We start from the raw sequence: 57671 nt of genomic DNA on the forward strand, positions 1-57671 counted from the left end.
ATGAACGAAACCCTAAACTTCGATTTTTGTAATATGACAATTTATGATCATTATGTCATTGTTGTTGTAAATGAAGGCGTTATTGTCTCTACAGAACACAATAATACACTTATTAAAATAACAGAAACCTATTTTCCCAACAAACCCTTTGTTTATATTACACACAGAATCCATTCCTATTCTGTAAATCCTGAAGTTTATTCTAAAACCGCTCAAATTAAGAATTTAATTGGTTTGGTTGTAGTTTCAAAGAATTACCAAGCAAAAATTAATGCCAAAATTGAAAAAATGTTTTTCAAGAAACCTTTTGAGATTTTTTCAGAATTAGACGATGCTAAAGCTTGGGCTGAAGACTTAGTTGCCGAAAAATAAAATATACTAATCGAATGGGTCACTGTAGACATGATTGATAACTCCCTCGGTAATAATTACATCGTCACCTCCAATTATAGCACTTCCAGAGAATGTAGCACTAAAACAAGTGTTTTTATTCACAGTTACGTTACTTAGCAATTCTGATTGAACAAAATCACCTTCAGCTGAACTTGCATTTTGAACACGTAAATAATTGAACTCTTCAACAATATCAGAACCAGTTTTTTTATACGGAAGCTTTAAAGTTATTGCATGTGTATTTTGCTGAGGCGAATAAACTCCGTACGACATATACAAACTTAGCGTATGACCTGAACCGTCAGAATCTAAATCAATTCCTCTTCCAAAAATTTGAAATTCCATAATATCTCCGTTAATTTTCATTGTAGCAGATTCCGTTTGAGGACAAGGAACATTGTCATCATCTTTTGAGCAAGAATTCAGAATACATAGACTAATAAAGACGAGTAATGACTGTTGAATTTTCATTTGTATGGAAACCTCCTATTTCAAGTTATAAGAATTCAAAAATAACTCTTCAATTTCAATATCTACATCTTTTAAAAATTGAATTGAAGCTTCTATTGAATCATGTAATACTTCATCAACCTTAATAAAAGGTACTACTTTTCTGTATTGCTCTAAAAACGATTCTAATAATGGTGATGTTTTTAAAGGTCTTCTAAATTCTATAGCTTGCGACGCATTCATCAACTCAATTGCTATAACACGTTCTACATTTTTAACTAAGGTATACGCTTGTGTGGCTGCATTAGCTCCCATACTTACGTGATCTTCTTGTCCGTTACTAGACACAATACTATCAATACTTGCTGGAGATGCCATTTGTTTATTAGCACTCACAATACTTGCTGCTGTATATTGCGGAATCATAAAACCAGAATTCAACCCTGGATTATCCACTAAGAATGCAGGCAATCCCCTTAAACCAGATACCAATTGAAATACACGACGTTCAGAAATGTTTCCTATTTCGGCCATAGCTATTTTTAAATAATCTAAGGCTAAAGCTAAAGGTTGACCGTGGAAGTTTCCACCCGAAATTATTAAATCTTCTTCATGAAAAATATTAGGATTATCCGTCACTGAATTGATTTCAGTTAAAATTACCTTTTCAACAAAGTCTAAAGTATCCTTTGTTGCTCCATGAACTTGAGGAATACAACGAAACGAATATGGATCTTGAACATGTTCTTTTTCGCGTGAAATGAGCTCACTTCCTTTTAAAAATTCATTAAAACGTCTGGCTACTTTACGCTGACCAGGATGTGGTCTTACGGCATGAACCAAATCATGAAAAGGGTCTAAACGTCCATCAAAAGCATCTAAAGAAATACTAGCAATGATATCTGCTAAATACGATGTTTTATGAGACATTAATAATAAATACACACCATAAGCACTCATAAACTGTGTACCATTTAATAAGGCTAAACCTTCTTTGGCTTCAAGCCTAATCGGTTCCCAATTAAATTCTTCTAAAAGTGTAGCAGCCTCATATTCTTTATTGTTATGCACTACTTTTCCTTTTCCTAACAACGGTAATGCCAAATGAGCTAATGGAGCTAAATCACCTGAAGCCCCTAAAGAACCTTGAGTAAATACAAATGGAAAAATATCATTATTAAAAAACTCGATTAAGCGTTCTACGGTTGCTAGCTGTACTCCACTGTGCCCATAACTCAACGATTGAATTTTTAAAAGCAACATCACTTTTACTATAGATTCTGGAACCCGTTCACCAGTGCCACAGGCGTGAGACATCACCAAGTTTTCTTGCAATTGACTTAAATCTGAGTCTGAAATTTTTACATTATAAAGCGAACCAAACCCTGTATTAATGCCATACATTGGTTTTTTTTCATTCGCCAATTTATTATCTAAATAGGTTTTACATTTCTGTATCTTATGTGTCGATGCTTCTGATAGTTTTAGCTTCTTGTTTTTATAAAAAATATTATAAATTGTTACAATATCTAAAGCATCTGAAGAAATAATATGATAATTATCCATGAAGAGTTTATTAAAGGTCTTCAAAATTGAGAATTATTTTGGATTTTACCATACAATAATTAAAATTTCATTGAATTCTAACACAAAATAGTTTCGGTTTTTTGATAATTTAAAAATATAAGCACAACTCATTTGCAAATTATATAAAAAAACAGCGGTTTACACTTGAATTTTGATTTCTTAGCAATTAACAACTCATAGATAATTTTATCATAATTATAATATACTCCTCGCGCTTTAATTCTTATTTTTGTTTTCAAATTTTGGTAAAAAAGCATATTAAAACTGTAATCATTTTAACTAATGAGCTAACAGTATCCTGCTTATAAACATTGAAAAAATAAACTAACACATGAAACGATTATTATTACTTTGCATTACAGCTACAATTTTTGCTTGCGAAGGAGAACCTAAAAATTATGTAACACTATCTGGACAAATTGCAAATCCTGATGAAAGTAAAACCTTAAAGATTTTTAATAGAGATAATTACGAAAAAATCATTGAATTAAATGATGATGGTACTTTTAGCGATACTCTAAAAGTTGAGGCTGGCGATTTTAACTTTCAACATGGAAAAGAATATGGACAAATCTACTTAGAGAACGACAATGAAACATCTTTAGAAACTGATAATGAAAGTTTTATTGACTCTATGGTTTTTAAAGGAGATGCTTCAGATCTAAATAACTTTTCAGTACAATCGTTTTTAATTTCTAAAACTTACTTTACTGAAGAACTCGTCGGTTCAAGCGATATGAACAAAGTAGAAGAAGCTATTGCAGATTATAAATCGGCTTACGAAGCGTTAAAGGAGAAATATACAGATGTAGATTCTACTCATGTTGCTATGATGGACAGAAATATAAACATGTCTGTGGATCAAATTAAAAAATTCATGGAGGCTAAACAAGCGACTCTTAATGCGTTTCCAAAAGGGACTCCATCTCCAAGCTTTGAGGATTATGAAAATTACGCTGGTGGATCAACATCACTTTCTGACTTAAAAGGTAAGTTTGTATATATTGATTTATGGGCAACTTGGTGTGGTCCTTGTATTAAGGAAATACCTTCGCTTAAAAAAGTTGAAAAGCAATACGAAGACAAAAACATTGAGTTCGTTAGCATTTCAGTTGATGAAGGTCGTGGCTACAAAGGTGATGCTGATGCAGCATATGAAGGCTGGAAAAAAATGGTAGATGAAAAAGAATTAAGTGGTATGCAATTAATAGCAGACAATGGTTTTATGTCACAGTTTATCCAAGACTATAAGGTTAATGGTATTCCAAGATTTATATTAATTGATCCTAATGGAGATATCGTGAGTGCAGATGCTCCAAGACCTTCTAGTTCAAGTTTAATAGATTTATTTAACGAGTTGAATATCTAAATTAAAAACTCAACATTTATAAAAAAGCCTATTTAAGCAATCTTAAATAGGCTTTTTTTTTATTGCTTTTTCTGTTCTGGCTCTTGTTGGTTGTCTTCCTGTTGCTGTTCTGGTTGCTTAAACAAATCGATATAAGCCTCACCGAGAGTTTCAATAATGTGTCTCGCTATTAAACTTTGGTAACCGTAATCTTCTATAGAGATATCGCCTGATTTTCCATGTAAATACACACCAAAAATAGTTGCAGCCAAAGGAGAATAGTTTTGCGCTATTAATCCAGAAATCACGCCTGTTAATACATCTCCACTTCCTGCTGTTGCCATTCCCGGATTTCCTGTGGTGTTGATATATAATTTGTTTTTGTTTACTGTAATAGAGTGTGCTCCTTTAATTAAGACAATAACATTATACTTTTCTGAAAATGCTTTAACCCTTTTAAGCATATCAAAATCATCTGTCCATTGGCCTACTAAGCGCTCTAGCTCTTTTAAGTGTGGTGTTAAAACAGTTTGTTTTGGTAACAGTTTTAAGAGCGATTTGTTTTGTGCTATTATATTTAAGCCGTCGGCATCAATAACTAGTGCTGTTTTATTTTTCTTCAGAAATGCTTCAATGGCATTCACCGTTTCTTCCGAAGTACCAAGGCCTACTCCAACACCAATGACAGTTGGTTCAATTTCAAAATTAATATTTGAAATATGTGTTTCAGAGTCATCTGTAATAACCATTACTTCTGGTATAGCTGTTTGTAAACTGTGATAACCACATTTAGGAGTATATGCAGTAACCAAACCTGCACCAGCACTTAAGGCGGCTCTACTCGCTAAATTAACAGCTCCGATTTTACCATAACTTCCTCCTAAAATCATAACATGACCAAAATCGCCCTTATGCACAAACTTTTTTCTTGGCTGATAAATGGGTAAAACTTCATGCTTAGAAATCAATTCAACTTCGGTTTCGGTTTGCATTAAATAGTCGCGATCTATACCAATATCTAACACTTCCCATTGCGTGGTGTATTTTTCTGTCTTAGGTAAAAAGAATACCAACTTAGGTGACTGAAAACTCAATGTATAACCTGCAAATACAACAGCATCATCATCTTCTACTGCTTTATCTGAATACAAACCTGAAGGCATATCAATAGACAAGGTAAACGCTTTAGATGCTTTAAATTTTTGAAATAAGGCTTTTACCCAATCATTTGGAGGTCTATTCAACCCAATACCAAAAATAGCATCGACAATAATGTCATCGGCTCCAATTTGAATGTCTGCAAATTCTTCCTTGCAGCTCAACATTGTTGGCCATGTTTTAGTCACATTTTTAATACGATCATAATTAACCAAAAAATCTTTAGAACGCTTATCACTACAGTTTACAATATAAGTAGCCACATTGTAACCATGCGTTATTAAATGTCGCGCTAAAACAAGTCCATCACCACCATTATTTCCAATACCACAAAACACATGAATTGGTACTTGTGCACCTTGCATACGCGCATGCATCCAATTAAAAATTTGTGTTCCTGCACGCTCCATTAAGTCTGTAGAGGTAATATTTTGGCGTTCTGCAGTTAGTTTGTCTCCTTCGTAAATTTGTTCTTTAGAAAATAACTTCATGTGTTTATATCTGTTTATTTTAACTTATATGGAACGTCCACATAATGATCTGATTTAGGGACGGAAAATTCTTTGTGTTTGTTTCTCACAATCGTTTTAAAAGCCTTGAAAAATAGCTGATTCCATTTCATTATTATTAGAAAGACCTATCCTTTTTTAATAAATCCCTAAAAAGGTACGATTTGTTTTTTTTTTGTTGTAAAAATAATACATTTGATATGTAATGAATAAAAAAATAAACATATCAGCAATTTCTAATGCACAGTCAATGTGCATTTCTATGTTTATTATTTCAACACGAATTACCCTTTGGGGTAATTTATAATATGCTCTCCGTTCCTTATTGTCTATATAGACATTTTATTCTCTTAAACTATAAATTAATATGAAAGTTCTCAAATTTGGTGGAACATCTGTAGGTTCAGCCGAAAACATAAATAAAGTCATCTCTATTTTAGATCAACAATCTAAAACAACCAATATTGCTGTTGTGGTTTCTGCCGTTGGTGGCATAACTGATAAGCTATTAGAAGCTGCAAGTTTAGCTTGTGATAAAAACCTAGACTATAAACAGAAATACGATACCATATGGTCAATCCATAATTCTGTCATTGAAGGACTGTTTTCAAATACCAAAAATGATAAGGCACTTCAAAAACAACAAGACGAATTACAAGAGTTAGTTTCAGAAAAACTAAATGCTTTAAAAAGTCTGTTAAACGGTATTTATCTCATCAATGAATTGTCACCAAAAACTAAGGATAAATTATTGAGTTTTGGCGAAGATTTGTCTTCAACAATTATTTATCACACCTTACATTCAAGATCCGTAGATGCGACCTTAAAAAATTCGCAAGAACTTATTACAACAGATGCTAATTTTAATAATGCAACCGTAAACTTTAAAATTACGAACCCTAAAATTCAATCCTTTTTTGAGTCAAACTCAAAAGCCATTGTTTTACTACCAGGTTTTGTGTCTAAATCTGTAAATGGAGACATTACCACCTTAGGTCGTGGTGGATCAGATTATACAGCTGCCATTATTGCTGCGGCAATGGAAGTAGATGAATTACAAATCTGGACAGACGTTAGTGGTATGTATACCACCAATCCAAAACTAGTAAAGCAAGCTGCACCAATTGTAGAATTATCGTATAAAGAAGCTGTGGAATTATCGCATTTTGGAGCCAAGGTTTTATATCCACCAACAGTAATGCCAGTGCTTAAAAAGAAGATTCCGATTGTGATTAAAAACACGTTAGATCCTGAAGCTATAGGCACAACGATTACGCAGAATGTAACACCAAATGGAAATTCGCCAGTAAAAGGTATTAGTAATATAGATAACGTCGCCTTACTCACTTTACAAGGTAACGGTATGGTTGGTGTTCCTGGTTTTAGTAAACGCTTATTTGAAACATTAGCTCAAGAAAAAATTAATATCATTTTAATTACGCAATCTTCTTCTGAACATACCATTTGTATTGGAATATCAGATTTTGATGCACAACGTGCTAAGGAAGCAGTTGATGCCGTTTTTGAATATGAAATTACACTTCATAAAATTGATCCTATTGTACTAGAAACCAACTTATCTATCATTGCTGTAATTGGAGATAAAATGAAAAATCACCAAGGTATAAGTGGAAAGATGTTTAGTACACTTGGTAAAAACAATGTGAATATTAGAGCTATTGCGCAAGGAGCTTCTGAACGAAATATTTCGGCTGTAATTCATAAAAATGATGTAAAAAAAGCATTAAATAGTTTACACGAACAGTTTTTTGAAATCAAAACCAAACAAATCAATTTATTTATTACTGGAGTTGGTAATGTTGGCGAACGACTTATTGAACAAATAAAACAACAAAAAGCCTATTTAAAAGAAAACTTCAAAATTAGCCTAAGAGTTGCTGGATTATCAAATTCTAGAACCATGGTTGTCAATGATGATGGTGTCAATTTAAAAAACTGGAAAAAGGAACTTGAAAATGGTGAAAAAGCGCGTTTAGATGGCTTCTTTGAGCATGCCAAAAATCTAAACTTAAGAAACTCTGTTTTTATAGATATAACAGCAAACGAAGCTGTTTCTAATATGTATAGCCATTATCTAAAAGAAAGCATTTCTGTTGTGGCTTGTAACAAAATTGCCTGCTCAGGTAACATTGAATACTACAACGAATTAAAAGCCTTATCAAGACAATATAATGCGGCATTTTTATTTGAAACTAACGTTGGTGCAGGTTTGCCTGTTTTAGATACTTTAGGTCATTTAATAGCTTCTGGAGATAAAGTAAACACAATCCAAGCTGTCTTATCTGGAAGTCTTAACTTTATTTTCAATAATTTTAATGCAGAAACCACCTTTCACGATATTGTAAAACAAGCACAACAAGAAGGTTATACAGAGCCAGATCCTAGAATAGATTTAAGTGGAATTGATGTCGCTAGAAAAGTCTTAATTTTAGCTAGAGAAAGTGGTCATGCCGTTGAATTATCTGATTTAACAAGCGAGAGTTTCTTAACTGAAAAAGCATCAAACTCTGATACCGTTGATGATTTTTTCCAAACATTAATAGAAGACGAATCGTATTACCAAGGGTTATTCAAATCGGCACAAGACAATAACTGTCAATTAAAATTTGTAGCAGAATTTAATGATGGAAAAGCTAAAGTTGGACTTCAAGAAATTCCTGAAGGACATCCGTTTTATAATCTAAAAGGAAAAGACAATATTGTAATGTTTTACACACAACGTTATCCTGAGCAACCTCTAATTATTAAAGGTGCTGGTGCTGGTGCAGATGTTACAGCTTCTGGTTTGTTTGCAGATATCATTAGAATTGCTAATAATTAAAATGAAAAAAGTTATTTAGTTATTGAGTTATTTAGGCTGTCTGAATAACTCAATAACATAATAACTCAATAACTCATTATCATGAATGAAATAAAAATATTTTCGCCTGCAACTGTGGCCAATGTGGCATGTGGGTTTGATGTTCTAGGCTTTTGTATCGATACTATTGGTGATGAGATGGTCATTAGAAAAACAGAAGAAAAAGGTATTAAAATCACTAAAATAGAAGGTTACGATTTACCCTTTGAAGCTGATAAAAATGTTGCTGGAGTTTCTGCTTTAGCCATGTATAATGATTTACAACCCAATTGTGGATTTGAAATTGAAATCTACAAAAAGATAAAACCAGGAAGTGGTATAGGAAGTAGTTCAGCCAGTGCTGCAGGAAGCGTCTATGGAATGAACGAGCTTTTGGGAAGACCATTAGATAAAACCAAGCTCACGTACTTTGCCATGAAAGGCGAAGCGTTGGCAAGTCAGTGCGAACATGCCGATAATTTAGCTCCTGCAATTTTTGGAGGGTTTACATTGGTTAAAAGCGCGAGTCCATTACAGATTTTAGAGCTACCTACTCCATCAGATTTATTTGTGACTTTAATTCATCCACAAATTGAAATTAAAACATCAGAATCTAGAGCAATTTTACCCAAAGAGATTCCACTGAGTAATGCCATTGCACAATGGGCAAATGTTGGTAGTTTGGTTCATGCTTTACATACTTCAGATTACAATTTAATTAAAGATGCATTGCATGATGTTGTTATAGAACCCTATCGCAAGCAATTGATTCCACATTTTGATGACGTAAAAAATGCGGCATTAAAGGCTGGAGCCTTAGGCTGTGCAATTTCAGGATCTGGACCTTCAATTTTTATGTTGAGTAAAAGTGAAGATACAGCTCGGAATGTTGAAAAAGCCATTAGAAAAATATATTCAAACACAGATATCGTATTTGAAACTTATGTTTCTAAGATTAATGTTGAAGGCATTCGAGCGTTATAAAAGACATTCAGAATACGTCGAACTAAAAGTTATAAAACGAAGCTTCACCGAGAGTTTTCTTTAAATAGTTAACTTAATTGAAGCGCATACTAATTTAGAACACATTTAAAAATGAATTACTATAGTTTAAACAAAAAAGCACCAAATACAACCTTTGAAGATGCTGTTGTTAGAGGATTAGCACCAGATAAAGGTTTATATTTTCCTGAATCAATTACACCTTTAGAAGATTCATTTTTTGAAAACATTGAGCATAAATCAAACACAGAAATTGCGTTTGAAGCCATTAAGCAGTTCATAGTTCCTGAGATTCCAGAGGATGTTCTAAAATCTATTATTGAAGATACTTTAAATTTCGATTTTCCTGTTGTAGAAATTAACGAAAACATTTCAACATTAGAATTGTTTCATGGACCAACAATGGCGTTTAAAGATGTTGGCGCGCGTTTTATGGCGCGATGTTTAGGGTATTTTAACCAAACCAACACTAATGATGTTACAGTTTTAGTTGCCACATCTGGAGATACTGGAGGTGCTGTTGCTAATGGATTTTTAGGAGTAAAAGGTGTTAATGTCGTAATTCTTTATCCAAGTGGTAAAGTAAGTGATATTCAAGAAAAGCAGTTAACAACCCTTGGTAAAAATATTACAGCATTAAAAGTTAATGGTGTTTTTGATGATTGCCAAGACATGGTAAAACAAGCATTTACAGATAGAGAGTTAACAGACAAAATGCAATTGACTTCTGCAAACTCTATAAATATAGCGCGTTGGTTACCACAGCTTTTTTATTTTATGTTTACGTATAAGCAATTAAAATCCAAACATAAAGATATCGCATTTTCAGTACCAAGCGGAAATTTTGGTAATATCTGTGCTGGAATGGTTGCGCAAAAATTAGGTTTACCTGTTAAACATTTTATTGCTGCCAATAATGCTAATGATACGGTTGTAAATTATATGCTGTCTCAAACGTATTCACCAAAACCATCTGTACAAACCATTAGTAATGCTATGGATGTTGGTAATCCTAGTAATTTTATTAGAATACAAGAGTTACACGATAATGATTTTGATGCTTTAAAATCTAATTTATCTACGTACAGCTATTCAGACGATGATACAAGATCAGCATTGTTAGAGTTATATAATGATTTTAATTATGTAGCAGACCCACATGGAGCGGTTGGATATTTGGGTGCTAAAGACTATTTAAAATCTAACGATGCACATGTAGTGTTTTTAGAAACTGCACATCCAACAAAATTCTTAGACATTGTTGAGGACGTTATTAGAGAAAACATTGATTTACCAGCTCAAATTGAAGCTGTAATGGATAAGGAAGGTGAGTCTATTGAAATTGGTACGTATGAAGAATTAAAAAGCTTTTTATTGGCATAATTATTCTTTCTTTAGAAACGCTTATGTAAAAAATATGCCTAAAACCCTATACACCATATATGTCATAGAACTTTCTAAACGTGTGTATACGGAAAACACAAAGTTCAGAAATGCAAATCCTCAGTTTAATGGCGTTTTAGAATGTTTGTACGTTGGCATGACGAGCAAAACACCCAAAGAACGCTTTCTTCAGCATAAATCAGGCTATCGGAATAAAAAAGGACACAAACTATCTTCAAATATTGTTGAGAAATATGGCACGTATTTGCGACCGAGTTTATACAACCATATCGATCCCTTTTTTACCAGAGCTGAAGCCATAAAAGCCGAAGAACAAATTGCGTTAGAATTACGTCGCGAAGGTTATGCGGTTTGGTTTAATTGAACTAATTTAAAAATAATCACAAAAAAACAGTACCTATAATTAGATACTGTTTTTTAAAATTTTATAGAAAACACCTAAACTGAATCTTCTATTTATAAACTAAAGCGAACTTATTATCTAGAATAATTAGGCGCTTCCTTAGTAATAGTGACATCATGAGGATGACTTTCATTGATTCCGGAACTTGTGATTTTTACAAAGCGCCCGTTTTCTTTTAAACTTTCAATATCTTTTGCACCACAATACCCCATTCCTGCTCTAAGGCCACCAATAAATTGATGAATACTTTCTACCAATTCACCTTTATATGGCACACGACCAACAATACCTTCTGGTACTAATTTTTTAATATCGTCTTCAACATCTTGGAAATAACGGTCTTTACTACCTTTTTTCATGGCTTCAACCGATCCCATGCCGCGATAAGATTTAAACTTTCGACCTTCGTAAATAATCGTTTCACCTGGACTTTCTTTTGTTCCTGCTAAAAGCGATCCTAACATTACAGTATCTGCACCAGCAGCAATAGCTTTAGGAATATCGCCTGTATATCTAATGCCACCATCTGCAATCACTGGCACACCTGTGCCTTTAATCGCTGCTGAAACTTCTAGAACTGCAGAAAACTGAGGAAAACCTACACCTGCCACTACTCTAGTTGTACAAATTGAACCTGGTCCAATACCCACTTTTACGGCATCTGCTCCGGCTTCTACTAAATATTTTGCTGCTTCACCTGTCGCAATGTTTCCAACGATAACTTCAAGTTGAGGAAACAGTTTTTTAATTTCTTTTAAAACAGCAACAACACCTTTTGTGTGTCCGTGAGCTGTATCAATTATTACGGCATCAACACCTGCATTTACTAATGCCGAAGCACGTTCTACGGCATCACCTGTAACACCAATGGCCGCAGCGACACGCAATCTTCCATAGGTATCTTTATTAGCATTTGGTTTCTGTGTTACTTTTGTAATATCTCTAAATGTAATCAGTCCTTTGAGGATGTAATTATCATCTACAATTAATAATTTTTCAATTTTATTCTGTTGAAGAATTTGTTCGGCATCTTTTAATGAGGTTCCTACAGCTGCAGTCACTAAACGCTCTTTAGTCATCACATCCACAATAGGTTTTTTACCATCGTGTTCAAAACGTAAATCTCTGTTGGTTACAATGCCTTTTAAGGTTCCATTATCACCAACAATAGGAATACCACCAATACTATGTTCTGCCATATTTGATTTTGCATCAAAAACCGTAGCGGTTAAGGGTAAGGTTACCGGATCGATAATCATGCCGCTTTCAGCACGTTTTACACGTCTCACCTTATCGGCTTGTTGCTCTATAGTCATGTTTTTATGCAATACACCAATACCACCTTCTTGTGCCATAGCAATTGCCATTTTACTTTCGGTAACCGTATCCATTGCTGCAGAAATCACAGGAATGTTAATCGTAATGTTTCGTGTAAATTTGGTTTGAATATTAACTTCGCGAGGAAGAATTTCAGAAAATGCTGGAACTAAGAGTACGTCATCATAAGTGAGACCTTCTCCAACAATTTTAGTTTCGTGTGCTGTCATGGCAATTAAGATTTAATTGCGTGCAAAGATAAGCTAATATTTACAATCTAGTGTTACTAAAACGTAACTTCTAATGTTGTAAACCAATTACGAGGAGCAGATGGTATGATACCAGGTCCAGGATAACCTGTAGCACGTCGTGTAAAGTAAGCATTATCTAATACATTATTGACACCCGTTTCTAATTTAAACCTTTTATAGCGATAAGATATTGAGAGGTCTAAAATGTCATATTCAGGAATTTCACCAATGACACCACTTAAATTGGATGCAACAGAATTAGTAGCGTCCGTAAATTGTCTTCCTAAATACGTGTATTGCATATTCCCCATAAGATTTTTATAGCCGAATTTTAAGCCTGTTTTTAAATTTAAATCTGGCACAAATTCTACCTTGTTACTTTTAATTCCGGGTTGTTCAGAGTTGGTATATTCTGAAGAAATAAAAGAGGTATTAATATAATAATTAAAACTGAAATCGGTATTCAGTTTTAAGATTTTCTTCAAGTTAAAATCAAATAAAGATTCTACACCATACATTACGGCATCTCCAATATTACCACGTTCACTAACAACACTTCCATCCTCCTGTTCTTTTTGAACAAAACCTATTCGATTATTGTATAATAAGGCGAATGCACCAACATCATAGGATACGATATTATTATAATTCCCTCTTAAACCAAAATCTACCGTAAATCCATCTTCATCCGTAATGTCAGGATTAATGGCAAAAGCAGGATTTACAATATTTATATCTGAAAAGGTTACAGAACGATAGTTTTGTGAAATATTAGCGTAAGCTTCTAAATTTGTGGTAGGTTTATAACTTAAACCTAAGCCGAATAATACAAAATTGCGTTCAAAATCACGATTATCTTCTACAGTGTCTTCAAAAATAACATTACCTGCCGCATCTGTATTTATGCGTTTATACGCCCCTTCACTTTGTGTTTTTATATACTCGAATCTAAACCCTGGCGTCACAGAAAATTTATCATTCAGATAGAAGATATTTTCACCAAAGACTGCAACATTTAGATTTGGAAAATCAAAATCGGATTGATCTGAATAGTTCGGAAATTCGTCGGTTCTGATATTAAAATCGGGACCTATTCCATCGGAACCTGGCCCTTGTTGTTGACTGTTATTAGCCTTGTAAAATTTAGAACCGATTAAAAAGGTGGCCTCTTTATTAAATATGTGATACTTGCTTAATAATCGTGCTTCAAAACCATAATTATTGAAATCACCTTTTATTAAATCGCGCTCTGTATTCGGATCTACCTGATCGACACGATTGGTTCTAAAGCCTAATGCATTTCTTGAAGCATTCAACCCGAAAAAATTAAATGTAAAATTAGTAGCTTCTGAAAATTGATGGGCTAATTTAAAATTGTAGAGTAACCAATCTACTTCAAACCAATTTCGAGCTCTATTACTTTGGTAAGGATCTTCAGTAAACATGGTATCGGTTAAACCACCGGCTTGTTGTGCTAAATAATCTAAATATGTAAGTTCGGCAGTAACAGACGTATTTTTATTAAATTGATAACCAATATGAGCGTATATGTTTTTAGATTCGAACTCTGAATTCGGCCTAAAACCATCGCCTTTTTTATAATTGAAAAAGGTATAATAACTCCATTTATTACTCGTCCCACTAAGGCTGGTAAAATTAGTGTACAAGCCAAAACTTCCTAAAGTATTCCTAGTAATGACTTCTAATGGTTTGTTAGGATTTGGTTCTTTCATTACAAAATTAATGAGTCCTCCAAACTGCGTTCCATATTGTAAAGATGCCGCTCCACGGATAACTTGTATTTGTTTTAATCCTTCTGAAGCTGGGGAATAATAACTTTCAGGATATCCTAGGACGTCTGCGCTAATATCGTAACCATTTTGCCTCGTATTAAAATTTGCGGTTCTATTAGGGTCTAAACCTCTACCACCGATATTGAGTTGTAGTCCGGCATCATCATTCTGATAAATATTTAAACCTGCGACTTGGCTGTAAAGTTGCCTCGCATTATTTGTGGCCAAATTGGCCATAGATTCTTCGACTAAAACCACCTCTGTTTTCTTTCCGGCATAAATCGCAGTTTCTTCAACATCCTTTAATCTACTTAAATTAAAAACCTTAGATCTTCGCGCTGTAATTTCAACGACCGTTAAGGCTTCGCCAATGGTCTCTAATTGCTGGTTTAAAACAACATCATTTTCAACGGTGATTGTAATTTCTAGTATTTTAAATTCATAAGAAAAATACACCAAATTCAAGGTTTGTTTTTGGGTTGTAAATTCATAATAGCCATTGGCATCGGACTTGGCCAATAAACCAGAAACTTTATCATAAACCTCCACATTTTTCACCGGTTCTTGGGTTTCCCGATTGGTAATAATACCAGATACCTTTTGTTGTGCATGGAGTGCAAATGCAAACAAAACAATTATTATAAATGTACTAAAGTCCTTTAATGTCATCTTTAAATGGTAAAATCCAATTTTTGGGTTCAAATGATTCTGTTTGTTTTAGCAAATCCACTTTGGGGTCAATGTAGCGTTCACTAGAGCGACCGTTTAGAGCCACAAAACTATCGACGTAAATTTCAATATTTTTATGCCCTTGTGATGCAAAATGCTGTTCTAAATATTTGGCATACTCTAGAATAAAATCGGGCTGTGTGCTCATTTGTTTCTCTTGAAACGGTGTTAAAAAATCTGAATTATCTACAGAAAATGAATGTCCAGATACGGGATCAACCACTTTAAATTCTGTATACCCTGCTTTTTCCATTAACATGACACGCCAAGAAAAACGATAGCCTTCTTCGGTCCAAAATAATTCGTTAGGATACAACAAATAACGAAACGGCAAAAGTAATTGAATCGTAAAAAATAAACCTAAGATTGGCAAAATTATCTTTTGATTTTGAAATTTATAATTCGAAATTTCAATAGTAGCGACTTTTAGCTTTAAAACGCTGAATAATTTTCGAAATCCATTTAAAATACGCTCATGTACATCGGCATCGAAAAAAATTAGAGTTGCTACAATCATGACATAAGGAAACATGCCAATAGGAAACAACACTCTTGTAAAGACATGGAAAAACACAATTAATGCAAAAGCAAAACCCCGTGTGCGCTTATAAAGCATAAAAAAGGGAATGCTTAGATCATATAACATTCCAGACCAACTCATGGCCATATGAAACCATTCTTGTTGCATCACATTTTCGCCAATAAAAGGTAAATCATATTTGGAAGGCAACCATATTTTTAAAGGCATGGCTTTACATAACCAATCACTATTTATTTTGGCCAAACCGGCATAGACATAAACGACTCCTAATAACAGTTTTATGCTATTAATAGTCCATTTCGGAATTTGATGGTATTCCTTTTTTCTAATTATAGCGTCTAAAGAGAAGTACGCATTGGCGGGTAAAAAACACATTAAAAAGCTCAATATACTTATAAAATAGTAATGATTGAGGTATGTAGTTTTATCCATAAATTCGATATAGGTAAAACTTATAAAGAACGTGATAATGGCCATGCGATATTTTAATCCTAAGGCCACAAAGACTGCAGATAAACCGCATATTACAAATAGAAGATATGTATAATTGCCGATAGGTTTTACCCATTCAAAACCATAATACGAAAAGTGAAATTGAGGTTCTAAGTACAGTTTTTCAATCCAACCATAAGACCAAAACCTAATAATACTTGCCAACATCATAAGGCCAAAACCTATTCTGAACACAGCCAACGGCGCAGGATGGGTTTGTTTATTGAAATATGATGTAAGTTTAATTAGCATAATGCAAAAAAAGGATTCTTATTGAATAAGAATCCTTTTTGAATTTAATTTTTTAATTCTAGTCACCATCAGCATCAACATAATCGACACTAACATTTAAGGCTTGTAACATATCAACCTTTAGTAAAACCACAGCCATTTGCAAAGCATCATAAGCTTCGGTCATTTTAGTGTTATCCATAGCAATCTGATCTGCAAAACTATCATCTAAGGTATTAATTTTAGCTTGTGCGGTGTCAAACTGATTATTTATAAGTACACTTAAGTCTTCCCCATTTTTTATGGTATTTAGGTAGTCTAAATAAGAGGACAAACTTTCTCCTGTGGTAGTGCTGTTATAATGTTTTCCATTAAAAAAATCTTTCACAGCCGTTAATGCTTCTGTTGCTAGCGTTTTTGAAATATCACTTCTATAATAAGCTTCTACTTTATCTGGCAACGGCGTTGTAGAGAAATTACCGGCAGGAATCCCAATTTTATTGGCTCTTAATCCTTTTTCGTAATAAAACATAAAATCGTTAATCAGTTTATTAATAGATCCTGTAGCCGTATTATTGGCATTATCGATAAACGTCTGACTGTAGGTTGCCCAACTTTGCGTGACATCTTGCGTTAGCGATTCCATTTGATTTACTAAATCTGAAACATAAGCCAAATATTTAGCCGCATCTGCATTTGATGTATAATAGCTTAATATATCCATATCGTTATCTGCCAAGCCATATAACATATAGTCTAAAGCAGGAAAACCAACCGCGTCATTATTATTAACATTAGCTAAATCATAATTCTGAGATTGAATATTATTTTGAATATCTGTAATATTTGTGGGATAGATATTCATCTGGTACCCAAAATTAATCTCTTCGGCTCTACCGATATTAAACATTTCAGCAGATTGCCATATTTTATAGGCATTAAACCAAGCCGTCCTGAATGAATCTAGATTGGCTTGAGTAGGTGCATTTACAAAATTATCTTTTTCAGTTACCATATTGGTCACTGCGATATTTAAATCTTCATAAACCGGCACAATAATATTATCCGCCCAATTGGTTAACATCGCAGTTCTGTCAAAATTATCGGTAACACCTCCTGAACTCTCATCGGAAGAGCTACACGCCACGGCTAGTGCAGTGATTGTTAAGATTAAAAAAGCTTTCTTTAACATAGTTATTATTTTTTAAATTGTAAAAACAACGAAGTATAAACGTCCTAATGAAAGACGATTTATACTTTGAGGTTTTTGGCGTATTTCTTAGTTAATAGTTTGCGCAACGGTAAAGCCGAAACGATCAGCAATTGCAGTAGAAATAGCATCTAGAGCCTCTGGAGTTATGTCCCAAAATCCGTTACCTTCAGAGATCTGAGCCATAAATGCATCAACCTCTGACTTACTAAAATAAGGACTATTTGTACCAGGTTGACGTGTAAATTGAAGACTGTATACAAATCCAAAACCTTCAGATAATTGGTGGAATGCGTTTGCCATATCGCCTTCTGCTAAGACTTCTTTTCCTCTTTGTAAATAATAAACACCTCTAACGGCTAAAATTTTAGAAATATTTTCTTTTATGATTTCAGCTTGTTCATCTCTTACGGTATAATTTTTAGCCACAATTGCAGCTCTACCCAATTTAAAAGCATCATAAACCGTTTGAGCAATCCCAGCAAAATCTTCATCAGCTTCTACTCTATCCATATATTCGCTTAAAAATGAATCTGCATCTAAAGTTGGCATAGTCGCATCATCTTCCGCACCATATAAATAGCCAAATGCTTCATCCCATTTATGCTCCATAGTTGTATAAGATTTTCCTTCTTCAACGATATCATTATCATTATTAGAAATATTAGAAGCTTCATCTAACACCGCAGGACTTAAATAATTATTAAGAATTTGGTCTGTCATTAAACTTCCTATTAAACCTTTTGCAACAAATTGATTAAGTTCAAAACCTTTAGCGTTAATATATCTTACCGTTCCACCACCAGCTTGTTGTAATTGTCCTGCATTTCCTGCACTTGCTGTATTATTCCAATTAGGAAATACATTTGTTGCTTGATCTGAAATCCACGTGTCAAATTGTGTTTTTATAGCATTCGCATCGGTCGTGTTTGCCGAGAAATAATCTTGAGAAGCTGCCACTTTACTTCTAAGACTTTTATCTGAAGCATTTAAATCTGCATCTAAAAAATCATCGGCTCCTTCAACGTGCGCAAACATAGCATCTAATTGAGCTTCTGAATAGGCATTATCTTTAAGTGCTGTTACAAATTCCTCACCCATTGCAATCCTAGTGGTTTGACCGCTATAACTTACCGTAGAATTTCCGTCTCTTGAAAATTCATAAGTTACAGGGGTATTGACTTGTGGTCCTGAAGCCCCATTATCATCATCACTGGAACATGACGTTAATACTGCTGCTATTGTAAATAAACTTAAGGCAATTTTTTTCATACTATATTATTCTTATTAAGACTTGATATAAATAATTCACGCAAAAATAAGACAAAATTTAATTTGACGCACTTTATTTAGACTAAATTTAAATAAATAATAAAAGACCTCTTATACATCGTATTAACAACACTATCATACCGCAATTATAGCCTTAGAAAGTGTTTTAAGATTTTGAATTAAATACGAGGTTAATAACAATCCATTTTAAGCTGTCCATTCGTTTCAAAATCACTTAAAGGTTGACTTAAGTGGGTTTTGGTTATGGAATTTAGGACGTCTAAAACCCTATTCTGCATAGCAATTGAACCACATATCATTATAACTCCGTTATTATGTAATACTTTAGAAAACAACTCTTGATGTTCTAAAATTAAATCTTGAACGTAAATTTTAGTTTTTTGTTCCTGCGAATAGGCCACATTAAAACTCGTTAACTTATGTTTTACCAACGCGGAATCTATAATACTTTCATACAGTTTTAGAGATTGTTTTGTTCGTCCGCCCCAGAATAGATGTGTTTTTATTCGCTTTGAATTATCGTTAATCATACCTAAAAAAGGAGCAATACCTGTTCCGTTGGCAATCAAAACGACCTCTTTTGTATCGATTGGAAAGTGAAAATCGTAATTACGCCTTACTTTAGCTTTAACAATCTCGTTGACTTTTAAGTTGTTAAAATAATTAGAGCAGACACCTAACTCATGCCTTTTAATACTTAATACAATATCGTTTTCAATCTTACCTATTGAATATTGTCTTTCAATAAAATCGGCATCAGGAAACATTGATAATAAGTCACCTGATATAAATTTTACCTTTTTATTAGGTCGCAACTGTATCAAAAATGAATCGTCATTATTAGGTTCCGTTTTATTGATGACTTTAAATTCCTTTAATTTTTTTAAATTGACCTGAGGTTTTTGAAGTTGAATTTTTAAATCTTGAGCTGTTTGATTATTCCATTGAATTATCCAACTTTTAAATGATTCAAACGACTGATTATTAATTTTAAAAAGTGGTAAATGTGCTTCAAATCCTTCTTGTTTTTGAAACATCGCATCAACTTCAACGGCATATTTACAATAATCCGGATACATTAATGACCCAAAACCAATGACCGAATACTGAAGAGTCTGAGCCTGATTTACGTTCTGAAATAACTGTTCAAAATTTGAAGCACTTATCGGAGCTTCGCCTTCACCATAAGTTGACGCAAAAACAATAATGTGTTTCGCTTTTTTATATGCCGAATAGTCATTTAGAGTAGACACAAAAACCGAATGTCCTGCGGCTAATAAAGCCTCGTAAAATAATTTAGCTGTGTTAAAAGTATTTCCAGTTTCTGAACCGACTAAGATGATATATTCTGCTGTATCCTTTTTAAACTTGTTTTTAAGTTTTGACGATTCTTTTCTGCGCTTTAAAGTCATGGCAAAACCTGAATAGATAAAAAATAAGGTCGCCAAACTAGCCAAAAACAATATTATTGACCAAATTATAGTGCCTTCGCCAGTATGCAGAATTAAACTCCAGTTAGATACTAATGCACCAAACGATGTATTTTGATGGCTAACAATTGCCCCTGTATACTGATTAACAAGTAGTTCTTTGTCGTTCAGTTTTACAATAAAATAATCTTCAATATCATCGGAAAATGGAAATTCTACATGTTTTACATCTCCAAGGGAAATATCTTGAAACGTTTTTAAGTCTTTTATTGCTAATTTTTCTTCGGGTTCTACTTGCTCTGGATATTGGTGAGAAATTTTTTCTACAGGAAACATATCGAACCGTTCTAAGGATAGAAACACTCCGGTTAACGTTACAATTATTATAGGTATCAATGCATATCTACCAATAACCACATGGTAATATTGATCAAAATTTTCCTTGACCACCTTTGAGAAAAATCGTTTAAATCCACCTTGTCGCTTCAAGATTAACTTAATACCTGTAACCGAAATTAGAAATAATAAAAAGGAAACCACTCCAATTAAAATCCGACCTGTTGTTTTTAAAAATAAGGAACGATGTAAGTTGGTCGCGAATTCAAAAATGGGTGCTTTTTTAATGATGTCACCTATTTTTTTACCAGTAAATGGATTAATATAAAACGTTTCGCTGTTACCTTCTTTGGTAATGACATCTACACTAAAAAAGTCGTTTCTATCAACTTCGATTGTAAAAACTTCTTCGTATTCGGTATCTAATACACTTAGCGTTTCTGCAAGTGAAACCTCATTTGCGTCAGAAACTGCATACGGTTTCAACTGATTTGAAATAGGTTCAAACGCCAAAATAGCACCAGTTACCGATGCTATTAAGATGAATAAAGAAGAAACCACAGCCAATACCAAGTGACTGTATCTCCAAATGGAAATGGTCATAGTATCGATTTATTTTTGAGGCATCATTCTTATGTAACGGATAAAACCTTGACCTTCTACTTTAGACTTTACGTTTTCAGAAGTTAACGCAATTTCAATATCTTTTTCGTAATATTCTTGATCTTCTACAGCGGTCTCAAACCGAAGTTTATAACCTTTATCTAATTTGTCATTATCAATTTCTATGACATTAATTGTACGCTCTCCTCCACTCACAGTTGCTCCTGTAATGGCATCAATATCTGTTCGTCTTTTTCCGTAAAATTGCCACCAAGACTCAACCGTATTATACCACTCATCATCGTCTCCAATAACGTTTAAGGTTTCTTCGTATTCGCCTTCAGGATTTAATAAAGAAATAACTATGTAAGCTCCTTCACCTGTATAATTTGTCATTTGAATCATACATTTATACTTTGTAGATTCTGTTGGTGTAGTAAATGAAACTAAACTAAAAACGACAACACTTAGTAAGGTTATTAATCGTATATTTTTCATATGATCGTAGTATTACTTTAAAAATTCGACTGAAATATTATTCTTTTTAAGCAACTCATTTTCAATGGCTAAATCGTATGCAGACTCTTCAAAATCTGTAACAATTTCTTTTTTTGCACCATTTTTTACAAGAAATTTAAGCACTACATCATCAGTAGCCTTTAATGCCGCAAGATGTAAAGGAGTATTGCCATCTTTATTTTTTGCATTAATATCTTGATTAAATTCTAAGGCTAATTTTAGTAGTGAAATACTATTTTTTTCAACCGTTAAATGAAACCAATTATTTCCATTTTTTTGCACCGCAGTGACATCTAGACCATGAGATTTAAGTAGGTCTAATTTTTTAGTAAACTCCTCCTTCTTTTTTTCTGAATACGAGTTTATTAAATAATAGACTAAGTTATTGCCATCTGAATCTATACTATTTGATTTTGCTCCTTCTTCAAGTAAGTACGCAACAGTATTTGTAGCGTTGCCTTTTACCGCTAAAGCCAATGCCGATTCCCCTTTTTTATTTGTAGCATTAATATCTTTTACATTTTTTGCAAATCTTTTAACTATCTCTAATTTGTTACGAGATGCTGCATTTATAAACGGTGTATTTCCGTTATGGTCTGCTTGATTTACATCGAGTCCCTTGTCTAATAAATAGTTTAAGACCTCTGTATTATCGCTATTATATGCTAAAATGTGTAATGGTGTTTCTCCTTTTGAATTGGTTACATTGGGTTGCAAACCAACACGTTCTAAGTATTTATAAATACCTATAGCGTTGGGTTGTCTTCGCATACCATGAGCTGCAAAAATAAATGCTTCATGTGTTCCTTTTATACCTTGTTTTAATAAGCTATTGAGTATTTCTGTATTTCCAGATTTAGCTACATAATTAAAAATACCATTTCCACTGTTATCAACAGAGTTGATATCTAAACCTTTAGATTGAAAATATTTAATAAGTTTAAAGTCTTTATCACTTGGAGCTGCTAACAACAATGCATTTGCTCCATCAGGATTGGTTTTGTTTATTAAATCGGCATTGTGTTCAATAAGACGATCATAGACTTTAGTATTTGCCTGACCAGAACCAGCCGCAAAATTAATAATGGTATTTCCCTTATCGTCTGTTATATTAGTTTTTGCATCATTCTTTAATAGGTAATCAACCAATGCGTCATTTCCTTTGTAAGCTGCCCAGAAGATATATGTTCTCCCATCGTGAGTAAGTTTGTTAACATCATTTCCTTTCTGAGAAATTAGATAAATAATTGACTTTAAAGGGGCATCTTGCAAGGTAGCGTAAACGACTCCATCAAAATTATTACTATTGGCCTCAGCAGGATTATTACCTTCTTTTATTTTACTTTCTAAAGCTCCTACTGTTGGTTTTGTATCCCAAAATGCGCGATCTAAAAACACATTATCTTGAGCAAATCCTTGAAATGATAAAGCTAATAGTATAGCAACGAAACTTAGTTTTAAATTCTTCATGTGTTTTACTTTTTTACAAACGATTCAATTGTGGTATTTATTTCTTCTTCTTTTACAACTTTATCGTCAAATAAAATTTTGTAAAGTGGTTTGTTATCTACTTTAGTTTCTAAAACTAAATCTTTATCTCTGCTGTAAACGTCATCCCATTTTGCTCTCACTACAGCCCATTTATCTTGGTTTTCTTTCCACCAATCAATAGTTGCTTGGCATCTACTATCATCAACCTTTACATACGTATTATACCCTTTCTCATTAGCTAAAACCACATCTTCTTTTCCTTTTTCTCTAATAATTTTGGCATTGTCTTGGTCATGTACCCAACCGTAATTAGTAATTTCTTGACGGTTGCCTCTTAAGGTTACATTGTAATCACTACGCTTGGTATATTCTCTTCGTGGTAAAGGTGCTGTTGTTGTATTTTCCCAATAGGTTTTTCCATCTACATGAACCCAAGTACCAGAGCCTTCATAACGTGGACTATCATCAACTTGATATACTTTTTGCGTCCACTGCCCTTCTACGTCATCTTTAGTTTTAGTTTCAAAAACCCATTCGTTATCACCATTGTACATATAGAAGTCTGTATTTTCAAATAACCAATCTTGTCTCCAATGCTTTACAATATGTGGACTATCTGGTCTTCCTACTTGTAATAAATGCTGAATAGAAATTTTATCATCTTCGTCTACAATCGCAACTGCATATTCTAAACCTTTATCAACTTTGGTTTCAGAAGGTCTGTAAAGCGAATCGTTACTGTGGTTAAACGTCTCACTAAAATTAAAAGTTACCTCAAAGCAACCACACATATCTTTAATGGCTTGCTGATCTTGTGCTTTTTTATCTTGTGCATGGCTGTATAAAGTAAATGCTAAAATAAATGCTAAAACTGTTACTCTTCTCATTTTATATTATTTGCTAGTGATTAAAAAAGATTAAAAATAGTTATTCTTATTTAGAATGAATTAAAATAAGATTATATATTTGCGACAAATTTATATAGAATGAGTCTAATTAAAAATAATTTTCTACTTTATTTTTTGATTTTTTTAAGTTGTAATCTCAATGCTCAAGAAATAGAAAGCGACAGCACAAAAATTGAAAAACTAAGTGAAGTTGTTGTTATTGGCGAAAGCAACGTTATGTCTGTGAGTAAAAAATTGTTTACGGTTAGCACTATTAAACGGAAAGACATAGATAATTTAGCCGGAAACAATTTAGCAGACATTCTATTTAACAACTTAAACATCTCTGTAAATCCAGATGCATCTTCTGGCCGTTCTACGGTTAGTTTATTTGGGTTAGATGGTCAGTACGTGAAAATTTTAGTCGATGGCATTCCGGTAATTAGCGATAATGGTGTCGGGAATAATATAGACATTACACAGATTAATATTGATGATGTTGAGCGCGTTGAAATTGTAGAAGGTTCAATGGGTGTTCTATATGGTGATAATTCTGTTGCAGGAGTCATTAATATTATTACAAAGAGAGGCTTAAAGGACGATGGATGGGAATTACAGGTATCATTACAGGAAGAGACTGTAGGAAATGAATTTGAATTATTTGATAAAGGCAGACATATTCAGAACTTTAGAGCTACGAATCAAGTTAATGAAAAGTTATCCTATGCTTTTGGCGTGTCTCGCAATGATTTTGCTGGCTTTTATAATGATTATAAGGGGCCAAACTATGTAAATATTCAAGATAATTTAGTTGTAAATGATAGTTTACGTGGTACCGAATGGAACCCTAAAGAACAAATTACGGCTTCTGCCAATGTGGATTTAGATTTAGGACAACACAATGTCTTTTATAAATTACAGTATTTTAATGAAGATCTAGACATCTATAATCGGGTTGTAAACGGTAGATACCAAAACGGAAGTCTTAACCCAACGGCTTTAGATAAAAATTACATTACCGATAGATGGGTAAATAACATCAATGTGTCTGGACCTCTTAATGGAGCGACTAAATATAATTTTTCATTGTCGTACCAAAATCAAAAACGGAACTATAAAGAATTTATATATAACATTTTTGAACAACGCACACAATCTGTAGAAATTGATGCTCTAAGTCAATCGAGTGAAGTCTGGTACTCCAAAGCTTTTGTAAATAAGATATTTCCACAATCTGATTATTTTGATCTTCAGTTAGGTTATGAGTTTACCAATCAGTCTGGTTTTGATGCTAATGCTACTGGAGCCTACTCTAATGAAGTAGTAAAAAATACCATTTCTAACTATGAGTTGTTTGGAATTACTGAGTTTCAACTTTCAAAAAAACTATCTATAAATCCAGGTGCACGATTTACGCATAGTACGCAATTTGATAATCATTTAATTTGGTCCTTATCTTCTAATTATGATTTTTCAGATAAACTAAAACTAAAAGCTGTTGTAGGCTCAGCATATAGAGCACCTAATTTTGAAGAATTGTTCTTTTATTTTGTGGACGCCAATCACAATGTGCAAGGAAATCCAGATTTACAACCAGAAGACGGAATTTCGGTTTTTGTTAATTTAAAAGATAACTTCAGAATTGCCAAAGAAGGGTATCTGAATACCAGTTTCAACTTTTTTCATATCTATTTAAAAGATGCCATTTCTAGTATAACAACAGAAGATGGCGATGGACGTATTCTATTTACGCAAGACAATATAGATTACAGTGACCGTTTAGGGTTTACACTAGATAACAGTTTTATATATAAGAACTGGAACATTGGTTTAGGTGGAACATATCTAGGCGTTAAAAATGAAATCCAAGCCTTTGAAACTAATACTGATGACTATTTATGGAGTTTAAACTTACAAACGTCATTAGCTTATACTATTAAAAAGTGGAATTCTATAGTCTCTGCTCAATTAAAGCACACGGGAGAAACTGAAGGTATATTCAATAATGCCAACGGAGACGAGTTTGTTGGAATAACAGACGCTTACACGTGGTTAAATGCTTCAATCCGTACAAATATTACTTCCAATTTAAGCGCTACACTAGGTGCAAGAAATATTTTTGACGTTGTTAACATCAATTCAGCAGCGTCATCTGGAGCTCATAATAGCTCAGCAACAACATCACGACTTATCGGTAATGGCCGATCTTATTTTTTAAAACTTTTATATAATTTAAACTTTAAACACTAACAATTATGAATACCAAATGTTTTACAATTATCTTATTTATAGCTGCTGCTTTTTTCACAAGCTGTAGCAACGATGACGATGTTACAACTCCTGTAATTCCGCCATCTTCTGGTGGTATAATAGACCCAGAAGTAGGAGGGTTTAACCAGGCTAATCGGGTCTATGTAGATTTAAGTTCAGGTGAACAAGTTGCTTCGCGACGCGATTCATGGGAAATTGCAGTTTATAACGGGTCTCAAAATAGAGTGTTCCTCAATAATGCTTTATTAGTTTCTGCTGTAGAATTAGAAGGTATCACTGATATTACAACGGTTACAGAAGCAACAACTTTATCGTCACCAATGACCTTATACGTGTTAGATCAAAATCAAAACCCACCAGTAAATACCCCTATAAATATTAATAATGTTTCAGAATTAATCCAAGGTTTGCCTGTTAATTATGGGCAGTATGGTAATTTAAGTGAAGGAATCTCCTTTACAGATAGCAAAGAAGGCGAATTAGCTGGTACTGCTTTTGATGAAATATCTACTACAGATAGCGAAAACAATGTTTACATCGTAAATTTAGGAAACGAAATCCCGACAACTAATACAGGTACACTAAATACTACGGGAGAACCAAGAGGTTTCATGAAAGTGAGAGTTTTAGCAGATGGTAACGGTTACACGATTCAATATGCACCATTGACTAACACTACTGATTTTTCTGAAATTAGCGTCAGTAAAGATAACAGTTATAACCTCACTTCTATTAGCTTAACAGATGGACAAGTGGTTAGCGTAGAACCAGAAACTGCAAATTGGGATATTGATTTTGGCGGTGTATTTTCTTATTACGGTTTACAAGGTAATTTAGCTGCTGGATTAACGTATTCAGATTACACATTACACAATACGCTTGGTGGTGTTGGTTTATATCAAATTACTGTTGAAGATGAAACGACTCCAAGTTATACGGATTTCGCAATTGCTAATATTGATGAAGCTAGTTTTGTATACAATGATCGTTCTATTATTGGAAGTAGTTGGAGAAGTGTAGATTATATGACAGGTGAAACGTCAGTAACAGAAGGTCGTTATTACGTTATAAAAGATAGCGATAACAATTACTATAAATTAAGATTTACTGCTGTTGAAAATGAAACAGGAGAACGAGGTTACCCACAATTTCAGTATGAATTATTAGAAGATTAATAATCTAATGATAAGCTGAAAATATCTTAGTAGCTTCATTATAAGAACTCTCAAAGCTCATGGCATTTAAGTCATGGGCTTTTTTTTGTGTGAAGTAAGACAACATTTTTTCCGTTGGCATATTACCTGTTAAGTCGTCTTTTGCCATTGGGCAACCACCAAAACCTTGAATAGCACCATCAAAACGACGGCAACCTGCTTTGTATGCTGCATCAATTTTTTCGAACCAAGTGGTTGGTGTGGTATGCAAATGGGCGCCAAATTCTATATTTGAATAGGCAGGAATTAAATTTGAAAATAAATAGTCAATATTCTCGGCATCAGAACTTCCAATGGTATCACTTAAGGATAAAATTCCAACTCCCATGTTAGATAAACGTTCGGTCCACTCGCCTACAATATCGACATTCCAAGGATCACCATACGGGTTTCCAAAACCCATAGAAATATAAACAACGACTTTCTTATGGCTTTTGTCAGCTATTTCTAAAATTTCGGATAAAGTAACAACGGATTGAGCAATAGTTTTGTGCGTGTTTCTCATTTGGAAGTTTTCGGAAATTGAAAACGGGAAACCTAAATAATCAATTTCAGGGTGTTGTGATGCATCGTTTGCGCCTCTTGTGTTGGCAATAATGGCTAATAGTTGACTTTCGGTTTTACTTAAGTCGAGTTGCGCTAAAACTTCTGCTGTATCTACCATTTGCGGAATTGCTTTTGGCGACACAAAACTACCAAAGTCAATCGTATCAAAACCAACACGAAGCAACGATTGTATGTACTGTACTTTCTTAGCAGTAGGTATAAAATCCTTGATGCCTTGCATAGCATCTCTTGGACATTCTATTATTTTAACACCTTTGTTCATTGGTTCAAATATACATTAAATGCATTTGAATTTGAAGTTGAATGAATGTTCTATTTTAGAAAGAACCTGATAACTATTGAATCACAATTAAATACAAATAATTCGTTTTCATTCAAAACTTAATGAATAACAACCTTAAGTTTAAATTAAAATAAAAATCGCAATAGCAATAAATACCACAATTTGAAGCCATTTTAAAACCAAACCTGAGTTTTTATAGTTTAAGGTATAGGTTTTAATTTGTCCTGCTAACAACGCAATGGTAGAAAAAATAATAAACGACACCAACATAAAAATACCACCTAAAACATAAAACTGAATCACAGTACTCATAGAATCACTAAACAAAAACCCTGGAAAAAAAGCTAGAAAGAAAATAGTGACTTTTGGGTTAAGCACATTCATAAAAAACCCTTGTACAAAGAGTTGTTTTAGATTTTTCTGCGGTACATTTTCTGAGTTTAAAGTAATTGTAGCATCAGATTTAAAAACGTTGTAAGCAAGAAACAACAGGTAACAAGCTCCTAAAAGTTTAATACCAAAGAATAAATTTTCATTCGCTTTAATTACAGCAGAAACACCAAAAGCTAACAAGGTCGTATGCACAATACAGCCTGTAATTAAACCACATACCGTTGCCATTCCGTAAGACTTACCATTTGCTATACTCTGAACCAAAACATAGATATTATCTGGTCCTGGCGAAATTGCCAAAGCAGATGTTGCTAGTGCGAATGATATTAGGATGTCGTAATTCAAACGATATAAAAATCTTGTTTCTAATTATTAAAACTCCAGAGGAGTTTTACATTAATAATAACAAATAATGTATGGCGTTAGTGAACTCCAGAGGAGTGACATATCTGCTCAAATTTACAAAAGCATAATTGGATTGATGTGTCGCACTGCCAGTGCTCTATTGAAATCATTCTGTTATACAATTATGAATATTTAGCCACGCTGTGGTTATATGAAAATGTACTTTTTTCAATGTCAGTTTGAGCTTATCACATTCAAAATGAATTTTAAAGGACGTAAATACTTTTAATACACCGTACAAATACTATTTCAACAAAGCCTTATTAATTCGTTTTATCAAACTTGGTCCTTCATAAATAAAACCTGTATAGATTTGAACCAAGTCAGCTCCTGCGTCTATTTTTTCTAAAGCATCTTCTGCAGAATGCACACCTCCTACTCCAATAATTGGAAAAGCTTTATTACTTTTCTCTGCTAAATATTGAATGACTTTCGTTGATTTTTCTTTTATTGGTTGTCCACTTAAACCTCCATTTCTAATTTCAGTTAATCTAGCATCACTAGTTTTTAAACCGGTTCTGTCAACAGACGTGTTGCTGGCAATCACTCCATCGAGTTTTGTTTCAGCAATGAGTTCTATGATTTCATCTAATTGTATATCGTTTAGGTCTGGTGCTATTTTTAATAAAATTGGTTTTTGTTTTTCAAACGTTGCGTTTGCTTTTTGAACACTAGAAATCAGCTCCAACAAATAATCCTTATCGTTTAGTTTGGCATGGCTTCCTACATTTGGACAACTCACATTAAGCACAAAATAATCGACATAAGGATGTAATGCATTAAAACATTCCAAATAATCTTTAGTATAATCTTCAGGAAGTGTTTTAGTGTTTTTACCAATATTTCCACCGATAATAAGCTGGCCTTTATTTTTCTTTAGTTGTGAAATGGCAGCGTCTAACCCTTCATTATTAAAACCCATACGGTTAATAATTCCGCTATCATCTTTTAATCTGAATAAGCGTTTTTTAGGATTGCCTTCTTGTGCTTTTGGTGTTACAGTTCCTATTTCAATAAAACCAAACCCGAAGTTTGCCAATTCATTATACAACACGGCATTTTTATCGAAACCTGCTGCTAAACCTACTGGATTCTTAAATGTAAGACCAAATAAATTTCGCTCTAAGCGTTTATCTTCAACAACATACAAAGATTTAAAAAGCGTTTTAATTCCAGGTATTTTAGATATATTTCGGATTAATGAAAAGGTAAAATAATGAACTTTCTCTGGATCGAAATTAAATAAAATGGGTCTGATTAATACTTTGTACATGAAAACGATTTTACGATGCAAAAATAAGCATCTATTCCCTAAATTTTAGATTAATTTTATCATAAACTGTCGAATATCATATTTAAAGCCTTCTAATTTCATTAACTTTGAAATACACTTTAAAACTTATTTATCATGAAAAAAATTATTGTTCCCGTCGATTTTTCGAAACATTCAGAATATGCCTTAGAAGCTGCAGCTGCAATAGCAAAACAACAAAACGCAGAGTTAATTGTAATGCATATGTTAGAAATGTCTGAGTCTATTTTTTCGTCATCTAGCTCTGAAAGAGGTGAGGAAAATGCTTTTATGCTAATGTCGGCTAATAAAGAATTCGAAACATTTTTAGACCAACCCTATCTTGAAGGTGTTGAAGTTACTCCAATGGTTAAATACCATAAAGTCCTAAAAGAAGTTGCGGAAGTTGCAGAGAATATAGGTGCCGACTTAATTGTTATGGGTTCTAGAGGACACAGCGACCACGATGGTGTGTTTACTGGTTCTAACACAGAGAAAGTCGTTCGTTATAGCAATACTCCTGTTTTAGTAATGAAATCTAAACCAGAATCTACTACATTTGAACACATTGTATTAGCAACTGATTTTTCGGACAAAAGTGTATCAGCCATTAAAAAAGCTATTGTCTTATTAGCAGAATTAGGTAAAAAAACAACGTTATTACATATTAACTGCCCTAATTTAAACTTTTTAAGTACAGATGAATTAGATGAACGAATTTCAGAATTCTTAAGTCTTGCGAAACTAAAAGAGTCAGATGTTAATATTGATCGCATTTCAGATCATACTGTAGAAGATGGCCTTTTAAATTATGCCGTTAGAGAAAAAGCAGATGCTTTATCTATGGTGACGCATGGTAGAAAAGGATTAAACCATTACTTTTCTGGCAGTATTTCTGAAGATGTGGTTAATCATTCATTTCTTCCAGTAATAACATTTAAACTCTAATATTTAAAAACCTTCAATTTTATGCAACAAATTATAAATCGTTTTATTAGTTATATCACAATTGATACGGAATCAGATCCTGAATCTAATACTACACCAAGCACCGAAAAACAATGGGATTTGGCTAATAAATTAGTTGAAGAACTAAAAGCAATTGGGTTAAGTGATGTTACTATAGATGAGAACGCGTACATTATGGCAACCTTGCCAAGTAATGTAGAGCACAACGTACCAGTTATAGGATTTGTGTCGCACTTTGATACGTCTCCAGATTTTACAGGTGCGAATGTAAAACCTCAAATTATAAACGATTATGATGGAAAAGACATCGTCCTAAATGCTGAAGAGAATATCGTTTTGTCTCCAGATTATTTTGAAGACTTATTACTTTATAAAGGTCAGACGATTATAACTACTGATGGTACAACACTTTTGGGAGCCGATGATAAAGCAGGTATCACCGAAATTGTAACCGCAATGGAATACCTTATTAATCACCCTGAAATTAAACATGGAAAAATAAGAATTGGGTTTACTCCAGATGAAGAAATCGGAAGAGGAGCACATAAATTTGATGTTGAAAAATTTGGTGCAGATTGGGCTTACACCATGGATGGTAGCCAAGTTGGAGAATTAGAATATGAAAATTTTAATGCTGCAGGCGCAAAAATTAAAGTAAAAGGAAAAATTGTACATCCTGGATACGCAAAAGGAAAAATGATAAACTCTATGTATTATGCATCGGAATTTATAAATGCACTACCACGATTAGAAACACCTGAATGTACCGAAGGATACGAAGGGTTTTTCCATTTGCATGATATAGAAGGTGATGTTGAAGAAACCACACTTCAATACATTATTAGAGATCACGACATGGATAAGTTTGAAGCTCGAAAAGCACTATTAGAAAAAATTGTTTTCGACTTAAACACCAAATACGAAAGTGAAATCTTCCAGATTGAAATAAAAGATCAGTATTTCAACATGAAAGAAAAAGTTGAACCTGTAATGCATATTGTAGATATTGCAGAAGAAGCTATGAAAGCTGTTGGTGTGACTCCGTTAATTAAAGCGATACGTGGAGGGACTGATGGATCACAACTCTCTTATATGGGTTTACCTTGTCCGAATATATTTGCAGGTGGTCATAATTTCCATGGTCGTTATGAGTACGTACCAGTGGAAAGTATGCAAAAAGCAGTAGACGTCATTTGTAAAATTGCAGAGTTAACAGCTAAAGAGAAATAGCCATAATTACAATTCGTATTTTTAATAAGCAGTAAATTAGATATTATAGTTTACTGCTTATTTTTTTTTGATTAAATTAAGGTTTCAAATTTCACTAATTAAATTAAAAGCTATGAGTACAACAACACCAGAACATGATGCACGTGTTGCGAAACTAACCTTTGCATCTGTCTATCCACACTATATTACAAAAGTTGAAAAGAAAGGTAGAACCAAAGCAGAATTACACCAAGTGATTGAATGGCTAACTGGTTTTGATGACGCAAAACTACAAGAACTGATTGATGAAAAAGCCTCTTTTAAAACCTTCTTTGCAAAAGCAAAACTGAATCCAAAGGCTCACTTAATTAAAGGGGTTATTTGTGGTTATAGAATTGAAGATATTGAAACTCAATTAACACGAGAAGCGAGGTATTTAGACAAGTTAGTAGATGAACTAGCTAGAGGTCGTAAAATGGAAAAGATTTTGCGAGGTGATTAAATTGGATATGAATTAAAATTAAACAAAAAAAGACTGCTCAAATCAATGAACAGTCTTTTTTAATTTATAATATGAACCTACTTATTTTACAACAGCTGGTGCATTTAATTTATTACTCATTTCCATAGAAATTGCAGAACGATCAAATTTAATTTTGCCTGCTAATGTTTCAATAACACAACTGTTATCTTTATCATTTATTTCTACTACTTTTCCGTGCATACCACTTTTAGTGATGACACGAGTACCACGTGTTAACTCGCTGGCAAACTTTTTTTCCTGTTTAGAACGTTTCATTTGTGGTGCAATCATAAAGAAATACATCACAGCAAAAATGGCTATAAACGGTAAAAACGATGTTAATGATTCCATTTAGTAAGTATCAGTAATTAATTAATCGTGGTTATGTCCTTCGTGACCTGGTTGCGTAGAATATTTTCTTGGTGCAGCAGCTCCATTGTCTGTAGCTAAAGGATTAATCTTTGCCGTTCCAGCTGCTTTTGCAGGTGCATTAGGATCTTTTTCAATAAAAGCCGTAATTTTTACTGGTATTTGTCCTTTTTCAGTATTTGTTACCATAGTTAAAGACTTAGTAGTTTTACCGTTACCTTTACCATTAAACTTTACTGTAAACTGACCTGTTTCACCTGGTTGAACTTCTTTTGTATAGTTTGTTGGAACTGTACACCCACAAGTACTTTTAATATCGCTAACTACTAACATAGAATTTCCTGTGTTTGTATAGTTAAATACAGTTTCTACTGGTGTTCCATTTGCAATTGTACCAAAATCGTGATCTGTTTTATCTAAACTTAAAACTGCAAAATCACCAGCATTAGCATCTCTATCTGCTGCTGCTGCTATATTTTCAGATTTAATTTTACTCGCAGCATTATCTTTACAAGACGTAAAAGCTACCATACATAATGCACTAAGTCCTAAAATTACTTTTTTCATTACTTTATTTTTTTTGTTAAAGTTCGTTTCGATTTGCGAAGTTAATAATTATTTCTTCGAATTAAAATTTTTACGTCTTTCTTAACAGAATTTTGTAAGAAACAACTTTCAAAAGAACAATGGCTGAATCAATTATCTAAAAAAACCGCAAAATTTCAACATATACCAAGCCAATTCACCTATTTGCAACAGGTATTAAAGCATTCTTTAGTCTATAAAAATGCAAACAACTACATTAATCCTCTTCCGGATTTTAAGTGAATATTTTCAGACTGGTATTCTTTTACGATTTTATCTAGTATTCCATTAATAAATAAGCTACTTTTTGGTGTAGAGTATTCTTTGGCAATTTCGAGATATTCGTTAATAGTCACTTTATGAGGAATTGATGGAAATTTTTGAAATTCGCATAGTGCCATTTTCAATAATACACCATCTAAACTGGCTAAGCGCTCAGAGTCCCAATTGGTCGTTTTTTTACTGATTTCTTCAGCAAACTTTGAGCTATTTAAAAAGGTCTTTTTAAACAGTTCTATAGCAAATTCTTTGTCGTCCTCATCCTTATACAAATCGGGTAACAAGGTGCTTTCTGGAGACGTTAGTTTTAACTTTCGTAGTATTTTTAACATGGCCGTATTTACTACTGGCAAATCATCTACCCAAGTTAATTTTTTATCTTCAAAGAAATCGTAAAGCTTATCATTTGGTGCAATAATCTCCGTAAACACATCGATTATAAAGGTTTTATCCCTTTTAAAACTAGACTCAGCATCTTCTGTATATTTGGCATAAATATCACTTTTTAAAATGGCTTTAAAAATGATATCAACATATTCAAAATCTAAATCCCAATAATTCAACTTCTTATTTGCAATAGCATCTTGCAGCATTTTATTACTACTAATAAGATGTAAAAGCTGGTTTTCTTGAAATTTTAAATCCGGATTTTTATCCGCATCAGATCTTACAATTTTGTTTTGCAGTTTATCGTTGTAATCCTTACTCTTTTTGTGCAGTTCGGTGAGTAAAGCTAAAAGTGATAAATATAAATCATACATGCTATCTAAACTGTGTAACAAAAACTTTTGTTCCTTTATTAGATCATCACTTTCGGTACCTTTAAAAGCATACATAGACTGCATGGCTTTAATTCTGATGTGTCTTCTGTTTAGCATGTTTAAGAACTTAACTTTTAGTATTTGATTATTAAAAAAGGTGAACCTATTAAAGATTCACCTTGCAAAAATACTATTATTTAATTTTTATAACCGAAAATAATTGAGACTATTTTAAGTTTTCTCTTTTACGCGTTTCAATACGTTCTCTAGCAACATTTAAAGCGGCATTGTGCGTTGTGAGATTATTCACCTTCGCATTATCTAAAATTTCTAAAGTGGTATTGTAAATATTTTCAGTTTTACGCATTATTTCTTGTCTGTCATAGTTTTCTAACTCCGCATACACATTGATTATACCACCTGCATTAATTAAAAAATCTGGTGCGTAAACAATACCGCGTTCTTGTAAAATTAAACCATGACTTTTCTCATCGGCTAATTGATTATTCGCAGCTCCGGCAACGATCTTTGCCTTCAACTTATAAATTGTATCATCGTTTATAGTTGCACCTAATGCACATGGCGCGTAAATGTCCATGTCTTCACTATAAATATCATCTCCACCATAAACTGTAGCACCATATTTAGAACGAACTTCTTCGAGGCGATCTTGACTAATATCTGCAATGGTAACATTAGCCCCTTCATTAACTAAATGTTCTACAAGGGCTTCACCAACATTTCCTATGCCTTGAACAAACACATTTTTATCTTCTAAAACATCGGAACCAAACTGAAACTTAGCTGCAGCTTTCATTCCCATAAAAACACCATAAGCCGTAATTGGAGACGGATTACCTGCTCCGCCTTTACTTTCTGATATTCCGGTAACATAAGGAGTTACTTCTCTTACAGTATCCATATCTTCAGTAGTCATACCAACATCTTCAGCTGTAATATATTTTCCACTTAATGAATGTACAAACTCACCAAATCGTTTCATTAATTCTGGTGTTTTTTGTGTTTTGGCATCTCCTATAATAACCGCTTTACCTCCACCAAGGTTTAAACCAGTTACGGCAGATTTAAATGTCATGCCACGCGATAAACGTAACACATCGTTAAGGGCTTCCCACTCGTTAGCATAATTCCACATTCTTGTGCCACCTAAAGCTGGTCCTAAAACTGTGTTATGTATACCAATTATAGCTTTTAAACCAGTATCTTTGTCGTTGCAAAAAACGATTTGCTCATGATCGTCAAAAGAATACTGTCCAAAAACTGGATCCATTTTTTTTAATTCTTTCGATGATATAATTTCTGAAGTCATGTTCAATAAATTTTTAAGGTGTTTAAGGATATTCTTAAAACAACGTGCAAAAGTAAATTATAATTAAAGGTTTAGCAAAATATTAACTATTAAATACGATTGTCGTAATAATTTTGACCTACTAAATACAAAATGAAGGCACTAAAACATCTCAATAAATATTTTTACAAATATAGATATCGTATAATAATTGGTATCGTCATTACCATTATTTCTAAGATTTTCGCACTCTTTACACCGCGTTTGGTTGGTGCATCTATAAACGTTGTTTCAGACCGAATAGATGGAAATATCTCTCAAGAAATTTTTAAAAGTGAATTAACAATTAACATCCTCTACCTTATTGGTGCAGCTGTTGTTGCAGGAATCTTTACATTTTTAATGCGTCAAACCATTATTAATGTATCGCGATATATTGAATTTGACCTTAAAAATGAAATTTATCACCATTACCAAGTTCTGTCTTTAAAGTTTTACAAATCTAACAGAACTGGTGATTTAATGAACCGTATTAGTGAAGATGTTGGTAAAGTAAGAATGTACGTTGGTCCTGCCATAATGTACACCATTAATACCATTACATTATTTGCCGTGGCTATAATATATATGATAGACAGATCTCCATCATTAACATTATACACCTTACTCCCGTTGCCGTTTTTATCGGTTGCTATATATAAATTGAGTCGATTAATTAACAAACGAAGTACCATTGTACAACAATCGCTTTCAACGCTTTCTACGTATTCACAAGAAACCTTTAGTGGAATTTCTGTGATAAAATCTTATGGTATTGAACCAAGAACGAATGTAGAATTCGAAAAACTGTCTGCAGAAAACCGTCAAAAGCAAATTAACCTAACTAAAGTACAGGCTTTATTTTTTCCAATGATGATTTTATTAATTGGAGTCAGTAATCTTATTGTCATCTACGTTGGTGGTATGCAATATATGAATGGTGAAATTGAAAATATAGGAACCATTGCAGAGTTTATTATTTACGTCAACATGTTAACATGGCCAGTGGCTACTGTAGGTTGGGTAACGTCATTAATACAACAAGCCGAAGCATCACAGGAGCGAATAAATGAGTTTTTAAACACGGAACCAGACATAAAAAATACAGCTACCGAATTAACACCTATTAAAGGAGATATAGAATTTAAAAACGTATCCTTTGTCTATCCTGACACCAATATTGAAGCTTTAAAAGATGTAAGTTTTACATTAAAATCAGGAGAAACCTTAGTTATTCTCGGAAAAACAGGATCGGGAAAATCGACCGTTTTAGATTTAATTGGTCGTTTATATGATATTGATAACGGTTCCATTTTAATTGATAATACTGAGATTTCTAAGCTAAACCTTTATAGTCTTAGAGAGAGTGTTGGTTATGTGCCACAGGATGCGTTCTTATTTTCAGATAGTATTAAAAACAATATAAAATTTGGAAAAGAAGATGCCACAGATGACGACGTCATAGAAGCAGCACAAAATGCTAAGGTTCATAAAAATATTATTGGATTTAGTAAAGGCTACGACACGGTTTTAGGCGAACGTGGTATTACCTTATCTGGTGGTCAGAAACAGCGTGTATCTATTGCCAGAGCCATTATTAAGAAACCAGATATTTTATTGTTTGACGACTGTTTATCTGCTGTAGATACAGAAACTGAAGAAAAAATACTTAAAAACCTCGTTAAGCTTACTAAAGACAAAACCACTATAATTGTGAGTCATCGTGTGTCTTCAGCAAAAAACGCAGATCATATTATTGTTTTAGATGATGGAAAAATTGTAGAGTCTGGAAATCACGAAAGTCTAATAAACACAGACAGTTACTACAACGAATTATACAACAAACAACGCTCTGAAAAAGAAATGTAGTTTTTGTTGCTTAGGTAAGTTTTTTTTTAGATTTTTGGATTGAAATTTAAAAACACAAATTGAGTTATGAGTGATTATGAAACGAGGGATAAGGAAGAAATATATTCCAAAGTATTGCGTGCAGGGAGAAGAACCTATTTCTTTGACGTAAGAGCAACTAAAGCTGGTGATTATTATTTAACGATTACAGAAAGTAAAAAATTCACTAATGACGATGGTTCCTTTCATTATAAAAAACATAAAATTTACCTTTATAAAGAAGATTTTTCTGAGTTTAGAGAGATTTTAGTCGAAATGACCGATTATATTATAAACGAAAAAGGTCAGGAAGTTATTAGCGAACGTCACCAAAAAGACTTTAAACGTGAAGCTGATTTTGTAACTCAAGAAGCAAAAACACCTGAAGACACTAAAAAAGCAGATAGTTTTACAGATATCAGTTTCGACGATATTTAAAACTTAATTTCTGTTAAATTATATCAAACCTTGGCAATTTATTGTCAGGGTTTTTTTATTTTTAAATTTTAACCAACTAACTTAATTCTATGCAACGTATCCTTCTATTGCTTATTCTAGCAACCACAACGCTTTACTCACAGTCACAAACAGAATTATCGTATTATTTGCCACAAAATGCACAGCTAAATCCAAGCATACCAACACCTAGCAGTGTTATTGGACACAACGTTGGTGAATGGCATATTACACACGATAAGTTAGTGGAATACATGAAAGCCTTAGCAAATGCTTCAGATAGAATTACTTTAGAAGATAGAGGTCAAACTTTTGAAGGCAGACCGCTACTTTTATTAACTATTACATCTCCTGAAAATCATAGAGATTTAGATGCCATTCAAGCTGCTCATATTAAGGCGACCGAATCAAATTCTGCAAATGTAGAAAACCGTCCAATTGTAGTTTACCAAGGGTTCTCTATCCACGGTAATGAGCCAAGTGGCTCTAATGCAGCTCTTTTAGCTGCTTATTATTTAGCGGCTGCAGAAGGTGCTGAAATTAAAGATCTATTAAAAAACACAGTGATTTTGTTCGACCCTGCATTAAATCCAGATGGCTTACAACGCTTCGCCTATTGGGCAAATACAAATAAAAACATCAATCTAAATCCAGATCCTAACGATAGAGAATATAGTGAGGTTTGGCCTGGTGCACGTACCAACCACTATTGGTTTGATATGAATAGAGATTGGCTGCCTGTGCAATTACCAGAATCTAGAGCACGTATAGAAACGTACCACAAATGGTTACCTAATATCTTAACTGATCATCATGAAATGGGAACCAATGCGAGTTTCTTTTTTCAACCAGGAATTCCATCGCGTACACATCCTTTAACTCCGCAATTAAATCAAGATTTAACTAAAGGCATTGCAACCTATCACGCCAAAGCATTAGATAAAATTGGTTCGTTGTATTATTCTGAAGAAAGTTTTGATGACTTCTACTACGGAAAAGGATCTACCTTCCCAGATATTAATGGTGGTATTGGTATTTTGTTTGAACAAGCGAGTTCTCGAGGCCATGTTCAAGAAAGTGAAAATGGGTTATTAACTTTTCCGTTTACCATAAAAAATCAATACACTGCGGCTTTTTCTACACTTGAAGCTGCAAATGCGATGCGAAAAGACATTTTAGAGTACCAACATAATTTCTTTAAAAATGCACGAAAAGAAGCCTCTAAACAAGGAAAAAACGCCATTGTATTCGGTGATGAAAAAGATGCTGCTAAAACCTACCATTTAGCCGAAATATTGAAACGTCATCAAATTACCTTTCACGACTTAAAATCTGATTTTTCTAAAGACGGAAAAACGTATAAAAAAGGCTATAGTTATGTGGTACCAAAAAATCAAAAGAACACACGATTAATAGATGCTATGTTCGAGAAACGAACAACATTTCAAGACAGTTTATTTTATGACATTTCGGCTTGGACGTTCCCATTAGCTTTCAATTTAGATTATACAGAAACGACAACAGCTAATGCCGGAAATGAGGTCACTAATTTAACACAACATAAAGGTGGAGTAACATCTAAAAGTGAATACGCTTATTTATTTGAATGGCACGAGTACTATTCACCAAAATTATTGAACGCTATTTTAAAGAAAGGCATAAGAGCAAAAGTTGCTATGAAACGTTTTAAAGCAAATGGCACCTCTTACGATTATGGTACGATTATGATTCCTGCAAAAAACCAGGATTTAAATACGTCTGAGATGTATACGTTCCTTAATAAGTTAGCTCAAGAAAGCCATATCACAATCACATCCGTTTCAACGGGATTAAACGAAGGTATGGATTTAGGTAGTCGTAATTTCAGCAATCTAGAATTACCAAAAGTTGCACTATTAGTTGGTGACGGAATGACCTCCTACGATGCTGGTGAAATTTGGCATTTATTTGACACACGTTACGATATTGTGGCAACCAAACTAGATACAAAAAGCTTTAGAAGAGCAGATTTAAGTCGTTACAATACTATTATAATGGTAAATTCTTACGGTGGATTAAATGAGAGTAATACCAAAAAATTAAAATCATGGCTTGCAGATGGCGGAACATTGGTTGCTTATAAAAATGCTTTAAAATGGTTGAATTCCAAAAAAATAATGGAAATTGATTTTAAGAAAAGTAAACTTATAGCCAAAAATGTAAGCTTCGAAGAGCGAAGAGATTTTAGAGGCGCACAAGTCATTGGAGGTGCTATTTTTGAAGCCGACTTAGACCGTTCGCATCCTATTAATTTTGGTTATAAGAATGATAAATTAGCACTATTTAGAAATTCAACATTATTTATAAACGAAGATAAAAACAGTTATAACAACCCAATTCAATACACTAAAAACCCATTATTGAGTGGGTACATTTCAGATAGAAACTTAGACAGCATTAGTAAAACTGTCCCATTTAAAATCGGGAAAGTTGGTAGAGGAAACATTATTGGATTTACCGACAACACCAATTTTAGAGCGTTTTGGTATGGTACCAATAAGTTATTAATGAATGCTATTTTCTTTAGAGAAGAAATGTAGGTTACAGTTGTTGGTTGTTAGTAATAAAATTAAAACCTTACAGCTCTGTAACTTGGCAACCTTAAAGCTTTTATACTTTAAGAGACCTGAGAACCATTTTTAACCTTAGTCTCAGGGTGCAGTAAAAACACATCATTTGCTTTTACTGCACCTACCACTAAACATGCACTCATAAAATTGGCTATCTGTTTTTTAGGGAAGTTAACCACAGCTACAATCTGTCGGTTCACTAATTCCTCTTTTTTATATTGCGTTGTAATTTGTGCTGACGACTTTTTTATTCCCAAGTCACCAAAATCTATGACTAATTGATAAGCAGGTCGGTGTGCATTTGGAAAATCATTTACTGCTGTAATAGTTCCAATTCGTAAATCTACCTTTGTAAAGTCTTCAAATGTTATTATCTTTTCCATTTTATGCTGAATTTGATTCAGTATCTATGACTCACTAACGTAAGAATCACAACGTAAGAATCACATTTTAACCGTAAAGATATATAAAATATGGCGCAAACAGAATCAAATATGTTACCTCTTGGCACTACAGCACCTCAATTTAATCTCATAGATACCGTAGATCAGACTCAGAAATCACTCAGCGAACTCAAAGGAACAACAGGTACATTAGTGATGTTTATATGTAACCACTGCCCTTTTGTAATTCATGTGAGTTCAGAATTATCGCAATTAGCTAAAGACTATATTTCTAAAGGCATTAATTGTATTGCAATATCTAGTAACGATGCTGAAAACTATCCACAAGATGGTCCAGAATTTATGGCAAAAAATGCTATAGAAAACGATTATATATTTCCGTATTTGTACGACCAAACTCAAGATGTAGCCAAAGCTTACGATGCAGCTTGCACACCAGATTTCTTCTTGTTTGACACCGATTTAAAATTAGTGTATACAGGTCAGTTAGATGATTCTAGACCAGGAAACGACATACCTGTAACAGGAAAAGATATCAGAGAGGCTATGAACGCTCTAATTAATAAAGAACCTGTAAATCCAAACCAAAAACCAAGTATGGGTTGTAATATTAAATGGATTTAGGCTGCTATAGTAGCTAAATCTGATACCACAAGAACTTATCTTATCCCATTAAAAATTGGGGATAATGTTTATATTTAGGTTGATAATAGACGTTGTAGGCAATATTCGCCCACCACTTTGAAAATTAATCGTTAAATTTAAACAACGGAAATTATGAAGAAAAAACTAAATCAATCATCTGTAATCGGAATGCTGATTATCTGCGTCTCACTCTTCTTTCTTGGCTGTCAGAAAGACGAATCAATCCAACAAGAATCAAACCAGAATTTCTCAATCAAGGAAGTAGCTTTTTCTCAATTCCAGACCAATAGTAAACTTGTCGACAAAATATCAACTTTGAAAAATCCAATTGGAAACCAAACTAATGTTGCCAACAGAAATAACTCAGCAGAAACAACCTATGATATAAACACCAATCACGCCATCTATATAGAGTACGGTAATGGCAAACACACCTATACTTTTACAGTCACTAACACAAATGGCTCTGCTTCACTTGAAAATATTGTCTTATCACTTCAGGATGACGGAAGCTACAAGGCTTATCTCACAACTTACAACCTGACCCAACAAGAATTGGACGACTTAAACAATGGCATAGAAATCAATACTTCAATGGAAAATTCCTCAATGCAGGAAATTGACAACAGCCAAGTCAATATGTACGCTAGAACTACTTGCAGATTTGAAATGGCAATAATAGAAGTCGAACACGCTTGTGAGATTGATGGCTGTTGGGACCCACAATATACGACCATTGAATACGTAAACACTTGGGTAAAGGTTTGTACAGATGATGGAAATGGTGGAAGTATTCGTGGCGATGATGGCGATGGCTCAGTTGATGATGGAACAGGTGGCTGTGCAGGCTGTGACGGTGTAGCAACAAAACCAAAAGGAACTGGTCTCTCTGATGATGGTAGCATTGATTTAGAACCTTTGAATGTAGATGGCATACTTTGGGAATGTTTTGGTTATGGAAGCCTTGCCTACACTAGAGCGCAGCTATTGGATGATGTACAACGTACTGATATAGCTAATTTTATTAATACTTATGGTTGTAGTGCAGAGAATTCTGAATTTGCAAAAGAAGCCGTAAATGTTATGATAGATGATGGCGAAGTAGATTTTGAAGAGAAGATAATAAATGGTTTAGAGGGTAAAGCTCTTTGTGTTTACAACAAATTAAAGTGTTCAAGTACTGGTTTAAAAATGCAATCAAAAAGTTTGAACCTGAGTTTCCTGTAGCTCATTTGAAATTTGACATGGGAGATATTGGAGCATCAAAAGGCAGAACCATTGCGCCTAATAGCAATCCAACAACACCAAATTCACCTGATTTTGTTATCACGGTTAGATTAAATAATAATGATACTAGTAGTGGCGTAACCAAAAGACCGAATTTACTGGTAGTGAAAACCATAGCACATGAAGTCATACATGCAGAAATGTTTAGAAAGTTATTATCTGTATTGGATAATGGTGGTAATATAACAGGTGTTACTAGGCAAGATGTACTAGATGCCTTAGATGGTAATTTTCCTGGCATGTATGATTATTTTATGCGTCACAAGAATTGGCAACATCAACAAATGGCAACTCATTATAGAGAAGCTTTGGCAAGAATATTGCAAGAGTATGATACAGGTTTAGCTGTGCCAGATAATCAACAACCAGCTCAATTATATATGGATTTATCATGGGAAGGACTAATATATGAAAATGGAGACAATGCTATTTATACTTGGACAAGTTTACCTGAAGACGAGAAGGAAAGAATCGAAGGTGTTATTTCCACTTATATAGAAGATAATTTAAACGAAAATTGTTCAGAATGAAAAATATAGTAACCCTATTTTTAATATTTTCAACCATTTGTTCTTTTTCACAGACAGAGGAAAAAGAAACTGTTTATCTATTGTTTAATAGACAAAGTAAAGAAAAATGTATCATTGAAGATGGTTCAGGTAATTCCCTAAACCTAAAAAAATTCAGAAAAGAATTTCAAGGAAAATACATATATTTTAAAATCTGTAATGAAATTTTTACAGCACATAAAACTAAAAGTTTCAAAGATACTTCTTCTATAAAAATATTGGACAATCTAAAAATTATTAATTCTGAATATCTACTTAATAAGTATAATTCATCTAATGAATTTAAACATCATGTTTTTGATAAAGTCTATCTCATCGAAAAAATATCGAAAGATAAAATAATCAAATATGAAGTTACTTGGATTGATGAAATTATTATGATAGATGATTAAATACTGCCTACAACAATGTATATAAAAAATAGCAGTTAAGAGCTAAACAAAAGGTTTCGTTCTTTTCTGCTATATTTATTATAATCTGAAAATTAACAACAATCTTACCTGCTACTTTTCATATACAAGACCGTCATAAGCAAGCTAAAAAACCAATCAGAATGAAAGAAAATCTGAAAAAATATGCTGTTGAATTTTATAAAATGGCGTACGAAGGAAATCCGAGAAAAGCAACGGAATTATATGTTGGAGCCGAATATATCCAACACAATCCTGACGTGGAAAACGGAATCGAAGGTTTTATAGAATATTTTGAGCGAATGCAAACTGAATTTCCAAATAAATCAATAGAATTTGTACGCGTGATTTCGGAAAATGACTTAGTGGCTTTGCATACGCATCAAGTTTGGCCTGATAATGATGAATATGTTACAATGGATTTTTTTAGATTTGATAATAATGAAAAAATTGTTGAGCATTGGGACGCTATTCAGCAAATACCTAAAGAATCTGCCAACAGGAACAAAATGTATTAGAGTAGAAAAACAAGAAAAAAGCTAAAAAGCAGAACAGAAAAGCCTACTCACAACAAAGTATATAACTCATAACTAATACCTAATACCTAATCCCTCACACCTAATACCTAATACCTCACACCTAATACCTCACACCTCACACCTCACACCAAATCCATATTAATTCTTGTAAAATATATGCGTCCAAATAGATCTTGAAAGTCTAAAATTAAATGTACTCAACAAAACCGCAATTACCACAATAATTGAAAATACCATAAGCGGAGATAAATCTACTATGTTCCAAAATAAAACAAGACTTGCAATCATTTCTGCCGCTCCCAGTGCGTAACTCACAAACATAGCACCAAAAAAGAACCCCGTTTCTTTTTCAAATTTAAAATCACATAGTTCACAGCGTTTATTCATTTCTGGTATTTTGAATAGAAATATATTCCCCTTATGATTAAACATGTCTCCCGTATTACAATTCGGACATTTACATTTTAAAATACTAAAGATTTTACCCATAACACTACTAATTTTCATTACGACAAAACTATTAGTTTAAGCAAGATGTGACTTTATATTATTATCGCGTATTTTTGTAATATTAGGACATAAGCTATGAAAACTCCAATATTAAATATCAATCAATTTGTAGAAACAATACCCTTAAGTGATTTCTATGTCAATTCATTTTCGAACCATTTGGATCTAAATAAAAAATTGATTTCAAGACCTCATAAACATAATTTCTATTTATGTGTTTTATTTACAAAAGGTACAGGAATACACGAGATTGATTTTAATTCTTATAAAATAGAACCTGGTAGTGCATTCTTTTTAAGTCCTGGTCAAACACATTTTTGGAATTTTGATACCCAACCAGAAGGCTTTATTTTTTTTCATTCCCAAGAATTTTATGAGCTACAATTTTTAGAGCATAAGCTTAATGAATTTCCGTTTTATTATTCCTTTCAAAATCCTCCATTATTAAAGTTATCTGCAAAAAACACCGATAGTATAAGCCAACTTTTTGATGAAATATACACTGAATATTTAGGATTAAAAGCTTCAAAAAAATTAAAGATTGTTAGTTTAATAAATTTGATCTATATAGAATTTTCGAGAAATTACACGCATAAAACTGAACTTACAAAACTGTTTTCTCCAAGTTATTTAAATATCCTTGAGAAGCTTGTCATTCTAATAAATGAAAATTTTAAAAATGAGAAATTACCAAAATTCTATGCAAATCGATTGAACATAACTACAAAACACCTTAATCGAGTTATTAAAGAAACTATAAATAAAACCACTTCTGAATTGATCTCAGAAAGAATAGTTCTAGAAGCAAAAAGATTAATTGTGCATTCTAATGAAAGTTTAACATCTATTTCTTACAATTTAGAATTTTCCGAGTATGCATACTTTTCCAAGTTTTTTAAATTGAAAACAGGATCAACACCTATGAATTTCAGAAAAAAATATAGAGAAAACTAAATACGATGCACAACAACCTATAAAATTAATTGCCAGATCCTTGCCTACTGACCAAAGTTCTCGCAGACTTTCTTGGTCGGTAATTATTTACTAAATTAGTTGCTTAAAAACACGTCACAAACCATACACAAAACGGCTGTGCATAATACAAAATCTCAATTAAACCAATGAACAAACTACTAATTGGACTAGCAACTTTAATCTTATTTAGTTGCAATACCGAAATCAAAAATGACAACGAAAACAGTAAGAATCAACCAAACCTTAAAACAGAAGTAAACGGAAAAATTAAGGTTTTAAACTTTGGAACGGCTCATTTAAGCCAAACGTCAGACGCAAATTCTTCTCTAATCAACTTGAATGACCCTAATGAAAAAGCTGATTTAAAAAAACTAGTTGAAAAAATCGTTGAATTTAAACCAACTATTATTTGTCTTGAGTTAGAACCTAAAAACAATGACTATATAGCTTCGACCTTTTCAGAATATGTAAAAGACCAAACGAAAAGGTTAAATTACTCGGACGAATTAAATTCAATCGGACTCGAAGTGGCGCGGTTGAGTGGTACAAATCGAATTTATGGAATAGACAGCCAAACAGGGTTTAATTACCCTAGTTTAATCGAGATATCCAATAAGAACGTCGCAGACAGTCTTTATATTTCAAAAGTTATGGATAATTACCAAAAGGTGAACGCTTTGAAATTTAAAGAACAATTTAAGACAATTAACACCAGAGATTATAAAATGGAAACATTTAACCTATACAATGTTTTGGCAACACAGCATACCACAGGGAATCAAGAAGGAGTTGATGAAATTACTAAGTTCTACCAACGCAATTTAAAAATGTATAGTAATTTTAACGACATAGAAATGACCGAAAATGACAGGGTTTTTATCCTTTTAGGAGCAACTCACACCGCCTATTTTGACATTTTTCTGGAAAATAACCCAAAATTTCAATTAGAAAATCCCAATACATACACTGAGTACTAAAAAGTACTAAGCACAACAAGTACTGCGGAAAAAGAGCAATTAAAAACCCGTTAATTTTTCAATAAAGTACTTTTAAATGGTTACCAAATAGTAATCCAAGTGTAGCTCGTGTTTATATTTATGCTTTTAACAGACCTTAGTAGTAATTCCTCATAACAGAATCCGATTATTTCCTAGAACTAAAGAGGACAAAAAAAATTGAAAAAGGAAAAATGTAACGAAGTATCAATACTAAAACCTGACCTTAATCGAGATTAAATAAAATAATGACAAAAGAAGACATTTTAAATAGAACAACTTGGAATGAGTACGGACAAGGGCACTGCCCTATTTATGTAAATTTATTTGAAAAGAAAATTCCGTTTATTTTTTTCCAAAAGCACCAACCAAAACCGAAGATTACGGATAAAATGACCGATATTGTCAATGAAATATTAACGCTTAATAAGACCAACCTTAATGTCATAAAAGAATTACTTTATGAAGAGTGTTTATTTTCATTCCAAGTTGCGGATTATGGGTGTGAGGCTAAAGATGGTGAAACTGATTTAGAAGCACATTTCAGGGAATTTGAGATTGCAAACAAAGATGATGCCTATGATAAAAGTGAAGTTTCGCAAATACAAATTAAACAAGAATATGATGAACTAGACGGTAGGTACTCGGAAATTAAGATAAATACAGCTACGGACGAATTAATTAGTGTTATCGTGAAAAACGGAAAAATTATTGACTTTGATTTCGATGGTTGCACACTAAGTGTTTTTGACAAAGACGAACAACAAGCAAAAAAGTATAGACATAAAACACTTAAGTAAAAACGACTACTAACGTCTTGTAAAATTAATGACGAGTTCATCCTCACAGATTTTCAGTTTAATGTGTCATTGTAAAGTTAAATACTAACCTACGCAACTACGTATAGCCAATACTGTTGTAAATAATTATAACCAAAATCATATGAAAAAATTTAATCTACTATTAGGAATCATTATTTGTGCAATTATCTTGAGTTGTTCATCTGACGATTCTAATGACAACCAACAAGAAGAAAACGCTACTATTTTTGGCGAATGGAAATTGACTTCAAAATTAAGGGGCGGAAATTCAATACAACTTGAAGAATGTGAACAAGGTGAGGGCGTTATATTCTTGGAAAGTTTTATTGCAAACTTTATAAGCGTTGATGAAATCGGGACCGAACCCGACATTGTTCAAGAAGGATTTGAAAATTGTGATTTCAGATATGCCACTTACAACTTTGTCCTTGACCAAAATAATGAAATTCTTTATAGAATTGTGGAAGGAGAAGGCAATATAGAAGGGAGCGATGACTCCATAACAACCTTCGAAATAGAAGTTTTAACTGCTCAAGATTTACGAATTAAAAGTATTGCACAAAGTAATACGGGCAGTATGGACGATGTCGAAATGAATAGTGTAGATATCCCAACAAATGAACAGTTTACTTTGATTTACACAAGATAAAATACTATTTACAACAAGATGCATAGCGTATGGCGATTAAATTCCTAATCGCAATTCAATGTAATTTGTTATCTTTCGGTTACGGCGGAAGATCATACCAGATTTCCCACAACGAGCTATCCACACAACGACGTTTGTACAATTAAAACCAAAATCGATGAAAAAATTATTTTTGCTATCATTAGTCCTGTTTTCAATGAGTGTTTTTTCCCAATCGGAAAAACCTGTTGATAAACGACCACAAATCGAAAAAGAGGATTCTAATGATATGTATAATCAGAGTAAAATGACTACGCTTGACTTACTTCAGGCTTTGGAATTAGCTTCAATTAGAGCTCATAAATTCGATATTGGAACATTTGAAAAAGAGTATAATTTGCAAGTATTCGCGGATGAATATGTGAATGGAAAATTAATTAAAACTGATACGCTTGTCAATTACAAGAATGACTACGGATTTTGGATAGACGGAGAATTTAATCAAGGATTTATTGACCAAATAAAAATTTTCACTAAAACGGAAGAGAATCAAAGCACGTTGAACATACGAACTTATGCATTAGAAACAACTAAAGAAATAAATTTAGGTAAAACTGACAATCGCCAATTCTACAATTGGAGAGAATATAAAGAGACGAAATGGAAATTAAACGAGAAAGTACCGCTTTTAATTTTTGCATCTTCTTGGCTAGATAAAGAATACAATTTTCATAGGTTTTGCGGAGTTGTAAATCTGAAAGAAAATGATGAAAGAACACAGGAATTATTGGACTACTCTCCAAACTATATCGTGATCAACTATAAAATATCTGAAATAGAAGAATAACTTTACAAAATACCATATATAATTTATTGCTAGTTCTAACCTACTTACAAAAGTCCCATCGGTTTATGTATGCAGTTTACATGTACTAATGTAATAACAAAAAAAAGCCCTCCTTTTTAATAACATTTTCTAAATATAAAATTAAAAACCACTTAGCAAAAGCTTGGTGGTATTCGCGTTTTACAGGGTTTTGGAATTTGGATAATGGAATTTCGAATTCGAATTTTGAGTTTTGAGCTTTGAATTTTAAGCATTACAGTATACCCTAAGTACTTTTAACGAGAAGCATTTAACTTGGCTGTTGATAACGAGACCTATACGTAACTTTACGTATTGATTTTAAAAAGACATATAATTAACTTCGTGGTGCACGACTTTAGGATATGAAACTTTTGTGATTACCTGATAAATTTGAGGGATATGAGTGATGAAAGTTATGATATAACGAGTTGTGGTTAATTTTGACCCAAACCGAATGGCAGTTGCCTAACCCAAAGTTAAGGCTAACTCATTCTCGGTTTGAAAACGAATTGACCGAATATAATTTTGAATCACTAACTTTAAAAACGGTTTTGTACTATAGAAAAAACACCGACTAAAAACTATCTCAAATCCTGTATCCTGCTCTTCGGGATTTCAATCCTTGCCATTGCCTGCCAAAAGGACGACGGCATTTCAGAAGAAAACAACGTTCTGCCAAAGCTAAAAGTGGAAACACTCTACAGCCCTGACCTTACCAATAACCCGGAACTCTACCGAAAACTTTCTTCTGTCAAAACAAATGCCATCAAGGGAGACAGCCAAGCCCGTGAGGTCTATATGGAAGACTATGGCCTAACTATAGACGACGAGGTCGTAAAGCACATCACCTATGGCGAGTACGAGTCCTTTACGATCTATATTGTAGATACCCAAGGTAACGGAAAGGTCGAGAATCTTTTACTTAGCAAACAACCCGATGGTAGCTACGAGGCAAGTATCATTAGCTACGACCTTACCGAAGCTGAAAAACAATCTGTCATCAATGGCACTATACCTGTCAATATTGGGGACAAAACGTCTCTACAACCACTTCCCGAGGAATCAAGTTCAAGTATTGCACCAATCGGTAGTACAGGCATTTATTTAGATACGTCCACTGGTGGTTGTGTAAAACCTTCATTTGACTACTCAGGAGGGACCATTGCCTACACTTGGATTTCCGTCAACTGCCCACAATATATTGTTGACAATGGCAGTGGCAGTGGCGGTAACTCTGGTAGTAACAGTGGGAGTAATGATGGCAATGACAGTGGTAACGACACAGACAACGGCAACCCACCGTACAACAGTGAAGACCCAAATAATGATGACAACCCTTACGATGGTAATGTTGGTGGTGGTTCTGCTAATGGAGACGACACCAGCAATACTGACAACAACAATGATGGAAATAATCCTGACGACTATACAGACCAAATAGATGATTGCCTGCAGACTGATGAAAATGGTAACTGTATAGGAGATATTACCATTCCTATTGGCAAAAATCCTAGCAACGACGACCCTTGCGATATACTCTCGCAAGCGACAAACGATACTGGCATAAATAATGCTATAAATAATTTAAAGACCAAAGTGAACGAAAAAAAGGAATATGGTTACAAAATAACCTATAGCTACAATATGGATGCACAAGAGTATCAATACGACCCTGTTTATACAACTTCTGGAGATAACTTAACTGTAAGCTTCCCTACAGGTGGTTACATACAAGGTTTTACTCACAATCACCCAAAAAATGGGATTGCTATTCCCTCTTGGATGGACATCCATCTAATATACGAACACGAAGATGTATCTGTTGGACTAAATAACAACAAAGCCTTTAATATCATAGTAGCTAAAGACAAAGAAAGCAATAATGAAGATGATACCATAACATATGCCATCACGATTAACGATTTTAATACATTACAAACTCAAATTAACTTCGAAATGAACCAACCAAAAGTATTAAGAGAAAATGACCCTGATAAAAAACTTGGTATAATTATGGAAAAGTTTGGAAGAAAGTTCAATAATATTCAAGATGATAATACTGCCTTGCAAAAGAAATTCTTAGAGACTTTTGCTAATTATGGCATTGATTTATACAAAAGAGATGAGAACACCAATACTTGGAATAAACTAAAATTGCAAAACAATAACCCAGTAGAAGAACCTTGCAACAATTAAAAAAAATAAAATTATGAAAACATTAAATATAACATTAATATTACTCTTATTTATAAGTCTGTCTTGTAAAGCACAATCACCTATCATAAATATAGAAGATGACGAGGGAGACGAAATAGTTAATGCTTATTATAAGGATACCAACAATCTATTAGACCCATTTGTAGGCACATGGGTATTAGATGATGGTGTACAATACCTGAAAATAGTTTTTGAGAAAAAGGAAATGGTAGATGCTGGCAATTATTATGAAGATTTACTCATTGGCGAATTTCAGTACAAAGAAAATGGCGTGGAACTGGTAAATACATTAAACAAATTGACAGAATCATTAGAATATGAATATCATCATAGTATTCATGGTAATTATATTAAAACACATTACTCACCATTTGATGAATACACCTCAGATAATTTTAGGATAAGCCTAATTATGGGAGAACCAACTGGTCGTGCAAGTAGCTTAGATGTCAGAACAACGATTGTAGATGGTCAACCAGCTATTCAAATATTTAAACGTGGAGGTATAAAGGTTTTAGAGCCTGGAGAGACACAATCATCACAACCAATTATACCTGATGGATTTTATTTCTTAAAACAAGAATAAAAAACTAACCACAACAACGTATAAAATTAATTGCTTGGTACGAGCCTACTTACGAAAATCCTCGCGGATTTTCTATTCGGTTTGTATTTGCTAAATTACGTGCTTAACCACGCAACTAATCTTATACAAAACCGTTAGCACCAATTTGAAAAAAAACGCCCGATGAATAACGAAATCGGGCGAAAACTTAAATTTTAGCTAATGCTATTTTTATTCCCATAACTATAAAAACCAAACCACTCAATTTATTTAACCAACGTCCTGATTTAGGATTACTTTTTAACTTTTGACTGAAAACACTAGCGAATAATGTCAAAATCAAAAACCATACAATCCCAATTAAGGCATAAGTTATTCCCAATAATAGAAACGGAATAGGATTATCCATTTGATTTACATTAATAAATTGAGGAAAAAACGCCAGAAAGAATAATGCAACTTTCGGATTTAAAGTATTAGTTAAAAATCCAGACCAGAAATCATTTTTTGAATTTCTGCTAAACTTTTTATTATCCGCTAAAAAAAATCCCTCTTTGTTCTTCAACTTTAAAAAACCCAAATAAATCAGATATCCTGCACCGAGAAATTTAATTAAACTAAACCCAATAGTAGATTTTGCAATAAGAACAGACAAACCTAATGCAGCAAAAAACGTATGCACCAAAACACCCGTATTTACGCCAAACGTTGCATAAATACCTGACTTTCTTCCTTGACCTATAGATTTATTTAAAACGAAAACTGTGTCAATTCCTGGCGTCATAATAAAAAACAAAGCCGTCACTATAAATGTCATTAAATTTTCAATTCCCATTGTGTTCTATCTTTTAAAATTAATAAAATATTTTCAACAAAGAAACAGTTTTAATTTACTTCAAAAAATACATATTTTTGACCAACTAATGCAAAAACAGCATTAATTATGACAATTCAACAAATAAAATATTTTTTAGTTCTTGCCAAAGAACTTCATTTCTGGAATACGGCAGAGAAAGTTTTTATATCACAGTCTTCATTAAGCAGACAAATCCAAGCTTTAGAAGATGAACTACAAATACAACTTTTTGAACGGGACAAGAGAAATGTCAAGCTTACAAATGCGGGTAAATTTCTTCAAGAACAATGGAGAGAGGAAATTAAAGAGTTTGACCAAATAATAAGACAGGCAAAAAAAATTGACGAAGGAAAAGCAGGAACTATTTCTATAACGTATCCGGGTTCTATCGCTTATGAATTTTTACCAAAATTCTTGGAGGTTTTAAGCAATAATCTACCTGATTTAAAAATAGAATTAACTGAACCGATAGACGAAAATCACGAAAAGCTTTTATTAAACTTTCAAACCGACATAGCATTTAGCAGAGATAAAATTAAAAATGCAAATATCGACTCTCAAAAACTTTATTCTGAACCAATTTGTTTGGTTGTCCCTAAAAACCATAGGTTAAACAAAAAGAATTTGACTAGATTAGAGAACGAAAAGTTTATTATTTCGGGTTTGCACCAAACCACTTTTTTTGCTTCGTTATTAAGGTCGTGGTTTTCAAAAAATGGAATTGAACCCAAAACCATAATTGAATCGGATTTTGGAGGAATGATAATGAATCTCGTTTCCAAAGGACTTGGAATCTCTATTTTGCCATTGTCGTTTAAATCGGCTCAAGCAGAAAATGTTGAGTTTATAGAATTAGAAGAAAAAATAGATTTATACATAAACTGGCGAAAAAAGGAACTGAACAACACAATTAAAAAAGTGATTGAACTTGCGAAAAATGTTGCGAAAAAATAAAAACTGGTGCTAACACCATATATAATTTATTGCTAGTTCTAGCCTACTTACCGAAAGTCCTCGCGGACTCTCTATCTGTGATTTATTTGCTAACTTTAGTGCTTAAACACACAACTAACCACACACAACCAACTTGTTAGCAACGCGATAAAACTCCAAACTCTCAAGACAAAAAAAAAAAAAAAAAAAAAAAAAAGACGAAAACTATTTAGTTTTCGTCTTCAGGTGCAATAAATTTAGATTGATACTTTTCTAAAAACCGCTTCTGCCTTGCAATCATTTGTTGCCTTAACTTATCAATGTCCATAAAGTCATTACCAAAATCACTTCCAAAAAAATCATCATTAAAGAATTGTTTACTAAAAAGTGAATCTTGAGAAAAAACATCTGAAAACCCTTGGTTCTCAAATCCTGAATAATTTGTAAAAAATCTCGATTTAAAAGATGCTATCAAACTATCTTTATCAGACAACGAGAGATGATCGTACTTATCGTTAGAAGACCAAGAATAAATACTGTCATATCTAATTAAGTTGCCGTTTTCATCAAATTCTTTATCAACTGTCCAAGACCCTTTAGGAGCATCAACGATGTCAGTTTTAGTATCTTCTTTTTCAACTTTTTTAGTTTCATTACCTTGTGAACTACAACTAACACTAAACAAGCTAACGAAAAATAATAAAATATACGTTTTCATCACTTTAGATGTTATGTTAAACTTAATTTGGGGTTTGTTTTAAATGTTTTGAACAAACGACCAGTGCCTATCTTTTTAATCAATCTGTTTTGGTGGAATACTTTTAAATTTCTTTCACCATTTTTATACCATACACATTCCAAATAACTGTCATTATCAACAAAACCAAATATTGAATCTTTTTTTGGAACATATTTGATAACTTGCATTGTTGGGGAGATAAGTTGTCCTTTAACTGTTACCCATTCCCCAGATTTAAACTTTCTTGGCATAACAATATAATTTTAAAGAATTAAACTTATTATTAATAAGGATGCTGAAAAAAATCAGCACCCTTTTTAATCTTTATTCTAAAATTTTCTGAACTAATTATGAAATCTTAATGCTTCTGGCAGGCTTTTGTTTAGCCTCTTCTTTTTTTGGTAAAAGAATATTTAAAATACCATTATCATAATTTGCCTTAATTTTTTCATCGTTTACACTTTCCGGTAAATTAAAGGTTCTTTTAAACGAGGAATAACCAAACTCCCTACGCGTATAATTTTCTTCCTTATGTTCACTTTCTTCCTTAGATTCCGCAGAAATAGATAATACTTCATTATCAAGGTCAATTTGGAAATCTGATTTCTTTAAACCTGGCACTGCCATTTCAACCATAAAAGCATCGGCAGTTTCTTTAATATTTACTTTAGGCAAAGTAATCCCAGTATTAAAATTTGAAGTAAATACCGATGGTAAGTCTCTATTAAAGATGTCATCTAACCAATCTGACAAAGTTGGAAAGTTGTGATTTGAATTGTTGTTCGCTAAACTTCCATTTTTAGGAACAGTTGCTAAATTGCTCATAATAAAAAAATTTAAATTAAACATTATTTCAAATTTGAAATCTTTACGACTTCACTAACCTTTAAACAAATTAAATACCAAAATCAATTTTAATGCTGTTTACAGCAATTATCATATGTAAACTCACCAAAACCCTGAAAAATTGTCAGTTTTATTCACAATAAAATGACATATCTACATTTAGAACCTATTTTAAACAAAAATAAAAGCTCTTTTTTTTATAACATTTTCTAAATATAAAGTTGAAAACCACTCAGCGAAAGCTAGGTGGTTTTTTGCGTTTTACAAGGTTTTGGAATTTGAATATTGGATTTTAACTTTTAAGCATTACGTTTTACCCTAAGTACTTTTAACAAGAAGCCTTTAACTTGGCTGTTGCTAACAAGACCTATACGTAACGTTACGTAAGATTTAAAAGAAATATAATTAACTTCGTGGTGCACGACTTTAGGCTATGAAACTTTTATGATCACCTGATAAACTTGAGGAATATGAGTGATGCAAGTTATGATATAACGAGTTAGCAACAATTTAGCAAAACGTGCGAAACTAAAAACTTAATGTAACAAATACTTATATTGAGATACTAATTATTTAAAATCTAAAATCAAATGAAAAAAATAACGAAAAGAAGAGCATTAATTTTATTATCAATTGGAATGCTTGTAATTGCAACTTCACAAATTTTATCTCACTTTTTTACATTGACTGATTTTGCAGAGGGTTCTTTTATCGGAATTGGAATCGGACTTTTACTTACGTCTTTAATTTTCGGAAATTTCAAAACTGTTCCTAATTAGAAGCAAAAAAAAGCAGAATTGAATATAATAGGCGGAAAGAAAAACTCTTTTTTAAATTATACTGTCCAAAATCAAACGAACTCAATTAAATATCAGCACAGAAATAATTTAAAGAACTATTTCGGAATCTGAATTTAAAGAAGTAAACGGAAACTAAAATCTTATTAGTTAAGAAAAAAACTGTGCCAACACCGAATATAATTCATGGCGAGTTATAGCCTACTTACAAAAATCCTCACGAATTATGCCTGCAGCTTGTATATACTAATGTAACAGCAAAAATAAAAGCTCTTTTTTTATAACATTATCTAAATATAAAATTAAAAACCACTTAGCGAAAGCTTGGTGGTTTTGTGGTTTTTTGAAATTTGGTTATTGGCTATTGGTTATTGGTTATTGGTTATTGTGTATTAGATTTTTAAGCATTAC

The 57671-nt window shown here is 32.9% G+C and carries 53 protein-coding genes; 28 read left to right on the forward strand and 25 right to left on the reverse strand.

The annotated features are described in order from the left end of the window. On the forward strand, positions 1-372 hold the full coding sequence (locus tag K1X16_RS16700) for a hypothetical protein (RefSeq protein ID WP_195871319.1): 372 nt from the start codon (positions 1-3) through the stop codon (positions 370-372). A gap of 6 nt (positions 373-378) precedes the next feature. On the opposite strand, the gene K1X16_RS16705 is transcribed toward K1X16_RS16700, so the two are convergent. Next, a complete protein-coding gene (locus K1X16_RS16705; protein WP_225037233.1) occupies positions 379-864 on the reverse strand; it encodes a hypothetical protein in 486 nt (161 codons plus the stop codon). A gap of 15 nt (positions 865-879) precedes the next feature. Then, positions 880-2409 (reverse strand): histidine ammonia-lyase, encoded by a 1530-nt coding sequence (gene hutH / locus K1X16_RS16710; protein ID WP_225037234.1) that lies wholly within the window; start codon positions 2407-2409, stop codon positions 880-882. A 352-nt stretch (positions 2410-2761) separates the two neighbouring features. Between hutH and K1X16_RS16715 the strand changes: the two genes are divergently transcribed. After that, complete coding sequence (locus K1X16_RS16715; protein ID WP_225037235.1) at positions 2762-3799, forward strand: TlpA family protein disulfide reductase; 1038 nt, start codon at positions 2762-2764, stop codon at positions 3797-3799. A gap of 59 nt (positions 3800-3858) precedes the next feature. On the opposite strand, the gene K1X16_RS16720 is transcribed toward K1X16_RS16715, so the two are convergent. After that, on the reverse strand, positions 3859-5427 hold the full coding sequence (locus K1X16_RS16720; protein WP_225037236.1) for an NAD(P)H-hydrate dehydratase: 1569 nt from the start codon (positions 5425-5427) through the stop codon (positions 3859-3861). A gap of 385 nt (positions 5428-5812) precedes the next feature. Between K1X16_RS16720 and thrA the strand changes: the two genes are divergently transcribed. From thrA to K1X16_RS16740, 4 genes are all read left to right on the forward strand, one after another. After that, a complete protein-coding gene (thrA, locus tag K1X16_RS16725; RefSeq protein ID WP_195871324.1) occupies positions 5813-8287 on the forward strand; it encodes a bifunctional aspartate kinase/homoserine dehydrogenase I in 2475 nt (824 codons plus the stop codon). Between the two features lie 81 nt (positions 8288-8368). After that, positions 8369-9289, forward strand: coding sequence for a homoserine kinase (locus K1X16_RS16730; protein WP_225037237.1), 921 nt, complete (start codon positions 8369-8371; stop codon positions 9287-9289). Positions 9290-9400: 111 nt separating this feature from the next. After that, positions 9401-10690 carry a threonine synthase gene (thrC, locus tag K1X16_RS16735; protein WP_225037238.1) on the forward strand — a complete coding sequence of 430 codons (1290 nt, stop codon included), beginning with the start codon at positions 9401-9403 and terminating at the stop codon, positions 10688-10690. A gap of 34 nt (positions 10691-10724) precedes the next feature. Continuing rightward, positions 10725-11075, forward strand: coding sequence for a ribose-5-phosphate isomerase (locus tag K1X16_RS16740; RefSeq protein ID WP_225037239.1), 351 nt, complete (start codon positions 10725-10727; stop codon positions 11073-11075). Positions 11076-11188: 113 nt separating this feature from the next. On the opposite strand, the gene guaB is transcribed toward K1X16_RS16740, so the two are convergent. The 9 genes from guaB to K1X16_RS16785 all read right to left on the reverse strand — a co-directional run bounded on the left by guaB (position 11189) and on the right by K1X16_RS16785 (position 24237). Continuing rightward, positions 11189-12661 (reverse strand): IMP dehydrogenase, encoded by a 1473-nt coding sequence (gene guaB, locus K1X16_RS16745; protein WP_225037240.1) that lies wholly within the window; start codon positions 12659-12661, stop codon positions 11189-11191. 56 nt (positions 12662-12717) lie between these two features. Then, positions 12718-15144 (reverse strand): TonB-dependent receptor domain-containing protein, encoded by a 2427-nt coding sequence (locus K1X16_RS16750; protein ID WP_225037274.1) that lies wholly within the window; start codon positions 15142-15144, stop codon positions 12718-12720. Continuing rightward, positions 15125-16489, reverse strand: a complete 1365-nt coding sequence (locus K1X16_RS16755) for an HTTM domain-containing protein (protein ID WP_225037241.1) — start codon at positions 16487-16489, stop codon at positions 15125-15127. Before K1X16_RS16755 ends, K1X16_RS16750 begins: the two co-directional genes overlap by 20 nt. A 58-nt stretch (positions 16490-16547) precedes the next feature. Then, positions 16548-17660 (reverse strand): imelysin family protein, encoded by a 1113-nt coding sequence (locus K1X16_RS16760; protein ID WP_225037242.1) that lies wholly within the window; start codon positions 17658-17660, stop codon positions 16548-16550. 87 nt (positions 17661-17747) lie between these two features. After that, positions 17748-18950 carry a DUF4856 domain-containing protein gene (locus tag K1X16_RS16765; protein WP_225037243.1) on the reverse strand — a complete coding sequence of 401 codons (1203 nt, stop codon included), beginning with the start codon at positions 18948-18950 and terminating at the stop codon, positions 17748-17750. A 191-nt stretch (positions 18951-19141) separates the two neighbouring features. Continuing rightward, positions 19142-21340 carry a PepSY domain-containing protein gene (locus K1X16_RS16770; protein ID WP_225037244.1) on the reverse strand — a complete coding sequence of 733 codons (2199 nt, stop codon included), beginning with the start codon at positions 21338-21340 and terminating at the stop codon, positions 19142-19144. A 9-nt stretch (positions 21341-21349) separates the two neighbouring features. Then, entirely contained in the window at positions 21350-21838 is a 489-nt protein-coding gene (locus K1X16_RS16775) for a DUF2271 domain-containing protein (RefSeq protein ID WP_195871333.1), read from the reverse strand. Positions 21839-21850: 12 nt separating this feature from the next. After that, positions 21851-23329, reverse strand: coding sequence for an ankyrin repeat domain-containing protein (locus K1X16_RS16780; protein WP_225037245.1), 1479 nt, complete (start codon positions 23327-23329; stop codon positions 21851-21853). 5 nt (positions 23330-23334) lie between these two features. Continuing rightward, entirely contained in the window at positions 23335-24237 is a 903-nt protein-coding gene (locus tag K1X16_RS16785; protein ID WP_225037246.1) for a DUF6607 family protein, read from the reverse strand. Positions 24238-24336: 99 nt separating this feature from the next. Between K1X16_RS16785 and K1X16_RS16790 the strand changes: the two genes are divergently transcribed. Then, positions 24337-26487, forward strand: a complete 2151-nt coding sequence (locus K1X16_RS16790; RefSeq protein WP_225037247.1) for a TonB-dependent receptor plug domain-containing protein — start codon at positions 24337-24339, stop codon at positions 26485-26487. A gap of 5 nt (positions 26488-26492) precedes the next feature. After that, entirely contained in the window at positions 26493-27683 is a 1191-nt protein-coding gene (locus tag K1X16_RS16795; protein ID WP_225037248.1) for an HmuY family protein, read from the forward strand. Positions 27684-27687: 4 nt separating this feature from the next. On the opposite strand, the gene K1X16_RS16800 is transcribed toward K1X16_RS16795, so the two are convergent. From K1X16_RS16800 to K1X16_RS16810, 3 genes are all read right to left on the reverse strand, one after another. Further along, a complete protein-coding gene (locus K1X16_RS16800; RefSeq protein ID WP_195871338.1) occupies positions 27688-28551 on the reverse strand; it encodes a hydroxymethylglutaryl-CoA lyase in 864 nt (287 codons plus the stop codon). Positions 28552-28692: 141 nt separating this feature from the next. Continuing rightward, positions 28693-29310 (reverse strand): LysE family translocator, encoded by a 618-nt coding sequence (locus K1X16_RS16805; RefSeq protein WP_225037249.1) that lies wholly within the window; start codon positions 29308-29310, stop codon positions 28693-28695. Between the two features lie 304 nt (positions 29311-29614). Then, complete coding sequence (locus tag K1X16_RS16810; protein ID WP_225037250.1) at positions 29615-30643, reverse strand: quinone-dependent dihydroorotate dehydrogenase; 1029 nt, start codon at positions 30641-30643, stop codon at positions 29615-29617. A 135-nt stretch (positions 30644-30778) separates the two neighbouring features. Here K1X16_RS16810 and K1X16_RS16815 point away from each other — a divergent pair, with 135 nt between their 5' ends. From K1X16_RS16815 to K1X16_RS16825, 3 genes are all read left to right on the forward strand, one after another. Next, positions 30779-31609 (forward strand): universal stress protein, encoded by an 831-nt coding sequence (locus K1X16_RS16815; protein ID WP_225037251.1) that lies wholly within the window; start codon positions 30779-30781, stop codon positions 31607-31609. A 21-nt stretch (positions 31610-31630) separates the two neighbouring features. Beyond that, entirely contained in the window at positions 31631-32860 is a 1230-nt protein-coding gene (pepT, locus tag K1X16_RS16820) for a peptidase T (protein WP_195871343.1), read from the forward strand. A gap of 112 nt (positions 32861-32972) precedes the next feature. After that, on the forward strand, positions 32973-33341 hold the full coding sequence (locus K1X16_RS16825; RefSeq protein WP_225037252.1) for a DUF2200 domain-containing protein: 369 nt from the start codon (positions 32973-32975) through the stop codon (positions 33339-33341). A gap of 81 nt (positions 33342-33422) precedes the next feature. Here K1X16_RS16825 and yajC read toward each other — a convergent pair whose 3' ends face one another. The 4 genes from yajC to K1X16_RS16845 all read right to left on the reverse strand — a co-directional run bounded on the left by yajC (position 33423) and on the right by K1X16_RS16845 (position 36686). Beyond that, positions 33423-33713 carry a preprotein translocase subunit YajC gene (yajC, locus tag K1X16_RS16830; RefSeq protein ID WP_195871345.1) on the reverse strand — a complete coding sequence of 97 codons (291 nt, stop codon included), beginning with the start codon at positions 33711-33713 and terminating at the stop codon, positions 33423-33425. Positions 33714-33734: 21 nt separating this feature from the next. After that, a complete protein-coding gene (locus K1X16_RS16835) occupies positions 33735-34298 on the reverse strand; it encodes a DUF1573 domain-containing protein (protein ID WP_195871346.1) in 564 nt (187 codons plus the stop codon). Positions 34299-34528: 230 nt separating this feature from the next. Further along, positions 34529-35473 (reverse strand): transcription antitermination factor NusB, encoded by a 945-nt coding sequence (nusB, locus tag K1X16_RS16840; protein ID WP_225037253.1) that lies wholly within the window; start codon positions 35471-35473, stop codon positions 34529-34531. Between the two features lie 109 nt (positions 35474-35582). Then, a complete protein-coding gene (locus tag K1X16_RS16845; RefSeq protein WP_317196444.1) occupies positions 35583-36686 on the reverse strand; it encodes a Glu/Leu/Phe/Val dehydrogenase in 1104 nt (367 codons plus the stop codon). Positions 36687-36818: 132 nt separating this feature from the next. Here K1X16_RS16845 and K1X16_RS16850 point away from each other — a divergent pair, with 132 nt between their 5' ends. From K1X16_RS16850 to K1X16_RS16860, 3 genes are all read left to right on the forward strand, one after another. Further along, a complete protein-coding gene (locus tag K1X16_RS16850) occupies positions 36819-38573 on the forward strand; it encodes an ABC transporter ATP-binding protein (RefSeq protein ID WP_195871348.1) in 1755 nt (584 codons plus the stop codon). 66 nt (positions 38574-38639) lie between these two features. Continuing rightward, on the forward strand, positions 38640-39029 hold the full coding sequence (locus tag K1X16_RS16855; protein WP_195871349.1) for a PUR family DNA/RNA-binding protein: 390 nt from the start codon (positions 38640-38642) through the stop codon (positions 39027-39029). Positions 39030-39118: 89 nt separating this feature from the next. Further along, entirely contained in the window at positions 39119-41626 is a 2508-nt protein-coding gene (locus K1X16_RS16860; RefSeq protein ID WP_225037254.1) for a M14 family zinc carboxypeptidase, read from the forward strand. 77 nt (positions 41627-41703) lie between these two features. Here the strand turns inward: K1X16_RS16860 and K1X16_RS16865 are convergent, their stop codons facing one another. After that, a complete protein-coding gene (locus K1X16_RS16865) occupies positions 41704-42039 on the reverse strand; it encodes a tRNA-binding protein (RefSeq protein ID WP_195871351.1) in 336 nt (111 codons plus the stop codon). A gap of 90 nt (positions 42040-42129) precedes the next feature. Here K1X16_RS16865 and K1X16_RS16870 point away from each other — a divergent pair, with 90 nt between their 5' ends. The 5 genes from K1X16_RS16870 to K1X16_RS16890 all read left to right on the forward strand — a co-directional run bounded on the left by K1X16_RS16870 (position 42130) and on the right by K1X16_RS16890 (position 45489). Beyond that, positions 42130-42684 (forward strand): thioredoxin family protein, encoded by a 555-nt coding sequence (locus K1X16_RS16870; protein WP_195871352.1) that lies wholly within the window; start codon positions 42130-42132, stop codon positions 42682-42684. A gap of 336 nt (positions 42685-43020) precedes the next feature. Next, positions 43021-43932: a hypothetical protein gene (locus K1X16_RS16875; RefSeq protein WP_225037255.1), complete on the forward strand. Its 912-nt coding sequence runs from the start codon at positions 43021-43023 to the stop codon at positions 43930-43932. A 17-nt stretch (positions 43933-43949) separates the two neighbouring features. After that, the gene (locus K1X16_RS16880; RefSeq protein ID WP_225037256.1) at positions 43950-44522 is read left to right on the forward strand and encodes a hypothetical protein; all 573 of its coding nucleotides are present in this window, start codon (positions 43950-43952) and stop codon (positions 44520-44522) included. Then, on the forward strand, positions 44519-44953 hold the full coding sequence (locus K1X16_RS16885) for a hypothetical protein (RefSeq protein WP_225037257.1): 435 nt from the start codon (positions 44519-44521) through the stop codon (positions 44951-44953). Before K1X16_RS16880 ends, K1X16_RS16885 begins: the two co-directional genes overlap by 4 nt. Positions 44954-45114: 161 nt before the next feature. After that, entirely contained in the window at positions 45115-45489 is a 375-nt protein-coding gene (locus tag K1X16_RS16890; RefSeq protein WP_262902587.1) for an ester cyclase, read from the forward strand. 159 nt (positions 45490-45648) lie between these two features. On the opposite strand, the gene K1X16_RS16895 is transcribed toward K1X16_RS16890, so the two are convergent. After that, complete coding sequence (locus K1X16_RS16895; protein ID WP_262902588.1) at positions 45649-45897, reverse strand: DUF983 domain-containing protein; 249 nt, start codon at positions 45895-45897, stop codon at positions 45649-45651. A gap of 282 nt (positions 45898-46179) precedes the next feature. Here K1X16_RS16895 and K1X16_RS16900 point away from each other — a divergent pair, with 282 nt between their 5' ends. From K1X16_RS16900 to K1X16_RS16930, 7 genes are all read left to right on the forward strand, one after another. After that, positions 46180-46974 (forward strand): helix-turn-helix transcriptional regulator, encoded by a 795-nt coding sequence (locus K1X16_RS16900; RefSeq protein ID WP_317196445.1) that lies wholly within the window; start codon positions 46180-46182, stop codon positions 46972-46974. Positions 46975-47141: 167 nt separating this feature from the next. After that, positions 47142-47972 (forward strand): DUF5694 domain-containing protein, encoded by an 831-nt coding sequence (locus K1X16_RS16905; protein ID WP_225037259.1) that lies wholly within the window; start codon positions 47142-47144, stop codon positions 47970-47972. 266 nt (positions 47973-48238) lie between these two features. After that, complete coding sequence (locus K1X16_RS16910; protein ID WP_225037260.1) at positions 48239-48790, forward strand: hypothetical protein; 552 nt, start codon at positions 48239-48241, stop codon at positions 48788-48790. A 142-nt stretch (positions 48791-48932) separates the two neighbouring features. Continuing rightward, positions 48933-49460: a hypothetical protein gene (locus K1X16_RS16915; protein WP_225037261.1), complete on the forward strand. Its 528-nt coding sequence runs from the start codon at positions 48933-48935 to the stop codon at positions 49458-49460. A 157-nt stretch (positions 49461-49617) separates the two neighbouring features. Next, the gene (locus K1X16_RS16920) at positions 49618-50286 is read left to right on the forward strand and encodes a DUF5041 domain-containing protein (RefSeq protein WP_225037262.1); all 669 of its coding nucleotides are present in this window, start codon (positions 49618-49620) and stop codon (positions 50284-50286) included. A gap of 708 nt (positions 50287-50994) precedes the next feature. Beyond that, entirely contained in the window at positions 50995-52503 is a 1509-nt protein-coding gene (locus K1X16_RS16925; RefSeq protein ID WP_225037263.1) for a hypothetical protein, read from the forward strand. 13 nt (positions 52504-52516) lie between these two features. Further along, positions 52517-53110, forward strand: a complete 594-nt coding sequence (locus K1X16_RS16930; RefSeq protein ID WP_225037264.1) for a DUF6705 family protein — start codon at positions 52517-52519, stop codon at positions 53108-53110. A gap of 187 nt (positions 53111-53297) precedes the next feature. Here the strand turns inward: K1X16_RS16930 and K1X16_RS16935 are convergent, their stop codons facing one another. Beyond that, positions 53298-53924 carry a LysE family translocator gene (locus K1X16_RS16935; RefSeq protein ID WP_225037265.1) on the reverse strand — a complete coding sequence of 209 codons (627 nt, stop codon included), beginning with the start codon at positions 53922-53924 and terminating at the stop codon, positions 53298-53300. A 108-nt stretch (positions 53925-54032) separates the two neighbouring features. Between K1X16_RS16935 and K1X16_RS16940 the strand changes: the two genes are divergently transcribed. Next, positions 54033-54899: a LysR family transcriptional regulator gene (locus tag K1X16_RS16940; protein ID WP_225037266.1), complete on the forward strand. Its 867-nt coding sequence runs from the start codon at positions 54033-54035 to the stop codon at positions 54897-54899. 208 nt (positions 54900-55107) lie between these two features. Here K1X16_RS16940 and K1X16_RS16945 read toward each other — a convergent pair whose 3' ends face one another. The 3 genes from K1X16_RS16945 to K1X16_RS16955 all read right to left on the reverse strand — a co-directional run bounded on the left by K1X16_RS16945 (position 55108) and on the right by K1X16_RS16955 (position 56442). Next, entirely contained in the window at positions 55108-55596 is a 489-nt protein-coding gene (locus K1X16_RS16945) for a hypothetical protein (RefSeq protein ID WP_195871361.1), read from the reverse strand. Positions 55597-55607: 11 nt separating this feature from the next. Then, on the reverse strand, positions 55608-55868 hold the full coding sequence (locus K1X16_RS16950) for a hypothetical protein (RefSeq protein ID WP_225037267.1): 261 nt from the start codon (positions 55866-55868) through the stop codon (positions 55608-55610). A gap of 97 nt (positions 55869-55965) precedes the next feature. Beyond that, positions 55966-56442, reverse strand: coding sequence for an Hsp20/alpha crystallin family protein (locus K1X16_RS16955; protein WP_225037268.1), 477 nt, complete (start codon positions 56440-56442; stop codon positions 55966-55968). Between the two features lie 611 nt (positions 56443-57053). On the opposite strand from K1X16_RS16955, the gene K1X16_RS16960 reads away from it, so the two are divergent. Beyond that, positions 57054-57242 (forward strand): hypothetical protein, encoded by a 189-nt coding sequence (locus K1X16_RS16960; protein ID WP_225037269.1) that lies wholly within the window; start codon positions 57054-57056, stop codon positions 57240-57242. Positions 57243-57671: the final 429 nt, after the last annotated feature.

Origin of the sequence: Winogradskyella sp. SM1960, from assembly GCF_020179375.1 — a bacterium.
GTDB lineage: Bacteria > Bacteroidota > Bacteroidia > Flavobacteriales > Flavobacteriaceae > Winogradskyella > Winogradskyella marina.

Excerpts from the sequence above, each read along its gene's own strand:
- K1X16_RS16700 (WP_195871319.1), top strand. The coding sequence starts at position 1 with ATGAACGAAACCCTAAACTTCGATTTTTGTAATATGACAATTTATGAT.
- K1X16_RS16705 (WP_225037233.1), bottom strand. The coding sequence starts at position 864 with ATGAAAATTCAACAGTCATTACTCGTCTTTATTAGTCTATGTATTCTG.
- hutH (WP_225037234.1), bottom strand. The coding sequence starts at position 2,409 with ATGGATAATTATCATATTATTTCTTCAGATGCTTTAGATATTGTAACA.
- K1X16_RS16715 (WP_225037235.1), top strand. The coding sequence starts at position 2,762 with ATGAAACGATTATTATTACTTTGCATTACAGCTACAATTTTTGCTTGC.
- K1X16_RS16720 (WP_225037236.1), bottom strand. The coding sequence starts at position 5,427 with ATGAAGTTATTTTCTAAAGAACAAATTTACGAAGGAGACAAACTAACT.
- thrA (WP_195871324.1), top strand. The coding sequence starts at position 5,813 with ATGAAAGTTCTCAAATTTGGTGGAACATCTGTAGGTTCAGCCGAAAAC.
- K1X16_RS16730 (WP_225037237.1), top strand. The coding sequence starts at position 8,369 with ATGAATGAAATAAAAATATTTTCGCCTGCAACTGTGGCCAATGTGGCA.
- thrC (WP_225037238.1), top strand. The coding sequence starts at position 9,401 with ATGAATTACTATAGTTTAAACAAAAAAGCACCAAATACAACCTTTGAA.
- K1X16_RS16740 (WP_225037239.1), top strand. The coding sequence starts at position 10,725 with ATGCCTAAAACCCTATACACCATATATGTCATAGAACTTTCTAAACGT.
- guaB (WP_225037240.1), bottom strand. The coding sequence starts at position 12,661 with ATGACAGCACACGAAACTAAAATTGTTGGAGAAGGTCTCACTTATGAT.
- K1X16_RS16750 (WP_225037274.1), bottom strand. The coding sequence starts at position 15,144 with ATGACATTAAAGGACTTTAGTACATTTATAATAATTGTTTTGTTTGCA.
- K1X16_RS16755 (WP_225037241.1), bottom strand. The coding sequence starts at position 16,489 with ATGCTAATTAAACTTACATCATATTTCAATAAACAAACCCATCCTGCG.
- K1X16_RS16760 (WP_225037242.1), bottom strand. The coding sequence starts at position 17,660 with ATGTTAAAGAAAGCTTTTTTAATCTTAACAATCACTGCACTAGCCGTG.
- K1X16_RS16765 (WP_225037243.1), bottom strand. The coding sequence starts at position 18,950 with ATGAAAAAAATTGCCTTAAGTTTATTTACAATAGCAGCAGTATTAACG.
- K1X16_RS16770 (WP_225037244.1), bottom strand. The coding sequence starts at position 21,340 with ATGACCATTTCCATTTGGAGATACAGTCACTTGGTATTGGCTGTGGTT.
- K1X16_RS16775 (WP_195871333.1), bottom strand. The coding sequence starts at position 21,838 with ATGAAAAATATACGATTAATAACCTTACTAAGTGTTGTCGTTTTTAGT.
- K1X16_RS16780 (WP_225037245.1), bottom strand. The coding sequence starts at position 23,329 with ATGAAGAATTTAAAACTAAGTTTCGTTGCTATACTATTAGCTTTATCA.
- K1X16_RS16785 (WP_225037246.1), bottom strand. The coding sequence starts at position 24,237 with ATGAGAAGAGTAACAGTTTTAGCATTTATTTTAGCATTTACTTTATAC.
- K1X16_RS16790 (WP_225037247.1), top strand. The coding sequence starts at position 24,337 with ATGAGTCTAATTAAAAATAATTTTCTACTTTATTTTTTGATTTTTTTA.
- K1X16_RS16795 (WP_225037248.1), top strand. The coding sequence starts at position 26,493 with ATGAATACCAAATGTTTTACAATTATCTTATTTATAGCTGCTGCTTTT.
- K1X16_RS16800 (WP_195871338.1), bottom strand. The coding sequence starts at position 28,551 with ATGAACAAAGGTGTTAAAATAATAGAATGTCCAAGAGATGCTATGCAA.
- K1X16_RS16810 (WP_225037250.1), bottom strand. The coding sequence starts at position 30,643 with ATGTACAAAGTATTAATCAGACCCATTTTATTTAATTTCGATCCAGAG.
- K1X16_RS16815 (WP_225037251.1), top strand. The coding sequence starts at position 30,779 with ATGAAAAAAATTATTGTTCCCGTCGATTTTTCGAAACATTCAGAATAT.
- pepT (WP_195871343.1), top strand. The coding sequence starts at position 31,631 with ATGCAACAAATTATAAATCGTTTTATTAGTTATATCACAATTGATACG.
- K1X16_RS16825 (WP_225037252.1), top strand. The coding sequence starts at position 32,973 with ATGAGTACAACAACACCAGAACATGATGCACGTGTTGCGAAACTAACC.
- yajC (WP_195871345.1), bottom strand. The coding sequence starts at position 33,713 with ATGGAATCATTAACATCGTTTTTACCGTTTATAGCCATTTTTGCTGTG.
- K1X16_RS16835 (WP_195871346.1), bottom strand. The coding sequence starts at position 34,298 with ATGAAAAAAGTAATTTTAGGACTTAGTGCATTATGTATGGTAGCTTTT.
- nusB (WP_225037253.1), bottom strand. The coding sequence starts at position 35,473 with ATGCTAAACAGAAGACACATCAGAATTAAAGCCATGCAGTCTATGTAT.
- K1X16_RS16845 (WP_317196444.1), bottom strand. The coding sequence starts at position 36,686 with ATGACTTCAGAAATTATATCATCGAAAGAATTAAAAAAAATGGATCCA.
- K1X16_RS16850 (WP_195871348.1), top strand. The coding sequence starts at position 36,819 with ATGAAGGCACTAAAACATCTCAATAAATATTTTTACAAATATAGATAT.
- K1X16_RS16855 (WP_195871349.1), top strand. The coding sequence starts at position 38,640 with ATGAGTGATTATGAAACGAGGGATAAGGAAGAAATATATTCCAAAGTA.
- K1X16_RS16860 (WP_225037254.1), top strand. The coding sequence starts at position 39,119 with ATGCAACGTATCCTTCTATTGCTTATTCTAGCAACCACAACGCTTTAC.
- K1X16_RS16865 (WP_195871351.1), bottom strand. The coding sequence starts at position 42,039 with ATGGAAAAGATAATAACATTTGAAGACTTTACAAAGGTAGATTTACGA.
- K1X16_RS16870 (WP_195871352.1), top strand. The coding sequence starts at position 42,130 with ATGGCGCAAACAGAATCAAATATGTTACCTCTTGGCACTACAGCACCT.
- K1X16_RS16880 (WP_225037256.1), top strand. The coding sequence starts at position 43,950 with ATGGGAGATATTGGAGCATCAAAAGGCAGAACCATTGCGCCTAATAGC.
- K1X16_RS16885 (WP_225037257.1), top strand. The coding sequence starts at position 44,519 with ATGAAAAATATAGTAACCCTATTTTTAATATTTTCAACCATTTGTTCT.
- K1X16_RS16890 (WP_262902587.1), top strand. The coding sequence starts at position 45,115 with ATGAAAGAAAATCTGAAAAAATATGCTGTTGAATTTTATAAAATGGCG.
- K1X16_RS16895 (WP_262902588.1), bottom strand. The coding sequence starts at position 45,897 with ATGAATAAACGCTGTGAACTATGTGATTTTAAATTTGAAAAAGAAACG.
- K1X16_RS16905 (WP_225037259.1), top strand. The coding sequence starts at position 47,142 with ATGAACAAACTACTAATTGGACTAGCAACTTTAATCTTATTTAGTTGC.
- K1X16_RS16910 (WP_225037260.1), top strand. The coding sequence starts at position 48,239 with ATGACAAAAGAAGACATTTTAAATAGAACAACTTGGAATGAGTACGGA.
- K1X16_RS16915 (WP_225037261.1), top strand. The coding sequence starts at position 48,933 with ATGAAAAAATTTAATCTACTATTAGGAATCATTATTTGTGCAATTATC.
- K1X16_RS16920 (WP_225037262.1), top strand. The coding sequence starts at position 49,618 with ATGAAAAAATTATTTTTGCTATCATTAGTCCTGTTTTCAATGAGTGTT.
- K1X16_RS16930 (WP_225037264.1), top strand. The coding sequence starts at position 52,517 with ATGAAAACATTAAATATAACATTAATATTACTCTTATTTATAAGTCTG.
- K1X16_RS16935 (WP_225037265.1), bottom strand. The coding sequence starts at position 53,924 with ATGGGAATTGAAAATTTAATGACATTTATAGTGACGGCTTTGTTTTTT.
- K1X16_RS16940 (WP_225037266.1), top strand. The coding sequence starts at position 54,033 with ATGACAATTCAACAAATAAAATATTTTTTAGTTCTTGCCAAAGAACTT.
- K1X16_RS16945 (WP_195871361.1), bottom strand. The coding sequence starts at position 55,596 with ATGAAAACGTATATTTTATTATTTTTCGTTAGCTTGTTTAGTGTTAGT.
- K1X16_RS16950 (WP_225037267.1), bottom strand. The coding sequence starts at position 55,868 with ATGCCAAGAAAGTTTAAATCTGGGGAATGGGTAACAGTTAAAGGACAA.
- K1X16_RS16955 (WP_225037268.1), bottom strand. The coding sequence starts at position 56,442 with ATGAGCAATTTAGCAACTGTTCCTAAAAATGGAAGTTTAGCGAACAAC.
- K1X16_RS16960 (WP_225037269.1), top strand. The coding sequence starts at position 57,054 with ATGAAAAAAATAACGAAAAGAAGAGCATTAATTTTATTATCAATTGGA.